The sequence below is a fragment of the Fodinicola feengrottensis genome (assembly GCF_010993775.1).
In the GTDB taxonomy this organism is placed as follows: domain Bacteria; phylum Actinomycetota; class Actinomycetes; order Mycobacteriales; family HKI-0501; genus Fodinicola; species Fodinicola feengrottensis.
The window spans coordinates 1-54,821 of the sequence record NZ_WOTO01000050.1 but is presented as its reverse complement, the minus strand read 5'-3'; the positions used below and the strand labels follow the sequence as shown (position 1 = coordinate 54,821).

Below are 54,821 nucleotides of genomic sequence, written 5' to 3'. Positions count from 1 at the left end.
CGCACCCAGACTCCGCAGGCTGACGAAACGGCAACAACTCCAGTATCTCTTTGGGACCCTGCCGCGGGTCCGTGGGATCAAAAGATGACCACTGCCTCTCTGGGGTTGTTCGGTGCCACCGCGGATGGCACAAGAATGGCCGCATACGCCACGACCTCGTCCTCGCTCTGTCTGGGATTGGTCGACCCTGCCAATAACTTTACAATGAGGGCGAAACAGTGCAGCTCAAAACGTGAGGACATCGTCTATGCTGCCATGTCGCCGGACCGCACGCGGCTGATTCTGAGCGTTCTTCTCAGCGGCGACCTGGAAAGTAGGCGAATAATGCGAGTGACCGGCCAAGGGCTTAAACTTGAGCACGAACTGTCTAATCCAACGAATATCGATGACAATGTCGCGGTGTGGGAAACGAACAATCTCGTCGACCTGTTCTCGGTGGAATCGATACCCACGCCTACGCAGGTACGCTTGCTCCAGTGCCACACAGACATCGGGACCTGCCGCGAAGTGGCTGGTGGCTACTCAACAGCCGGCTTGGGCCTCATCACCAATCTGGCTCCGGAGTCCTGATGTCCACGACGGGCTGCGTGCGCCAATCTGTATCAATCCACCCACCGATTCGCGCCGAGCGAAATCCTTGCCCTGCGGTGAGTACAGCCGGCGCCTCTCGGAATCTGTCGACCACTGCCACTACCACGCTCGCGCGGGGCCTGCTCGTTCCTTGTCGGTGGCCGTCCGCAGGTAGTCGAGTAGCGTCGAGCGGAGGCGTCGGCGTCCGAAGCCGTTCAAGACCGGCTTGACGAACTGACGGTTGAAGCTCGGATCCGGGCCGTAGACAGGCGCCTTGATCAGCATGTCGAAGGACGCATCAGACAGTGTCAGTCCTTGGCCGCACGCATCTCCCAGCGCCGCACGCGCCAGCAGTTCCCAGCGCTGCTGATCGCCAGGCTCTGTTCAGGGTCGATGTCGATCCCTAGCGTATGGACGACGTCTACCAGGCGTCGTAGGAATGGAGCCGTTCCGTCGTCCGTTCGCGCTGGCAGTGGCATCAACCTCCGTACAGCACTCACCGCGTCATTGCGGCCGGTGTGTCCACACCTGCAGTCAACTTGTCCTGCCTTGTTCCTCGTCGGAGGCCGCCGGATCAATGGCCGGGATGTCGGCGATCCTGCCACGGAGGATGTTGAATGCGTCCTTGCATGACACAGTGACGCCAATCCATCTGTGATCGACGAACTTGATCAGCGGGAAGCCGGTGATACGGCCGCGGACAACACCAGAAGCGGTCGGCACGGCGATGACGTCGCCGACCTTGGGGTTGTAGCCAGTCGCCAGCAGCTCGCCCGCGAGGAGGACGTCCCCGGAGCCACTCCAGTCTCGTTCCACCTGATCAATGCGGAATTGGAAGCTGGTCATAACTACAATCATCGACCAAGCGACGCGTGCGTAGGATCAAACATGGCAAAGGCTGTAGCTCTGGTCGTGCGGTCTGCACCATAGCGCATGGTCGAACACGGTGCCCTCAGTGTCACCCGGGAGGCTTACGACACTGTTGCCCCCCACTTATGCCGAACTGTTCCGCGACACGCTGCGTAACAGTCCCCTGGACCGCGCCATCCTGGGTGCCTTCGCCGAGGTCGTCAACTCGTGAAGTCCGCATGATAGCCATCCCCACCCGAACCCGCCTCCGCTGGGCGCGAATCACAAATTCGGCGCAACTCTAGTGAAAAATTGAACAGATCCACGATCGGTGGCCTACACATGGGCTCATCGCGGCGTCGTGGCCGAGCTATCTCTTACTCAGAAAGAAATAGCAATCCGCTCAGGTCTCGTTTGTCGAACGGATACATGAGTCGCTCAAAGGACTCGAGTGTCTCCTGACCTTCGGCTATACGAGCGGAGGTGGTCTCAACGTCGCGCGACAACAGCTCCCGAGGCACCGGACCCAATCGCGGTGACGTCAAGCTGCTGGGGTTGATCGCGGCCGGCGATCACGCCGCCGTCGAACCCTTTCTTCCACCGACACCACAACGCCTGCCTCGCATCGGGGGCCCGCATCGTCACCGACCCCAGCGCCACAGCGGACATCTCACAAGAAGCATTTCTCTCAGTCTGGCTCCAGGCGAAGCGCTTCGACCCCGCACTTGGGACCCGTCCGCACCTGGCTCGTCACGATTATCCACACAAGGCCACCGACTACATACGCCGCGCACGGCGCGACTGGAGGGATCCCGTTTCCGTTGATAGTGATGTTGATGTTCACTGGTCGTGACTGGGAGGATGGGAATGGGGACTCGGCGGAAATTCACCCCGGAGTATCGGGGTGAGGCTGTGGCCTTTGTTACTGATTCGGGTCGTGCCGTTTCGGATGTTGCTCGGAGTCTTGGTATTCGCGAAAATGCGTCGCCGTCAAAATTACTCAATCTGGCGCCCGAATCGTTGGACGGGCTGTACACCAGTTGGGGCATGGAAGGCTTGAATGACCGCCGTGCCTCATCGGGGCGACGCTCAATAGCGGGTTCGGCTGTCACGGCGCCGGTCTTGGTGGACAGCAGGATCAGAGCGGGCGAGCGGCTGTTGATCTGGGTCGATCGGCACGGCCGGCAGGCTGTGCCTCGCCACGTAACGGCTGCGGCCTCGTCGGCGATGGCGGCACAGTCGCTGCGGGTTGCGCTTTGTCGGCAGGCTACGACGCCGTTGTCAGTCGCCGACTCGACCGGGCCAGGACTGACCGATGGGCTGTGGCCTGGCCAGCTATGCCGCGTCTTTGCAGGCCACGTTCAGCTCATCGCTGCGACCTGCGGCGAGGGTCATATACGCCACGAAAGCCGCGATCAGCACTGCGAGCGCCAGACTGACCGGTCCGATTCCCCCCCAGCCGAGTCCATCTCTGCTGGCCACGCCAACCACAAGGTCGCCGCCAGCTAAGCCTGGCCACGCGTCATCGCCGCTGCCAGCCTGCGGATCACCGCAAGCTCCGAAGGGTCGTCGGCGACTGGCGCGTACTCGGTGATGGCTGCTCCGACCACGTTGCCCAATCCGCTGATCAGGTCGACAAGCTGCTGCGAGCGGACACCATCCGGTTCGGGATAGCCGACGGAGGCGAACTCGGTGGGATCGAGCACGTCCAGATCGACGTGGACATACACCGCCGATGACCGCTGCAAAAGCCTCTTCCAGATCAACGACACCGTATCTGCGCAGCCCCGTTTTCCTGATATATTCGTGCTCTGAAGCACCGCCAGCCCGCTCCCCCGCAAGAATCACCTGTCCTGGAGCCAAAGTCCAGCTCGGGGTGAGGGCCGGCGGGCCATCGCCGAGAAGTGTACGGACGCCCATCGCGTGGAACGCGCCCGTCTTGAGCTGTCCCGGTCCATACACGTCCGGATGGGCATCGATCCACAACACGGTCAATGCATCCCCGTAGCGTTCAGCAATGGCCGCGATAGGCAGCACGTCCACACTGCATTCACCTCCGATGATCAGGACAAAATCATCGAGCTGGGCTAGCGCGGCACCAATTTGTCTCTGGTTACCCACCAGGGTGTGAAGCGCACGCACACCGTCGACGATATCCACGGCACCGTCGCCGGTCGGGACAGTGACCACGGAATCGGCCGGCACCAGGTCGGCCGCCCTCCGCGCCCCCGACACCAGCCGGGGCGCCGTCGGCACCGCCGATCCTTGCCATTGCGGAACAGAAAGCACAATTGTCACGAAGTTGTCCTTTTCAGAGAACCAGAGAAGCGATCAGCATCAGCGGCGATCCGATCCAGCGACATGACTCGTCTTCATCTGTCCAGCCGGACCGGTGCTCGCGCAGCTGCCGCCGCATCTCGTCCACCTGCCAGGAAACCTCCACTTCCCCACCCTACGGGCAGACTTTGATCACCACCATGCCCAGGGAAAACGGCCGGCAGCTCTCCTCCGACGCTCGACCTCTGGTGTGCGACGGCACAGTGACCAAGCCCAGACCCACTGACTGGCAGAGATCCTCGCTTCGCGGACGCCCGACAAGCGTTCGGCCACCCGCCCAGCTCCTACCTGCCGACGAACTGGTCGGCTTCGGCGAGCTGGTACGAAAAGAATGTGCCGGGATAGGTGTGCGAAGGGCGACATCCCTATCGAGAGAGTGGAAGTGGCACACACGGACCTGCAGACCTTGGATCCGTCCGGGGAGTGCTCTCACCTGCGCAACTGTGGGCGCTGATGGCCGCAACCACACAAAACCTCGCCACCACGCACGTGCCCAAATGACGATTGTGGCCACGACCATCGTCACACCGCGACCCCTTGGACAGCGGCAGGCGAATGACAACTAAAAGTAGCGCGACATCGATCTGACAGCGCAGCCCCCTAATCTCAGATGTATGTATGCACGGTAAGCGCTCCGGAGATCCTTGTAGAGGCCCGCGTCGCGCAGGGCATGGGAGCCGTCATGCTGACCCTGGCGACGTGAGTCTTGATAACACCCAAAATCTTGATCCACGGGTCTTGACTATTTCTCGTGGGTCCGATGCCGACCCGCTGACCGTTAACCGCTTGGAGGCAATTGGCGCCAGCTACCAGAGCGTAGTTGCCGCAGCACTGGAGAGTCGGCGGGTGGATCCGGCGAGGAACAGGCCCGCGAGGGTGGTATTGAGGGCGACCAATAGGAGTGGCAGGCCCACGGTCCCGTGATTGCTAAGCGCTATGAGGGTTGGCCCAGCGGTCACGGCCACGCCCGTGCCAATCCAGGCGAAGGTCGCCGGGAGATGGAGGCGTTTGTTGCTTCTGTCCCACACCAGCGCCATGACAGCGAGGCCTCCTGTAAAGATCAGCACGCCGGTGACAAAGAGAAGAGTCCGTTGCGCGACGGTGTCGAAGCCGCCCGGAGCTCCAGCGGCTCGTCCGAGTACTGACCACGCGACAAAGGCCATGGCACTGCCCACGGCAACGATCGTGCCTATGGCGGTCAACCAGCGCCGGCACCGAGATGCCGTTGCCAGACTCGCTGTCCGCGCCGAGAATGCCTCAGGCCAGCGATCGCGCACATAACCGGGAAACGCCGCGAGCAGGCCAATTGCCTGAACAACAAAGCCGCCGTACACAACGGCATAAACCCAATACTGGAGTCCGTTGCCGGCCGGAATCGCGGGTCCGCCCACGGTCGCCTGCGCTAGCAGGCCCAAGGGAATGCCCACCGCTATCGGTACGAGCAAACCGCTGCCTATCCACATGGGGACCAGCACCAGCAGCACTGGCAAGCGGCGTCCCCACCGGAATGTCAGCCCCAGCACCAGTGTCATCGCGCCCAATTCCATGGCAGCCGTGACAACATCCCCGACGACGTGCCGAAAGTCGATCAGCTCGGCTGCACCTGCCGGTCCAGCCGCCCCGGTGCTGATCCCCAGCACCCACAGTACTTTCAGTACCAAGTAGGGAAGGCAGGCCGTGATCGTCGCCCAGCAGACGGCCAACCGGAGCACCCCAGGTCGGACGTACCTCGTACGTACACGATCCCGCCCGGGTTGTTCCATTCCGCGGTCCTCACCGAAAAAAACGTACCGCCGTGGCAGCTTGCTCTCGTTCACCACAGTCACTCCAACCGCTCCAGATGTACTACCTGCCTTCTTTGTAGTGTCCCAGGCCGCGGCCAACCTCAGCCAAAAGAGGGAGACTCTTGACCAGAAGACCGATCCTTGATCCGTCCGGATCGTCCTCCGACGCTTCCTCACAGTCTGGGCAAGCACGCCGGCCGACCGCCAACGGACAAGACCTCGGGGTGATCGGCGGATCGCGCTCGGCGGGAGTCTCGGCCGAGCATCTCTTCTTAATATCTGTTGACGATTTCCCTGAACCGCATCGAGGGTCCGCAACGAAGGTTCCATGACGGTACAAACAAGGGTTAACGAGACAGCACTCCACTTCGCCTCGTACGACTCACAGACAAAGGGAGAGACGTTCATGAGCAGCAAAAGTAACCGACGGCGCTGCAACGGCGGCAGCATTTTCGGCTTCCTCAGCATCGTTCTGAACATCCGCGGTGGATACCGCGGCGGCTACGACAACTAGGTCCCCTTCACACGCACCGGGTTCCCGTGCCGCCTCCAGCGCGCGGGGGCCCGGTGTTTCCACACCAGCAGGATTCTTCCAACCTACGAAAACGACGATTGCACCGACGAGCCAAGATTTTCATGGCTGGATGCATGCTGTCAGCTAGAGTTCCGCAGTGAGCGCCGTCACATTATTGGTGTTGGTGGTGGCCGTGATGAATACGAATGGACGGGTTCTTTCCTGGTGTACGGCGCCCGATCGGCGCGCGCCGGTATCCGTGAGGAGATGTGCGATGTCGTTGGGTGACAGGATCGGCAACAAGGCCGAAGATCTGGGCGGTAAGGCCAAGGAGGCGACCGGCAACGTGACCGGCGACGAGAAGCTGCAGGCCGAGGGCAAGACCGACCAGGCCAAGGCGGGTCTTAAGGACGCTGTCGAGGACGTAAAGGATGCTGTCGGTGACGCCGCCGACAAGCTCAAGGGTGTCTTCAAGAAATAGAACACAATCGCAACCACGTCGCCAGTGGCAACTCGGGATTCTGGGTCGCCGCTGGCGACATTTTTATCTGGAGCCACAGCGATCGCCGCGTCGTTCTCCCATCCCACGCCGAGACCATCTCTTAAGTGCACGATCGAGCAATAGCAATAAATACTCGCCACGCCGCACTCTCTGGGGGTCACCTGGAATCCGCTTCGACTGAGACCCACGCCACACCGATGCTGCGTGACGATCGCGTCGCCACTGGGTCCTACTGGTGTGCATGACAGCGAGAGGCGCCCGGTTTCTGCCGCAGACAACAATTTTCTAGCCGAGGAGAATGAGATGACGAACCCGACCAGCACCAAAACTCCGGCGACCGTGCCCACCGGGGCGTTGGTGTCCACACACGGTACGACGACGGTCTCGGACAGCGTCGTGCAAAAGGTCGCCGGGTTGGCCGCACGCGAGATCCCGGGTGTGTACGACTTGGGCGGCGGCGCAGCGCGGGCGTTCAGCGCGATCCGCGAGCGGATTCCGGGGGCGTCTGCCAGCGCCGGTCAGGGCGTATCGGTTGAGGTGGGCGAAAAGCAGGCGGCGGTCGATCTGCAGATCCTGCTCGAGTACGGCGTACCAATCGCCGATGTCGCGAACGCCATTCGCCGCAACGTGATCAATGCGATCGAACGCATCACCGGCCTAGAGGTCGTCGAGGTCAACATCAACGTCAGCGACGTGCACATCCCGGGCGACGGCGCTGGCACCGATCCGGCCGACACCGCTCGGGTCCAGTGATCGCGGACACCCAGGTCGACGCTGATCGCATCGCTGTCGCTGTGCAGGCCGGGCGGCACGTCGCGCGCCTGCACAGCGGCCGGTTCGGCGAGCTCGCCACCTACCTTCCCGGCCGCCGGATTCCCGGCGTACGAATCGGCCTCGCCGAGGTCAGCATTGGCGTCGTCGGGATCTACCCGGCCACGGTCGCTGAGATCGCCCGTGACGTACGTACCGCCGTCGCCATCACTGACCGGCCCGTTCACGTCCACATCTTGGACATGGTCATGACCACACTCGTCGTCCCGATCGTGCTCGTGGCACCGGTGGGACCCTCGGTGTCGGCCGTAGTGGCAACGCCGTCCATTCATTCGTAGTTCCTCGACCGGCCTTGTGTGCTGCTGGCCGATCGGCACCACCCATCGGCACCAGCAAAGGGAGAAACCCATGACGACCACACAGCTCGGTCTGTTGACCGGCCTACTTCTTGGCATCGCCGCCGCATTCGGCGGGTTCGGCGCATTCCTGCTCGTACTCGTCCTGGGCGCGATCGGTCTGCTCATCGGCCGGTACTTGGACGGCAAGCTAGACCTGTCCCAGTTCACTGGCCGCGACCGTTTCTGACCGATGACCACTACCGCCGTCCTGAGCCCCCACCGAGGCTCAGCGCAGATTTCGACCAGCCTGCGCCTGGCACAACCACGATCGCTAACCGTACGGTCGAACGCATCGCCGGCCACGCCATCACCGAACTCGACGGTGTCGGCGGCTCGGCCCGCCGCGTCCTGGGCGTCGCGCTCGGAAACGAAAACCTCGACGCCTCAGCGAACGTCGCCGCGACCGTCACCGGCAACAGCGTTGTCCTCACTGTCCAACTGTCTGTGTCCTACCCGCAATCAGTCACCAGGACCAGCGAAGATGCCCGCACCCACCTGATGCGCCGGATCCACGACTTCACCGGCCTGGCGGTGTCGCGGGTGGACATCACCGTCACCGCGTTGCACAGCGGCGCCCCGAGCAACAGGAGAGTCCTGTGAAACGCCGACCTCGCCGCAGCATCCCAGCCACTATCTGTGCGCTTGCCGCGCTCGCCGTCAGTGTGGTGGTCGGCGTGGTCGCGGTCCAGATGATCCTTGGCCAGACGCCTTGGATCAACTACCTGGTCGCCGCACGCTCGCTCCACGAGATCCACTGGAATGACCTGATTCCGGCAGTCGCCGGCGCGGTCATCGCCGGGGTGGGCGTAGTTCTCTTGTTGACCGCCTTACTGCCAGGAAAACCGACTGTCCTCCCGCTGGCCGGCGATCTACCCTCGGGCGCGACCCGCCACAGCCTACGGTCCACCCTGCGTGCCGCTGGGTCCACAGTGGACGGAGTGAACGGTCTCGCATTGAACTTACGTGGCCGAAAGATCTCGGCCACCGTGCGCACCGACCGAACCAACACCTCGGGCCTGGCCGACGCGGTCCGCGCAGCCCTGCAGAACCGACTCGACCAGATAGATCCGGCCAGAACTCCGAAAATCAGGATCCGCGTACGCGCGACCAGGAGCCAGTCATGACCAGCCTCAACCGCCCCGCCCGCCTCAACCGCGCCCTGCTGAGCATCCTGGGACTGGTCCTAGTCGGCAGCGGCGGCCTCGCCATCGCCCTCCACTTCGGCAACGTCCCGATGCTCCCGGCCAGCTCACCTCTCGTACCCGGCACTGACGCACCACCGGTTTGGTCCCTGTACGTCACCGTCGCGGTCTGCGTCGTGGTGGGGCTGCTAGCGCTGCGCTGGCTGGTCGCACAACTCGCTCGCAAGCCCAAAAGTCACACCTGGCGAATGGAAAACGACCCCGACCGCGCGGCGCACCGAACTGGCCGCCAGCACCGCGATCGCTCCGTTCCTGGCCGAAACCCGCGGCTACCCTGGTGTCCACGACACGTTCGGAACGCTGGCCGGTACCAGGCAATCCCCCGCCCTCGCCCTAGTCATCACCACCGAACAAGACGGCAGCCCCACCGACATCCAGGAACGGCTCGACAGCCACGGCCTACCGCGACTGCGCCAAGCCCTGGACCTCGACACGCTCCCGGTCACGGTGGAATTCCGATTCACCGACAAAACCCACGCACGCGTCCGCTGAACCCCGAATATTCCCACCCCCGGGAGCTCGGCGTCACCATCGCGACAAAGGCGTTTCGCCGGCTCTGGCGCCGAAAGCGATACCCTTCGCTACCCAATGACGAGCTGAGCCCGGGTATCTCAGTGCGGCCGCCCCACCGAGAAGTGATGGACTTGCTGCTGCCGACGCGACCCCCCCAGGAATCATCGTGCTGGTGAATTTCATGGACATAGTCAGGTCCAGCATCGCCGAACGCATTGGTTTCTCATCCGTACCGTCAAGATGCGGGCGATCGCGTACCGGCCGGCGCTGGGGAAAATGCCCGGGAATTCGATGACTCATTGTCCTGCTAGGACTAAAGAGTTATCGACGAAGAAAGCTTCTTTGCCTAGCGGACCGCGCCGGTCGCGGCCACGGCACTCGGCGTGACCGGGACGCTGCGCCCCTGCTCGACGCTGACCGCAAAAAGCTGTCGCCAAGCTGGCTGGTCCGACACCGGACGCGATGACCTTGATGCGATGGAGCGACGTGCCCGTGTCCGTCACGTCGAAACTCTCGACCGGGACTGGTGGGCTGCCCTTCCCGCGCAGCGCACATAACCAACCGGCATCGACCAGACACCCCAGTAGTCAGTGCTTGCAGAAACGGCGCGCCAAAGTCGGCGAAGAATATCCGTCCCGAACCAAACCGATTCGGTCTCCGCGACGAACACCATTCGAAGTATCCCACTCCGTTCGCCGCCGTCAACGCACCCGGCCTGCTCGACACGATCAACAACCTGCCCGTGCCGACCGGCTTCGTGCCCTCCGCCGAAGTTCTCGCCACCGTCGGAAAAGGCACCTCGACGTGACCGGTAGCAGCCAAGACCTCACCGTCAACGGGAACGCCAAAGTTATGTGCGGCAACGGCCAAAGCACCAATGCCACCGTCTACATCATCGACACCGCCCAAGACGTTACTCGCCGTAGCAACTGTGGAGCTGAACAACCCAAGGGGCTGGTTTAGCTCCGTTCTTGTGCTGTGGTAATGCGAAAGCAAAGTCAAAACTTATCGACTGAAATCAGAACCAGGTAGCCAGTGATCACGAACTAGTAGTAGCGAGGAGTCCCACCTCGGCAACAGATAGGGGGTGTTTAGTCAGCGGCGTCCGGGAGGCGCACACGAGTGCCGCGCTTCAACTCTGGATCCGTGACCACCGGGCGACATCTCGACGATGAGGGTGATCGCCCAGCAGTTCGAGAAAGGCCCATCTGTGTTCGGAAAACGCTTTGTCCGTGATCTGATCAGTCGCAGCGCTGAAAACGGCCCGGACCGTCGCAAGTTCCTCGTGGCCGCTGGCGCGGCCGGGCTCGGCCTGGTCGGTACGGGTGCGCTCGCGACCGCCATCGCGCCGGTGGCCAACGCCGCCACCCGGCCCCCAGCCCAAAAAGAGACCGTGTCGTCAGCGGCGATCAGTGACGCGGCGATCCTGAATTTCGCGTTGAACCTGGAATATCTGGAGGCGGAGTTCTACTCGTACGCCGTCCACGGTCACGGTCTGGCCGACAGCCTGACCACCGGCACCGGCGCCCGAGGTGGTGTCACCGGCGGTCGCGCGGTGCCATTCCTGTCCCGTACGGTGCGCCAATTCGCCCAGGAGATCGCGGGCGATGAGCTCGCCCATGTGACGTTCCTGCGCACCGCGCTGGGTAGCGCGGCCGTCTCGCGGCCAGCGATCGACATCAAGAACAGCTTTACCGCGGCTGCGCGGGCTGCTGGTCTGATCGGCGCCCACCAGACTTTTGATCCATATCAGAACGAGAACAACTTCCTGCTCGCCGCGTTCATTTTCGAAGACGTCGGCGTGACCGCTTATAAGGGCGCGGCGCCACTGGTCAGCAACAAGACGTATTTGGAAGCCGCCGCCGGGATCCTGGCGGTGGAGGCGTACCACGCGGCCACCATCCGCAGCTCGCTCTACCAGCGCGACCTGTGCACCGCGGCGAACAAGATCTCCAATGCCAGGGACAGCCTGGACGGAGCAAGCGACGATGACCAGGGCATCACGCTCAAGGGCCAGGCGAACATCGTCCCCACCGACAGCAACGGTGTGGCCTATTCCCGCAGCGCCGGCCAGGTGCTGAATGTTGTTTATCTCAACCCGAAGAAGACCACCTCCGGCGGATTCTTCCCCAAGGGCGTCAACGGAGCCATCAACACCAGCGCCGGCTGATCCACAGGCTGACAGAGCGAGAGCCCGGCGCCCGTTGCTCGCACGAGCGCCGGGCCGCGATGAAAATGTGTTGATAACCCTGACGGGCAGCGTCATCCGCCCAGCGTTTGTGGCCGTGAAACGCGTACGTCGCTCCTGAACGTAGCAACCAAGCTCACCGCCGACGCCGGCGATGCCTGTTCATATGACTGATCACGGCTGCCAGCATGTGCCCTGACGATATGGTCGGATGCATGGATCGAACTAGGCGGCGCAAAGTGGAAGCTTCGCGATGAGTGTAGGAGACTATCCGCGGGTGCGTCTCGCGCACGTCCATAGTGAGACGAGCCTTGAGCTGGTTGTCTTCTCTTCGACCACGACTCGCTATTCATTACATCCGTTGCCCGTGCGCCGGCCAGCGAGTGGAGTCGTCGAAGATGTGGTGAGCTGTGGTTCCTGCGGTACGACGGTAAAGATACGGGTCTTCAGTCCCAGGCTGCGATGGCAACTGAAGCTGTGTTGGTTCAGCGTATTCTTGATCGGCGCGTGGTGATCGAGGCAGTAGCAGTCAACTACCAAGTTGTGCTGGACGACCAGGACAAGGCACGTGCGTTGCAATATCTGCTCTACATTCCAGGCTGTATCGGCCTTACCGCTGCGATCATCGGACTCATAAGGTTCTTCACGGAGGACGGCGTACGCCTTCCCTCATACCTGCGGGACTCTCGTCACCGATTGCGGCGCAGGTGAAGGAGCAGATCGAACAACGTTGACCGGCTCCGCCAGACGTAAGCTGGAACTACTGACTGAATCACACCGTGCACCCGGGCTGCCGATCAGATCCTGTGTCCCGGACGTTTCGCGGCTTTTAGGTGATACCACTGTCACCTCCCGGTTTGTTCGTTCACGACTCGTTTTCGGGTCCGAGATCGCCGTCACAGTCGGGTTCTGACAGTCGCTTCACCGCTCTTGTGACTGGTGGGTTTAGTCAACACGTGGGCGGGTACTAGTGCTTCAGAACCACGCCGTGTCGGGGGGATGAACATGTCGGTGCGACCGACCGCGCCCAACGCTGGCCACCAGAACGAGTACGAGCTGACGGTTGTGGACGGGGATTCCTTGGAGTTGGTTCGACGTTCAGTTCGCGAGCTGATGGCTGGCTATGTCGGCATCGCGATCGATGACGCTGTCTTGGTGGCGTACGAGTTGGTCAGCAACGCTCTACGCCATGGCCTTCCACCTTGTGCATGCCGGCTGATAGCGGTTGACGAAAGCCGTTCCCTCCGCATCGAGGTGGACGACGCATCGGCTGATACTCCACGGGTACGAACACCAGACCTGTCTGGCGGACGAGGACTGTTCATCGTGAACCAACTGGCATCATCCTGGGGCGTCATTTGCCAGGACGCCCACAAGACGGTCTGGGCCGAAATGAATCTGAGCCACTCCGGTGATAGGCACGCCGACAACGATGTTATGGACAGCAACGGACTCCCGCACCGAGGAGGTGGTTTGGGAGTCCATCGAGCTGAATGACGAAATTTGTTCTGAGGTGGGTTTAGCGGCGGCCGTAGCGCCCGCCGAGCCCGCCACGGATACTCAGGACGATGTCCAGAAAGCCGAAGATGCTGCCACCCCGGTAGTTCCGACGGTTGCTGTTGCTCTTGCTCATATTTTCACCTCCTCCTAGTTTTTCGTTGTGCCCTAACTTGTCTTACATAAACTATTCGTTTTGGGGTTGTACGCGGTTCAGTGTTCTAAGCGATTTCTTTTACGGGTTCATCCGTGGTCAGGAGTTGGGTTTGCGCCAGGGTGCGGTAGAGGTCGCTAGCACTCAAGAGGTCTGTGTGTGAGCCGGCGGCGTCGACGGTGCCGTTGTTCATAACGATAATCTGGTCAGCGGCGACCACTGTGGACAGTCTGTGCGCGATAGTCAGTACGGTGGTGCTATCGCGCAGGTCGTCCAGCGCTTCGATGAGAAAGCGTTCGTTGATGGCGTCCAGGTTCGCGGTCGCCTCGTCCATCAGCAGGATTCTCGGCCGTCGAAGGAAAGCACGGGCTATCGCGACCCGTTGTCGTTCGCCGCCGGACAGTCGGGTGCCGCGGTGGCCGACCAAGGTGTCCAGCCCGTCGGGCAGCCTGTCGACCAGTGCGCTGAGTCTGGCCCGGCTCACAGCGTCGTCGATCTGCGTCGAACTGGCTTGGGCGTCGGCCAACAGAAGGTTGTCCAGTAATGAACCCGAAAGAACAGGCGCGTCTTGTTCGACGTAAGAGATCATCGAACGGAGTCTGCGCAACTTCCACTCCTTTATATCTCGGCCGCCTATCGTGATCGTGCCGGCGTCAGGTTCGTAGAACCTCTCCAGCAGAGCAAAAACGGTCGATTTCCCGGCGCCGGACGGCCCGACGAACGCGGCTGTACTGCCGGCCGGGATCTGGAAACTGAGATTGCGGTGCACCGCGGCCGTCGTATCCTGGTACCCGAACCACACTTTGTCGAACCGGATTCCGGCGGGCCCGGGCTGCGCGGGTCGGCTTCGGGTTTCCTTGCGCAGCTCGAATGACTCGATTGGCAGCGTGTCGACCTGGTGGATGCGGGCGACGGCCGCCGCGCCAACCTGCAGTTGTGAGATGGCTTGGACCAGTTCGGTGAGCGGTTCGGCGAGATAGAAGAGATACAGCAGGAAGGCGATGAGGTCGGAGACCTTGAGTCCGCCTGAGGCCACTCGGGCACCGCCGACACCGAGGACGGCAAGGAATGCGATCTGTAGCGAGAGGCCGGTGGATGTGCCGGCGATGGCCTGCCATTTGGCTTCGAGTACGCCCTGTTTCCAGGCCGCGCGGGCGGTGTCACTGATTGCGTCGATCTCATGGGATTCGGCTCCGGCGGCTTTGACCGTACGGAACGCACCAAGAACTCTTTCCAGCGCCGATCCCATGGCGCCGACGGCTTCCTGCGCGCGGCGGGTTGCCTCCCGTATACGGGGCATCATCGCCGCGGCGATCAGCCCGATGACCGAGACGACGCCGACCGTGACACCCAGCAGTGGCAGGTCGACGACCCCCATCAGCACGATGGTGCCGACCAGCATCAGTGAGTTTGTCGCGAGTTGGACCAAGGACTGGGTGGTGACCTGGCGCAGCAGGGTGGTGTCCGCGGTAACCCGGGACATCAGGTCACCTGGCTCGAACCTGTCCACGTCACGCATACGCAGCCGCATGATCCGGCCCACCAGTTGCCGACGGGCGGCCAAGACTACAGATTCGGCGGTCCTTTCCAGCAAGTAATACCCCAGTGCCGAAATCACTCCGGCACCGATTACCAGGGCGGTCAGTAGGGTGACCGCGAGCCACACCGAGCGGTGTTGCCCGAGCGTGTCAATCACCGCGGCGGCGGCAAGTGGCTGGGCTAGGCCCGCAGCGCCGCCCAGCAGGCTCAGCATGCCACCGAACACCAGTACCCGGCGTAGACCCTTGGTGTACGCCAGCAACGCCCGCCACGGCCGTTCCTGCTCGACCACCGCGTCCGTGGATTCGGGGACCGCATCGCTGTTCGTCACCACCATCGCCTCCCGGGCCTCGTAGGACGTTCGCTGTCAGCCATCAGTTGGCTTGCTTTCGCGTTTTTTTTCGTGACAAACAGTGAATGGACCGGCCCGGGAAATACTTCCCGGGCCGGTCCAGTCATTGTTCGTTAACTTGGTTGTCCGTGCCCCGAATGCTTATTTGGGCATCAGGACGGTGTCGATGATGTAGACGGTGGCGTTGGCGGTCTGGACGTTGCCGCAGATGACCTTGGCGTTGCCGTTGACGGTGAGGTCTTCGCCGCTGCCGGTGACGTCGACGGTGCCTTTTTCGACGGTGGTCTGCATGCCGATGACCTGCTCGGGGGTGAGCTTCTTACCGGCGATCACGTGGTAGGTAAGGATTTTGGTGAGCATTGCCTTGTCGGCGAGGACCTTTTTGAGGTCGGCGGCCGGGATTTTGGCGAAGGCGTCGTTCGACGGGGCGAAGACGGTCGCGGCGGGCAGGCTGTTCAGGGTGTCGACCAGGCCGGCTGCCTTGACGGCGGCGACCAGGGTGGACAGCACCGGGTTGGCGGAGGCGGCGTTGGCCACCGACGCGCCGGACATTCCCTGGAAGCTGCCCGCGCCGGTTTTCGGTACGGCCGCGCAGCCGGTGCCGAAGTTCTCCCCGACCGGAGCAGTCGCGGCCGCTGAGGTCGGCGCAGTGGCCGGCGCCGACGTGCCACTAGCCGTGGGAGTCGAGCTACTGCACGCGGTCATGCCCAACGCCAGTGCACCAGCCGCGGCCACCACACACAATACGAGCGATCTTGCTGGTGCTCCACAGATTCACGGTGGAACTCCTTTCCTGAATACCGGCCCAGCCGGGAACGAGGTACGCCCGGACGGTGTCCAGACGCAAAACGAGTTAGTACGGCTTTCTTGTCGCGCTTCCGAGCTATGTTCGAAGCACCAGCCAAAGCGGATTGCGTGTCGACGAATAAATTCACTGACTGGCTTGGCCACCTGTAGGTCGTGTCGCAAGATGGACAGATACGGAAAGGTGGTAAGTGGCGTGACTGGTGAGATCGGCGGCCCGTTAGTCGCGATCGTCGACCAAGTCACCGAGGGTCCGCTTCAGCGCCCGCAAAGCGGTGATGGTGCGCGTCTTTACAGTGCCCAGCGGAATGCCGGTGGCCGCTGCGATCTGGGTCTGGCTATAGCCGCGAAAGTACGCCAGCACAATGAGTTCTTGCTGGCGCCGCGGCAGCCCGTTCACCGCATCCAACGCACGCAGCACCGTTTCCGCTGTCCACACCTCCTGAAATGGACTCGGCCAGGTCACACCGGACGCGCTGGCGTCAAGGTCGTGCAGTGACCCGACGCTGGTCGACTTTTCTTTCAAGGAGCGCCGAATGTGATCAATGGCCCGATGGTGGACGATCGTACGCAGCCAGGTGACCGCGCGGCCCCGGCCCGCCTGAAACCTGGCAGACCCGGTCCACACGGACAAAAACACGTCCTGCACCACGTCCTCAGCGCCGGCGGCATCGGGAATGATTCGACACGCGTACCGAATGCAGAAGTCGTGGTGCCGACGAAAGAACAGTCCGAACGCTTCGTGATCCCCCATCGAGATCCGCCGCAGCAGATCGACGTCGTCCGTTCCCCAATTGGTCACTGGTGGAGTTGCGGCGATGTGAGACGTCTTGCCTGCCCGCATCCGCACATCACCTCTCGTTCCTGTATCCCACAAAGCCGTCGTCTTTTTTACTTCCGGACAATAAAATCTGAACGCGTGCCACTAGCTGGTCCGCGTTGATGGAAAACGAGCCTTTTGGAAGATCTAGACCTGGCTGACTCCAGTGGCCACAATCTGTGTGGGCCGGGCCGGAGTGGCCGTACCCGGCTCCAGACTGATAGCGAACGTCGACGCGGCCGAGACCATGGCCAGCGAAGCCGCGAGCCGGTGAACGACCGGGCGCTGGTTGCTCGTGTCGAAACCGGCCAGCGGGCGCGCCACGGTCGTACGGCCCGCGTTGATGATGCCCAGGCCCAGTATTTGGTCCCGGCCGGGCTCGGCAGCAACCCATCCGCGATGAACTCGACTGTTGCACCGCTGGCCACCAGATAGCCGACCGGTTCACCAGACGGCGTGGTGAGCGTAGAAATACGCGACCGCGGCTGCTCCAACTCCCTCACCAACTGTTGCTCGGCGGCGGCCCGCCCGCTTTCCCGGCTGTCGACAGCCACGTACGTGCCACCGGCCGCCGTGACAACCGCCACCACGGCTGCCGCCACCAAGAGACGGTTTCGCACCTGCCTTTTTCGCGGCGGTACAGGGTCTTCCCGGCTGGCAATTGGCTTTCCCGGCTCTTGCACCGTTATCACAGATGTCGGGCATTGATAGTGGGTCCGCCGGTGAGCACGGATCAGACCGTCCGCCACTATCGTGAGCCGAATTCGGTCCCCCAACTCCGGCGGCGGGTCGTCATCATCGCCGTCTAGGAAGAGCCCATCGAGCACAGGCAGACCCAGCGCCCCAGTCACAAGATGGCCTCTTCCTGGCAAACCGAGCAATGGGCCAGGTGATCGGCAAATATGGCTTCCTCCAACGGTTCCAGTGCGTTCAGCGCCCATCCCGCTGCCAGGAGTTCATAATCCACATGCCGGGGATCGTCTTCGGCGGCATTCACCGTGCGTCTCGTTCACTGCCGACTGACGCAGACACAGCCCGCGACCCATCACGGTGATGGCCGGTGGAGATCATCGCTCGGCTGACTTTCATGTCTGTCGTTCGCGCACAAACGGCGTCTGGATGTGACGCTTTCCCCGATCGCGGTCCGCCGGCCCACACGGACCAAGATTTAGCTGTGGAATAAGGAAGTCGGGGCGACGGACCAGCCGTCACCCCGACTCTTTGACTCACTTGCGACTAGCGCTGCGAGCCGAACACGTCGTGGTCAGCTGAGCTGTAGCCGTACTGCGGGGCGAACGAGGAGCCATCGAGCCCGAACGGCAGGCTGGTGGCCTTGCGCGAGGCGGGCGGTGCTGTCCGACTGCGTGTCGGTGCCGTGCCGGTTGGTGACCGTCGAGCTGTTGTCTGCGGTGTCCTGGTGCGCCTGGTTCAGCACACCGGTGAAACCGTCGTAGTTCGAGTTGCCGGTGGCCAGGAAGTCCACCGAGCGATCCACGCTGCCGCTGACGCCGTGCCGGTCGCCGCTGAACAGCGACTCGGCGGCCTGGTCGTATGTGACGCCGGGCGCGCTAGCGAAGCCGCCGCCGGTGAACGCGCCGGACAGCGAGTCGACCGAACTGGTGGCGTGGTGCTCGCTGCTAGCACCGTGCCGGTTCGCCTCGACCGAGTCGGTGCTGTGCTTGTTCGCTTGGGTGTGCGCGAATGCGCCGGTCACGCCGTCGAAGGACACCGGGATGGCAGCTGAGCCACTGTTCTCGATGGCGGAGCCGCCGTCGATGTTCCGGCCGTTGGTGTTGACCAGGCCCGCGGTGGCGTTGTGGAAGTCGCCCTGCGGGTTGGCGGTCAGCTCCCGATGCCGAAGCCAGCTGCGGTGTCGCTCGCGTTCTCGTTGTGCTCGGAGGTCGCGGACGTGCTGTGTCGGCCGACGTACGACTCGGAACGGTCCGAGGTGTTCGCCGAGGTCTGCCGTGCGGCCGTGGTGAGTCCGCCGATCGACAGCGGCGAGGAGAACTCGCCGTCGGTCGAGCTGGTGCCGGTGGCCGAGCTATGCCGGCCGTGCTGGCTGGCCGCGAAGTCGCTCGCATTGGTGACAACACCGCTCGGGTCGGCGGTGATCGGCGCTAGGCCCAGCCCGTACGAGCTGCTGTTCGCCGAAGTCTGCCGCGAGGTGGACGTCTGGGTGTCGCCCCTGCGATCGGTGGACTGCCGCGAGTCGCCAGATGACGAGGAGTTCTGGGTGGTGTCGGTCAGATCCAGGCCCCCGATCGAGATCGGCGCCTGCCCGGCGACCGTGGACTCGCTGGATCCCGCGACGGCGCTGTGCCGGCCGCCCTGCATCTGCTGGTACTGCGAGTGCGCTCCGGCGATCGCAGCCGGGTCGATGGTGATGGGGCGTACGTTCAGCCCCAGCTGCTGGGAAGACGAGGACGCCCGGTACGCGGTGACCGTTGTCTTCTTGCCCTTCGAGGTGTGGGTGGCGCTGCTGGTGCTGGTCGAACCGCTGTTGGTCGTCGCGCCCAGGTGCGCGCCGCCGAGCGAGATCGGCGCGGACGCGGTGGCGCCACCGGTGTGGTCGGACTGCTGCTGGCTGGCTCCCAGCTTGTCCAGGCCGATCGGCGACGCGGTCGCGGCGTTGGCGGCCACGGCGCCGCCCAAGATGAGCCCACCGGTGATGCCGGCAGTGAAAAGTCCTCGGGTGATCCAAACATTCATGTGCTGCGAACCTCCATTGGTCCTTCAGTCGTGATCACGGAACGCAAACGGACTGGCCGCCGCAAGAAGCTCCGACGACGGGACGTATCTTCTGTCCGTTTTATTGTGAAATGTGGAAAGATGGCGAGACGCCCCTTCCCACCGAGGCCCGTCGAGTCCACATTCCGGATTCGGCGTGAAGGCTTCGACGGTTTGGACTTGGCGGCATTTTTCTTGCGAATGCAGCACTTTTCTCACTTTGCGCGACATGCAGTAGTCACCTGAACGCGATCAGTCGACTATTTGCGACAAGTCGCCAGGCCCCGTTGGGTCCGAGGCTCCACGCCCTCGCAAGTGCAACTGAGATGACTGGGTACCTGCGACCTTGTCGACATTCCACACGCGGCCCGGAGAGCATCCCGGGCGAGGTCCTCTTGCAATCTATTGGCGATTAGGTTTCTCGGGCTCTGATAGTGAACCAATTTTTGCTCGGCGACGAACCTCTTGCTGAACGATGGTTGGCTTTGGCACGCTCCGCTCTCAGCACGAGCCCATCTATAAAGGTCCGTGCGTTCTGAGAGGACTGCCATTGTCACAGTCCTGTTCTCGAGGTTGACGTGTGTACTTGGAGGGACAGACCATGGGTGAACCAACGCGTCGTCGCGGTTTCTTGGCGCTCGCAGGAGCTGGAGCTGCGGCAACCGCCGGGGTCGTACTTGCCGCCGGCGACGGCGCGACAGGACAGGCCACTGCCACAAGCGGCACTGAGTCCACCGACAACGCATCGAGTGCAACGGAATCATTCGTCGTGCACGTGAAGGACGCGCGACGCGGTCAGATGGCGATTCTGGTAGGCGAGCGGGAAGTGTTGGTTACCAATCCGGAGTTGGCTCGTCAGCTCGCTGGTGAAGCCGCATCTGGAGCGGTCTGAATTTCACCGTGCTCAACGCATCGTTTCTCGATGTCATTCGCTGCCCTTCTCTCGACAAGGAACTGATACGTTATGTCCTCGCATCGCGAAGCGCCTGAAATCTCCAAGGACCCGGTCGCCGACAATACTGATGTGTATGCGTTTGTCAGCCCTGACAAGTCGGACACCGTCACCCTGATCGCTAACTTCCTGCCGTTCCAGAATCCTTACGGTGGCCCGAACTTCTACGAGTTTTCGGGGACGACGTGCTGTATGAGATCCACGTTTCCAACAATGGCACGGCTGCCGCGGACATCACGTACCAGTTCCGTTTCCACACCACGATCCGCAACAAGAAGACGTTCCTCTACAACACCGGGCCGATCGCGTCGCTGAGTGACCAGACCTGGAACCGCCCGCAGTCGTACACCGTTACCCGCGTCGAACACGGCCGTAGCCAAACCCTTGGCCGCAACTTGTCTGTGCCGCCGGTGAACATCGGCCCACGCAGCACCCCGAACTACACCTCGCTGGCGAGCCAGGCGGTCCACAGTCTCGGATCTGGCGGCCGGGTGTTCGCTGGCCAGCGAGCCGACGGATTTTTCGTTGACCTCGGGAGTATCTTCGACCTCGGTACGCTGCGACCGTTCGAAATGGCGCACTTGATCCCGTCCGCGGCCGCCCCGGGCGTCAACGGCCTGCAGGGCCTCAACGTCCACAGCATCGCGCTCCAGGTCCCCATCACCGATCTGGTTCGCAACGGCCGCAAGCCAACCGACGTTATGGACCCCAAGTCCGTCATCGGGGTGTGGGCCACCGCCAGCCGCCAACAGTCCCACTTGCTGGACGACCTGCTGGGATCGATCTGGCACGGCTCGTACAAACAGGTCTCACGACTGGGAAACCCACTATTCAACGAAGTCATCGTCCCTATGGCCGAAAAAGACCAGTGGAACCGACGCCAGCCCCACGACGACCGCAAATACGCCCCGTACGTCATCAAACCCGAACTTGCGGGACTTCTGCCGGTGCTCTACCCCGGGGTGTTCCCGAAACTGGCCGCATACACCAAACCCCGCGCCGACCTTGCCGCGATCCTGCTCACCGGCATTCCCAAAGGCGTTGTGCCCGGATTCCAGAACTACACCGGAACTACCCAGGCAGACATGCTGCGCCTCAACGTCGCTGTCCCACCGGCCAGCTCCCCTAACCCACTCGGGCTGGTGGCTGGCGACGCCGCCGGATTCCCCAACGGACGCCGCGTCTTCGATGATGTCGTCACCGTCGAACTGCGCGCGATCGCCGGCCTCACCATTCCCCTGGTGGACCCGACCTTCACCCCTGACGGCGCGACCTCGGCGATCAAAGACGGCACCAGTAACACCAACTCTGACTACTTGGCTACCTTCCCGTACCTGGGTACACCCGCTGGCGGCTACCAAACCAAACCCGGTATTCCGGCCGCGTCATGACCGACGTCGTCGAACACCACCATCACCATCCGACGACCGAGAAACCCACATGCGGGAAAAGGCCTGTCTGTCGTCCTGGATATCGGCGGCGACATCGGCGCCCTCGTATTGGACATGCCCTCCGAACTGGAAGGCATGGAAGTCGAGATCCGCACCCGTACCAGCGAGCAGGAGGCGTCTTCACGTCGCGGGCCTGATGCTGTTCCCCGGCCACATGTCGCGGTAGTGCCACGCCGCGCGCCTGATGGTCAGGTGGTGCACTCTGCGGTGTTCTTCGAACTCGCCGCCGGTCCGTACGAGGCCTACCTTCGACGCGGCGAAACACCAACCCTGCCGGTGCACATCACTGGAGGGCAGGTCGCCTTCGCCAACTGGCCAGAGTAGGAAATCCGTTTGCCGACAACGATCAACACGCCGTTCCCACGAGCAACCACCTAAAAGGCCGCTGACCGTGCACATTCTCGGTAGGCCGACCGCTCTCGACGGCGGCGCTGGGCAATGACAAACGTGCGCTCTTCGACGGGAAGCGAGTAGGTCGGTGTTGGACAACCTGGATTTCACCAAGGTCATCCTGCTGTTGGTGGTAGCGATGCTGGTGGTCGGTCCCCAGCGGCTACCGGGCTTGATCGAAAGCGCAGCTCGGCTGCTACGCGGCGCAAGAGACATGGCTCGTACGGCAAACACACAGCTCCAGCAAGAGCTCGGTGTCGACCTGGACGTGACCGACCTGAACCCGCGTACGTTCGTCCGCAAACACCTCCTGACCGACGACGACGACGAGATGCCCTGCTCGGTCCGCTGCGAGATGCCTTGGGAGGAATGGACGAAGCTGCCGCGGCCCTGACCGCCGACACCCCGATCCCACTAACAAAGGCCACCCCTGCGCCGGACCACGGGCAAGCCCGCGCCGATCCAGCCAGCACCTGAGTCCGACGGCGGAGTTGTACACAGGGCGGCGCCAAGCTATGGCGCCGCCATAAAGGAAAATCTGAGGACGCTGGGCGCAGCCGGATACCAGGGATTTCGGAATATTCCGGTCTCTGGTCTAGACGAGCTGGCTCTTGTTCTGACCGCACCAAAGACGCTGACCACGAACGACCAGCGCAGCCCGCACACCTGCGCGCCACCCACGTTTGACGTTAAGCCACTGAAAGAGTACGTGTTCATGACCTGAGCCGAGAACGTTTTGCCATGGATGATGCCCAGGAAGACCTCGCCACGAATTCTCGCGGGTTTCCCGCGCCGTAAACACTAACCTCGTACGCGACGGCGGCGCCGAGCCCGGACGCGGCTTGCCAGTCACGACACGGTGATCGTCATCGTGAGTCACGGTCCAACAGAACCGAGAATCACTCGACCCCGGCCTCGATCTGCGCACGGGCGACTTCCCGCCTCGGCGAACCAAGAAACAGCCAGCGTCTCTCTGTCGACCTTCCACATGGCCGCGACCTGGACGGCCCACAACGCCACGTTTTGCACCTCGCGTCACAGCTGGGCGGCGCGCGGCAAGAACGATGCGGTAGTCGGCGGCGCCTGTTCCGAGCACCCACTGGTCGTGCCCCGGCACCGGCGAGGTCTGCCGCATCTGGCCGAGGTGTACGGCGCCGAGGTATCCAAAACGACGATCTCCACGATCACCGACCGGGTCGTGGAGGGCACGGATGTGAGGGAAACACCCGCCCCGGGTGATGTCGGAGATTAAGAACACCGAAGGAGCTGTAGTTTGGCCGTGACCGTCGCCGGCGGATCCGCTTGCGAGGTACGTGCCTGGTGTCAATCCACGGGCAGATTGCTGAGTAGCTCGTCGAGTCGGCGCCAACTGGGCGATGTGGCCGGGCCATCCTTACGGATCATCCGGACGATTATCGGGTCGGCGGCCGGTGCCGGGTGGTCCGGGCTGGGCGGTTGGATCAGTAGCCAGCGGCGTGTACGGTCGGCCAGCGCCGGCAGCCGCGGGTCGGCGGCTGGCCAGTCGTAGGCGGTGTCGTATGCACGGTAGATCTCGCGGAACTCGGGGTCGGCCATCGCGGTCAGCTTGTCGGCGATCCAGCTGGCGGCGTCGTGCGGCGAGACGGTGTGCATGAGGATCCAGAGGTCGCGTTCGATCCGTATGCCACGCTCGCTGAGGCCGAGTTCCTCCAGCTGCCGCAGGTAGTCGGCGATCTCGGTCGACACGAACAGCTCGTCGCGGCCCGCAGCCGCGCGACCTGTTGTCTGGTGCGCTCCAGCCGCCGAATACGGGTGCGCAACGTGCTTTCGATGTCGGCGATGGCCGCGGCGAACTGGTCTTCGCCGGCGGCCAGCAGCTCCTTCACCCGGGACAGCGGCACGCCGGCTTCGGCGAGTGTCCGGATCTTGATCAACGCGATCGCGTGCTCTGCGCCGTAGCGCCGATAGCCCGACGCGTCACGCTCGGGCTCCGGCAGCAGGCCACGCTCGTGGTAGTGGCGAACGGCCTTGACTGTGCAGCCGGCGGACGCGGCGAGCTGGCCGATGGTGATCATGCGCGTCTGGGTCCCTCTCGTTTTTGGTGACGCAGCACTACCATGCCACCGGCAGGCGCTGCACACCGTAGATGTCCGTCCCTTGGCGCAGCGGCACCTCCTCGGCCGGTACGGCCAGGCGCAGGTCCGGGAATCTGGCGAACAGGGCCGGCAACGCCACCCGCAGCTCGGTCCGCGCCAGCTGCTGGCCGAGGCACTGGTGGATGCCCTGCCCAAACGCCAGCTGGCCGCTCGTCTGCCGGCGTACGTCCAGCCGGTCCGGATCTGAGTACTTGTCCGGATCGCGGTTGGCCGCGGCGAGGGAGATCGCGACCGTCTCGCCGGCCCGGACCAGCTCGCCGTCCAGCTCGACATCGGCGATCGCGTACCGGGCGCCGGTATGCGCGATGGTCAGATAGCGCAGCAGCTCCTCGACCGTGCCTGCGGCGAGCTCCGGCTCGGCCCGGAGCAGCGCCGCCTGCTCGGGGTGGCTGAGCAGCGCGTACGTGCCGAGCGAGAGCATGTTCATCGTCGTGTGTCGAAAACCCGCACCCAGCAGGAACGTCGCCACCCCGGCCAGCTCGGTGTCGGTCAGGTCGCTCGCCGTCAGCTCGCTCAACACGTCGTCGGTCGGAGCGGCCCGCTTGGCCACCACCAGCCCGGCCAGGTAGTCGATCATGGCCTGGTACGCCGCGTACTGATCCTCCACAGACGTGTCCACCCCGGACAGCACCGAGATGTGGCGCTGAAACGCCTCCCGGTCGGCGTACGGGACACCCAGCAGCTCGCAGATCATCAGCGCCGGTACCGGCTGCGCGTACGCCGCCACCAGATCCGTTGGTGAACCGTGCTGCTCCATCGCGTCGAGATGGTCTCCGCAGATCTCTACGAGCCGGTCGGTGAGCTGGCGCATTCGTCGTACGGTGAACCGCCCGACCAGCAGCCGACGAAAACGCGTGTGCTCAGGCGCGTCCATCGCGGTCAGCGTCCCGGGCGGCGCCGGACGCAGCGTCCCGATGTCGGCGAGCGGATAATGGCCAAGCTCGTGTCGGGAGCTGAACCGTGGGTCCGCCAGCACCGCGCGTACCTGCGCGTGCCCGGTCACCAGCCAGCCCAGATGACCATCGGGGAACAACATCCGGCGCACCGGCCGCTCGCGTAGCCCGGCCAGTCCGGCGGGCGGGTCGAATGGGCATCGGGGCGACCGCTCGGTCGGCAGCTTTACCGCGTCCTGGGGAATATTCATCGGAAATCCTGTCTCTGTCAGCCATCGGAAGTACGGCGTCATCCGTACGACGACTGACATGCTCGAACCCTGCCCCAGGGGCAAGGTCAACCCCCTGAAAACACAGGATCGCTGGCTCGGCTGCCTTACCCACAAGCCGCCCGGATCCCGCCGCGATGCTGGCCCGGATCCGTTCCTCGTCGTGCCCGCCGCATCAGCTCAAGAAAAGGGAAGTCCGCGGGCTCGATAACCGCCAGCGGTGTCCGTACCGCTTTGACACGTTCTCACCTGACGCGAAGAATTTCACGACGTGGGGGATCCGATTCACCTTGTCATCACCATTGTCAACGGACACTTGTGTCTGCGGTTTGGCGGTCTGCTCGTCGGGCACCGGTGGCTGGTTTCCCACTGTGACAGCTCGGCAATGTCTCGACCAGCTGCGCGTGAGAAAAGGCGTCGCGAGGTCTTTCTGACTGACGATCGCGCCAATGCCACTCTCGCGTCTCCGGTCGCCGACCGACAATGAATTTCTACTCGCCGAATCGGTAGGCCGCCCCTTACTGGGTGCTCGATCGGCTGCCTCCAGCCCAAAGAGTTGCCTTCGTTTACACGACCTTTTCGAGTCCCGTTCGAGGAGGTGGGTCAGGTACTCGACCGATCACCCTCTTCCTGAAAAGGCTAGCGAGTCGACCCCGAGAACGGCTGCACGGAAACCCTTCCGTAGATCAGCTCTTGACGACAGAACATCTCCGCGTTCTTGACAGCGTCGCGGGGCGGCAACATTTCTGCGCTGCTGAATTTATTGGCCCCGGACGTCACCTACCCGGCATCGTGGTTACACCGACAAGTCGACTTGGATCCGTTCTAAGACTGCCTTTTCCACGATGGACGTATCCCCGCAAATCGACGTGCTCGATGATCGCAATGGCTCGCCGCCGTCATTCTTACGCCTCCGTCTGAAACCTAATCCGCGGTCTCCCGCAGAAGATCGCTCTGCGCGGGTGTTCGCGGTCGAACCTCCGATGGGCCCGGAAACTGCCGGCATGGCACTTCGCCGCCCTGGCCCAGCACGCGCGGATCGGGGATAAGGACATTGTCATCGCAGGGGTGTCGTAAGGCCGAGAAGAAGCCGCTGGAGCTCGGTCAGGATGGGGACCTTGGGCGGCGCCGTCTCGGTTGGTGTTTTAGCAGGCGGTTTGTTAGGCCTGTCAGACGGCGGGACCGATGCCGGCGGCGTAGAAGGTTTGGTCGGCGTTGACGGCGTACCCGGGGGTTTGCTCACTGGCGGTTTGGTGACCGGAGATTTACGCACTGGCGGTTTGCTCACGGGCGGCCCGGTTTGACTGCCCTGCGACGGGCCTCCGCCACCGGAAGGGATTGTCGGAATGGTTCCGGATTGGCCCGGCGGCACCGCGCCGACCACTCTGGTGGCGCCGAAGAACTCGGCCCACCAGACTGGCGCGATCCGGACCACGTCACCGGATTGCGGCGCGTGGATCATCTTGCCGTTGCCGAGATAGATCGCGACGTGGTGGATACTGTCCCAGTTATTCCGGTCTGTGGCGAAGAAAAGCAGGTCACCGGGCAAAAGCGCGTCGACCTGCACCGGCCGGGTGATACGCCATTGCGGCCGGGCTGTACGCGGCAGCGAAATCCCCGCGTACCGGTATGACTCCTGCACCAGGCTCGAACAGTCATAGGAATCCGTGCCCGACGCGCCAAAGACGTACGGCTTGCCTTGCTGGGCTAGCGCGAATGCGACTGCCTGCAGGGCGGCCGGTGCGGCCGCGCCGCCCGGACCGAGGGCGGACAAATACTGATCGCCCAGCTGGAGGTTGAAAGTATCCATAGAAACCGTCGCGGCGGCGAGCTGGGATGCGTATGCCGTCTGCAGCGTCTTCAGGGCGGCGCTCTGGCTGTTGAAGTGCTTTTGCAGCGCAGCCTGCTGGGCCTGAACCGCCGCAGCGTCCGCGTACGCCTCGGCATACCCCTGGCCAGTTTGCACGACCGCCTGCGCGGCCGCGTTGAAGTCGGCATCGAAGGTCAGCTGGCGCCGCGCAGTCGAGACGTCGACCGGCCCGTCGCCCAGCATGCTCAGGTACGGCATCTGCTGGTTCGCTGACGTGCCACTTATGAATAAGCGGTATGCCTCGGACGCGGACGACCACCGCTGATAGGCGGCGCCCACCGCCTCTTGCTTGCCTGCCAGATCCGCCTTGAGCTGCGTCAGCTGCTCAGATAGCGCCTCAACGGCGGCCTGCTGGGCTTGCACGGTATTCACGACAGCAGGGACCGGCGGCGGCGCAGGTAGTCCTGTCGGCGGCGTGAGAATGCTGCCGTCCGGCAGCACCGGAACCGGCGGGACGGTGGTCCCCGGGTTCGGAACCCCAGGCGTTGGAGCGGCTGGCGCATCCACATATGCCGCAGATATCAGGCTGTTGAGAGGACTGAGCGGAAGTTGCGCAGCCGCGGCCCCCGACGCACTAACCAGGACCGTCGCACAACCCGCGAGCAGAATGACGGGCATGCGCTGCGTAACGCGTGTCGCCCAGCGGCGATCGACCGGTGATGTCTGATTACCTGCCACTGTGACCTCCGACTCCAGATACTCCAGATTGCGCGCGAGGTTGCGGCTAGCCGCGTCGCTGATCGCCGCCCCCTCCACATCGCTCGAGTCGTCGTCATTGTTCTTGCCGCCGTCTCAGCGAACAGAACCCCGCGCGCAGCGCGACCAGTCCAGTGCCGACAAGCCCGCGCAGGCGACCAGGGATCTCCGACGATCCGGACCGATTTCAGCGCTGCCGCTGATCAACTAACCCACAAACGCTTGACCGAACACAACCCCCATCAATGTCGAGCGTGCTCCCGGGCCGAGCGCGCTGACTGGGACTACACGGCATCGCCTCGCCATACCTATGTATTCGCGGGCTACGTTCTCGCGGTTCAGAGATGCGTCACATTTCATCGTTTCGGGTGGGCACCGGCAGCAGGGGACAAGTCGCGGCAACGGACCATTGTGTCTGGCTCTGGCGCAAGGTTGTGATCGATTTGGGCGGGCGAGGATAGATACTAAGAAACTACGCGACGCCGGAGCAGGTCGAGGTTGGCTCGATTGCACATTGCCTCTTGATGGATTTCATCCGGCAACCTTCGCCTTCGACTGTTCGGCTGCACTCGGGCGTCCTGGTGTACGGATTTCTGTTTGCTGTGAGGACAAGGCCGCGGAACTGAACGACGATACCGTCGACTGGTTGCCGACGGTTTGTCCGTCTCCAAGCCGATGGCTGCGGGAGGCCGCACGGTTCTCGCCGTTGGCCGCCGCGCGATCCCATTCGGTGCCGTGGTGTCACAGTCAGGTTCCCATCTGAGGACACCGCGGCCACTGGTTCAAAGCGACGGCAAGGCAAACGGGCAGTGTGAACGCGCGGCGATGAGCCCCGATCGGCCGCCACTAGCGCAGGAACAGAGCGGATAGCCTCGCGACGATCCTTCTGATCGTCGACCATCCGTGAACTCGAGAGTCTCGTATCGCTAACCCCGGGGCGTTGCGACATCGGTCCATGCCATGCGCAACAGCTTGGGGTGCCCTTGAGCCGGGTTGGATCTCCGCCGGGTGGCGGCACCAGCGCCGCCTCCGCGCACGTAGCTCCGTTCGCGCGGTAGAACTGCTGCGCGGCCGTGTTCTGCTTCAGCACCCACAAATACATCCCGTTGCCGGTCGCTCGCTCGGCAACCGCACGCGAAGCGCAGCCCAGCAGGTACGTACCGTGGCCTGTCCGACGCTGGTCGTGTGCGATATGCAAATTATCGACCAGGCTCCCCCATATCGGATCCTCGTCGAGTACGACGTGAACAAAACCAACCAGCCGGTCGCCGCTCTCGGCGACGACAGTCACACTGTTGGCAGGTCCGGCGAACCGCGCCGACCACACCGCGCTCCGGTCGGCCTCAACGTCACCGTCCAAAAACGAGTCGGCGTACGCGCCCCGATAATGCCGGCGCCAACTATCGGCATGCAGCAAAGCGATCCGTTCGGCATCCTCGGCGCAGGCGGGTCGAAACCGTACCGGCGCGAACTCACCGGGCACAGCGGTCTCGCCAAAGAATCGGGACATCAGCACACAACTCCTCTGCTTCGCGGCTTGCCCGACACACACATCTCGGGCCCGGTCCTCACCCGGAGCACCCCGCCCACCCAGGAGGGTTGCCGGCCAGCGAGCCGGGGCTTTGCGCTGGCACTCATGACCTGTACACGACGCTAACACCACCGACCCGCCAGCGGAACTCAGCCGCCGCTATCAGCAGGTCTCGTCCGCTTGACAGCCGAAACATTGGTGTTGCACAGTGAAATTGCGTGCCATCTGACTGTCGTCCAGACCTCAGGCGCATGACCGGATTCAGCACCAAGCGAATGCCGCGGAGACCGAAAGTCGCCAACCCGACAAATGCCAGCGGCTCGCCCTCTGCGCCGGTGAACCATTCAGGTTCCCTGACTGTTTTCGGTGGTGGCAAAGAATTTCCAGGAGAGCCGGTAGGAGCGCTGTCGGGTCCACGTTGTGCTGCTGTTTTTCCAGGACCCGGTGGAAAGCGCCGGGAATAGCTGTGGCGACTGCCATTCCGCCGTTGACCATCCACGCTGGGCTGGCGCCTCCAGTAAGCACCAGCGTTGGCTGCGTCAGCGTGTGGAGGCGCACGGTCGGCAGGGCATTGCCCGGCCCCATCACGGCGGCTTCGTACGCCAGGGTATGCGCGATCGCCTCACTGGCCGGCCAGGACGGGTCGGCCCGCATGGCGGCGACCACCTCGGCGGGGGCCTGCGCTGCACCGGTCAGGAACAGCGCGACCGCGTCCCCCGGCCGGCCAGCGTCGACCAGCTTTCCCAGCTGTAGCGCGAAATCAGCAGGCAAATAGGGCGCGGTCTCGTCCACGTGGTATGGCGGCTCCCACAGCGCCATCCGGGTGATCGGGGCGCCGCGGTGGGCTGCCTCCAGCACCAGTGCGGAGCCGCTGGACCCGCCGAACACCATCGCTGATCCACCGGCCGCCGCGATGACCGCTGCCAGGTCCTCGACCTCGCGGTCCACGGCGTACGGCCGGATATCGCCGCTCTCGCCGCGCCCGCGACGGTCGTAGTTGAGCACCGTGAACCAGGGCGCCAGCGCTGTCGCCACGGCAGCCAGTGTTGGATGCGTTTTGTCGGTGAAGGCACCGTGAACGAGCACGATCGCCGGTCCGTCGCCGGTCCTGTCGTACGCGATCGCGGTGCCGTCCGCCGAACTCACTACCTTCGTCACTGGGGGGCGTCCTTCAGTCGTTTGGGCCGACCAGGCAGAGAGCTTCCCAATGGTGACCGTCCAGATCACTGAAAGCGCGCTGGTAACGGCCGCCTTCGTCGCGGGCTTCGCCAAGCGCGGTCGCCCCCCGCCGCCAGCGCCTTGTCGACCAGACTGTCGACCTGTGCGCGGTCCTGCAGCCCCAACGCCAGCATCACCTGGGTGCTCTTGGTCGGATCGACGATGTCGTTTGTGATGAACGAGGCAAAAAGCGGCTTCTTCAGCAGCATCACCTGGGTCCGTTCGCTGATGATCACCGACGCCATGTCATCGGTCGCACCGAAAAAGTCGAAGCCCAGAGCGGTGAAAAAGGCCTTGGACCGGTCCAGGTCCTGGACCGGCAGGTTGACGAACAGCGTCGCGGCCATCGTGGTGCCCTTCATTTTGGTGGTCGTTCGCGCCCACTGGTGCGAACAACGACAGTCTGTGCGGCGCCAACCCGGTCGGTCTTGGGTTCTGGCGCCAGCCGCTTGACTATCCGTGCACACCAGCCGCGGCCGCTGGCAGCAGGCAGCTGCGGCGGTACTCGACGGGCGGCAATCCGTACGTACGATGGAAAAGGCGGCTGAAATGGGCCGAGTCGGGAAGTCCCCACCGGGCACCGATGGCGCTGACGGATATCGCGTGCAGCACCGGATCGGCCAGGTCCTGGCGGCATTTCTCCAGCCGCCGATGCCTGATCCAGGCTGCCACCGTCGTGTCTCCGGTCTCGAAAAGCCGGTGCAGATAACGTAAAGAGATGTGGTGGGTGGCCGCGACCAGGCCTGGCGTGAGGGCGGTATCGGCCAAGTTCGCGTCGATGAAGGCGTGGACGCGTACGAGCATCGTCCGCTGCTGCACCTGTGCCGACACCGCCTCGACGCGGTCGATCCGCTCCGCGACCGCGGGTGGTGATCAGGTCCATCACCACCGTCGACAGTCGAGCCACGCTGGCGGGTTGATACGTCTCGATGTCGGCCGCAACCCTGCGCAGCAGCGGCGCCGCCAGCGCGCCGGTGCCCTCCGCTGTGATCGGGACCGCAGTGAGCAGGCCGATCGAGCCCGCCGGCAGCGCCAGCATCTCCCGCGGGAAGCTGAAGACAGCGAGCTGGACGCTCGAGTCGTACGCAAGCTCGTACGGGCGGGCAAAGTCGTAGATCGCGAACTCACCGCTGCGCAGCTGCGAGGCCCGGTCGTCCTGCAGCAACCGCGGACTCCCTGAAATCGCGAGCACCACCCGATAAAGCTCGGCTGTCACGGCCAATCTGCCCGGCCGTACGCCGCACCCCGTGCGGTGTACTGGTCTGCACCCGGCCCACCCGCAGCGGACCGAGACTGTCCGCGTGCATCTCACCCCGCAGCGGCACACCCGGATCCACATACACATCAAGCGGGCCAAGCAACTCCGCAGCCACACTCCGCCAAGCCTCGCGGCGCTGCCTCGCCGGCACATCATCGGCACGAATCAAGATCGTCATCGCACTGTCCTCCGCCGCCAATAGTAGGGACGCGGGCCTTCCACGGATACCGGCAAACGAGCTGGCACAACAGCTCTGGCCAGCCCAAAGATGCGGTTCACTGCTGGCAAGACATCCCATGATCAGGGTCCTGCATGCAACAACTGGAGGACCTCGCAACCTTGCGCGGCGGCAAGAACCGCGCACACGCCCGACCCGCTCAAGGCTGTCTAGGTGTCGGCGGACGATCGCCTACTGGCCAAGGCACCGCCGAGCAGTCCGGGCCGCTCCTGGCGGCGCCTTTCAAACAAGACGACAGAATTGTCCACCATTAATGGTCCGCAAGAGGTCATCACGCGGGCCCCCAATCCTGGATCCAGCATCCGGTCGAGCCGGCCAGCGCCCGCATGACGGCCAGCAAGGCCGGCAGGCTGTCGCCAGCTGCCTTCGATGCGGACGGCCTCCAATTACGGGTCCTGGAGCAATATGCAGTCGTGGCCACTGAACCCGACGGACGAGGGTGGGCAGCGGTGTCTGTGACCACCACCTACGACGAGCCGGACCAGCGCCCGTACCAGATCGAGCCCTGTACGACCTGCCCGTGGCTCGTCGATTCCGCAGTCGGCAGGTTCCCGGCGGAGGTCTTTCGTCATAGCGCACGCACCGCCTATGACCTGAACGTCGAGCGGTTCGCCTGCCACAGCTCTCCCGGTGACGAGATAAGGGCCCGCGCCGGGTTCCTGCTCTGCGGTGCCGCAAGCAACCTGAGTATTCGCCTCCACCGACCTAGCTCCGAGGAGATTCGCTGCGACCGCGACCTGTACGCCAGCTACCACGACCTGGCAGTCGCGAACGGCGTTGACCCCGACGACGCCACCCTCGCGTCGTGCCGAGACAAAAACACCTAGCTCGACCGCGGCGCCACACGCGAGAGACGAAATACATCGCCCCACGAGGTAATCGATCACCACCGTTTGGCGTACGCACACAACGCCTGCCGCGACGACCACCAGCTCAGTCTTTTCAACCCGGACAGCAATATCTCGACTTCTACTATTCGAGCTGATGCCGATGAGCGAATGGTGCGGAATTCCTAAGGGCTCGACAGATGTCGTCGGTCTGCATGTTAGTTTCGCATGATCGCCGAGGCGCCAGCGTGGGACTGGTCGCGGCCATCCACCGGGCGCGGGGCTAGAGGTAAACGCCTCGCCGACTGGCTGCCGATCAGCCCGGAATCGGCGATCATGCTCAGCACGTGCGGCTCAGCCGCATGTCCCGCATCAAATTCAAATTGCCCCGACCGGCCTTGGGAACCGTCGGCCCGATCAGAGCTGAACGCGCCATTTATCTGGGGTCTACGGCATGAAGTTGCACGATATCCTCCAGTCTCTGAGGAGTCGCCATGCTTGCCAGCCAGACGACCCTCCTCCTTCCACCGCCGGATGACCGAACGCCCGTAATCTCTCGTACCAGCCACCTTGTCCAACTCAACGCCGTTGGGCGTGTGACCCACTGCGCGCTGCCGGCAGAAGTAGTCCCACATCACCTCATGTGCCGGCCGAGCCTCAGCACCCACGTCGCGCATCGAGCCGGCATCGCAGGTTTGATTAGAGTCCACCATCGGTGCCTCACCGTTGGCGACAACCGTCTCGAGATCCGCACCCGTCCCGTCATCAGAATGAGCGTTTACCTCCGCGGAATTGGGCTCGCGAAGACTGTCCCCCTTTGCAGTCCCACGCGTTTCAGCTCGGCGGCCACCTAAGAGCTCAACGGACAGCAGCAGCGCCACAGGTGGCCACCCAGCTACGAGTACTGCCTGCCACGTTATCTCTGGAGCGGCGGCAATATTTGACGCGAGCGATACCGCAATCCCTAAGATAAACGCGATCCACGCCAGCAACCGCGTCCGCCAACTCATTCCCCGGTTGGATTTCAATAAAACGCGAGTCGCAAGAAGCAGGAGCCCATCAACAGCCAACGGCCACAGGCTGGCGCTCACAGAATCAGCGCCGCCCATAGCGGCGAACATCCGCTGATGCTGGTACGACGCGTACGCGGCCACGGCAGCGACCACGCATCCACAGAAACGCCGCAACCACAGATCTCCATCAAACGGTCCCCGAAGCAGCGACCGATCATCCTGTTCAGCGCTCATCGGCGGTCCTCGACAGCAGTGCCACTTAGGTCAAGGCTGACCGGATTCGCCAGCGAACTATCAAGGCCTCGGCAAAGTATTGAACTGCTCGCACGCCCAAATACCCACAGATCGCCAAACCGCCCAAAGCGGCGTATTTTCGCAGGCCCCAGCATCGAAAACCTCACTCCATCAGCTCTGGTACACAGCTTTAATCGTGAGTTTTCCCAAGTGACGGCGGTTATCCTTGCTGGTCGAGCCCTGCCAGGGGCACACAGTTGCCAGGCCAGCAAACACCAGCACCGCACCGAGCCAGACGGGCGGGTGCGCAGGTTCGAATCCTGCCAGCGGCACACAGTTGCCAGGCCAGCAAACACCAGCACCGCACCGAGCCAGACGGGCGGGTGCGCAGGTTCGAATCCTGCCAGCGGCACACAGTTGCCAGGCCAGCAAACACCAGCACCGCGCCAAGCCAGACGTCTTGAGCGATCGCTTAAGTCCTGCTACGGTCCTGTTCATGCAAAGATTTGAGCGACCGCTTAAGTGGTGGGCTCGGGTGCCCGTCGCGGCGGTCTGGGCGTACGAGGGCCTCTACTGCAAGGTGCTCGGCGGTGCCGGCGACCAGCGGGCGATCGTGGCCAGCGTGCCAGGGTTGCCGGCCGGCTGGGTGACGGCGGCACTGGTGACGATCGGCGTGCTGGAGACGGCGCTCGGCGCGTGGGCGTTGTCGGGTGTACGCGCGCGGCTGGCCGCCGTCTTACAGACCGCGGTCATCGTCGGTTTCAACGCTGGCGGGCTGGTTTTCGCGGGAAATGAGATCGCCGAGCCGGGCCGGCTGTTGGTGCAGAACGCCGCCTTTCTCACGCTGGTCTGGGTGCTGGCCCGTGGCTGAGGGCTGGGCGGCGCTGCGTCCGCGGCTGCTGTTCGGCCGGATGTACGAGGACTCCGATGTCGAAGCGGCGGTATTCGCGCAGGCCAGCAGGGTGCTGGCGATCGCGTCGGCCGGCGACACCGCGGCCGCGCTCGCCGCCGCCGGGCATCGGGTCACCGCCGTCGACCTCAATCCGGTGCAACTCGACTACGCCCGGCATCGATGGGCTCCCGAATTTTGCCGCCCCCGAACTCGAGGATCCGGGCGGGGACCGACAGTTGTGGGGACAGCGAGAGGCGGGCCTGGCGGAGCGGATGCTGGCCGTCGGTCGGTTGGCGGCGCGTACGCTCCCCGGCTGGCGGCCGGCCGCATTGGAACGCTTTCTGCGACTGGGCGATCCGGCCGTCCAAACGCGATGGTGGCGCGATCACCTGGACAGGCCGGCTTTCCGCGCGTTGTTCGCCACTGCGATCCGGCCGCTCGCGGCATTGTTGCCGGCCGGTCTGCGAGAAGTGGTCGAGCCTCGGTTCGACGTGGTGCTGCGACAGCGGCTCGAGGCGGGGTTCGGTCGCTACCCGAATGCGACGAATCCGTGGGCCTGGCGCCTGCTGCTGGGGCGCGAGATTCCCGAAGCGTCGATGCCGTTGGCGACCGGCGTTGAGTGGGTACGCGCCGATGTCGCTGACCATCTTTTGGCTGTGCCGGCGGGATCGTACGACGCGGCAACCCTGTCCAACGTCCTGGACGGGGCGCCGCGGGAACTGGCGGGGCGGCTGGTCGCCAGCTTGCGGCACGCCGTACGTGGGCCGGTCATCCTGCGGACTTTTGCTTCCACACCGCCCTTTCCTGGCCGGCTGTTGCCGGACCGAGCGCTGCTCTGGGGTTCCGCGGTCCAGCTCGACTATGGACAGTGACGAGATGTTGCAGGCTTTGCGAAGGCATCCGCTCGCGATGCGAACAACGTTCGGGCATTCGTTGATGCTGATGTACGCGTTCGAACCGGCGTTGCTCCGACCGATGTTGCCGCCGGGCGTTGAGTTGGACACATACCAGGCACCCGACGGCGGTGAGTACGGCTTCGTCGCGGTCGGTGTGGTGTCGGCGCAGCATTTACGGCCGACGGTGTTGCCGGCCGGCTGGGGTGGTGACTTTCTGTTGACCGGCTATCGGATTGTCGCGCGTTTTTCCCGAACCCGGCCGGTCGGACCATGCGCGGGCTCTACATTCTGCGCAGCGACACGAATCGGCGGTCGATGCAGGTCGGCGGCAACCTGCTGACCCCCGCTATCGTACCAGCTGGCGGATATCAGGATCGATGTGGTGGGGCCGAAAAACTGACGGCCACCGTGGACAGTCGTGATGGTCGCGCGGATCTCGCCGTGGTCGCGGATCTGGAGTCGCGACCGTCGCCCAGCGCGCCCTTTCGCAGCGCCGCCGCGCGCGCGGCGATTCGATTCGCCGGACCGCTGCCGTACACCTTCGACTACGAAGCAAAGACCGGCTCGATCGTGGTGATCAAGGCCAATCGGAACCGGTGGCAACCGCACCCGGTTTCGGTGCAGGTCAAGCGAATGAACTTCTTCGAGCATGGCGGTTTCGCTGGCAGCGAGCCAGTATTGGCCAACGCGTTCCACGTCGCCGATGTCGATTACGGCTGGGAGCGCGGATCGCTGCGAGGATGGGATGGTTCGATCCGATGAATGGCGTGCGGCAGATTCTTCGCTTCAACTGGCCGAAATTCCTCCTGTCTGGAGTTCTCGTCGGGCTCGCGCTGATGCTCCCGTTCCCGCAGCCCTGGCGGCTTTTTGTGCAGGGGGCGGCGCTGATCGGCGCAGCCTGGGTGACCGTCGGCATCCTGTTGTGCTGGCTGGTCTACGACGTGTCGCGGCTCTACGACTGGAGCTGGGTTTTTGTTGTCTTACCGAACAAGCCGAGTCGTTATGCGGTGCTGAACACCGGCCTCGACGAGATCAGCGGACGGCTCGCGGAACTGCTGCCGGGCTCCGAGGCGACGCTCTTTGACCTGTACGACAGCACCGGTCGAGACGGCTCGATCCGTCGCGCTCGCAACCTCGTCACACCTCCGGACGCGATGATGCGCGCCACACCGGATCAGCTACCCGCGCAAGACGGCTGTTTCGACGCTGTTTTTGTTGCCTTCGCGGCACATGAACTGCGAAATCCGAGCGACCGCCGCGCACTTTACGGCGAGATCTCCCGGACCCTGCGACCCGGAGGCCGCCTGGTGCTCGTCGAACATTGTCGGGACGCGGCCAATATTCTCGCGTACGGGGCCGGGAGCCTGGCATTTCTACCCGAGAGCGGAATGGCTGCGGCTGGCCGCCGGCGCCCGTCTCACGTTGGTGGCCGAAGGCGCCAAGACACCCCTGGTTCGCGTGATGGGATATGTAAGATGATGATTTTTCGGCCTCGACTGGTCGACATCCTGCTCGGAGTTCGGTGACTACCCAACTCCGGCTGGTCGGTGTCGCGCTGGTCGCGCTCGGGTTGGCTCACCTGGTGCTGCCGCGGCTGCTCGGCTGGTCCACCGACTTCGCCGCGATCCGCCCCCTGACCCGACAGATCATGCACTGCCACACGTTTTTCATCGGTGTCGTGTGTGTCCTATGTGGACTCGGACCGTTGCTGCTGGCCAACGAGCTGCTCGCGCCAGGTCGGTTGCCGACGGCCGTACTCGCCGCCGAGACGGTGTTCTGGGGGCTGCGGTGGCTGGCACAGTTCGGGTTTTTCCCGCCGCGGGTGTGGCGCGCCCGGCGGCTGTACGTCGCGGGTTTTCGTAGGATTCAGCGTGCTTTGGACGTGGGTGGGCGGAGTCTTCGCGCTGGCGTTGGCGTGTTCCTTGGGAGTCTGGTCGGCATGAGTGACACCAAGCAGCGGCTGCTCGACGGCGCGATGGCCGCTTTGCGCGAACACGGGATCGCCGGCATGTCCGCGCGTACGATCGCGGCCGCCGCCGGTGTCAACCAGGCGCTCGTCTTCTATCACTACGGCAGCGTCGACGAGCTGCTGGCCGCCGCCAGCCTGGTGGCCGCGAAGGCGAGGGTGGACGACTACTCCGACCGGTTCGCGTCCGCCGGTTCAATGCGGGAACTTCTGGACATCGGCCGGGTGATGTTCACCGAGGAACGCGCGCTCGGGAACGTCTCGGTGCTCGCCCAGCTGCTCGCCGGCGCCCAGGGCGACCCGAAACTCGCCGAACCGGTCGCCGTGCCGTCCGCGGTCGCATCACCCGCGCCACCACGCCCTGAGCGCCACTAGCGTTTCATGATGGCGAAAACTCCCCAGCCGAGATAGTCACGTTGGTACCGGCAGCACCGGGAGGTTCCGCCGTCCAAGCGCGGCTCATCGGTAGGTTATTCACATTCACCAAAGATGACCCAAGTAGCCATCTGTTTATACGTTTATACGTCGATTGCCTTGTCTGGCGGGGGTTCTGCGCCGAAGCTGAGAGACGCTCGGGCCCAGCACCACCCCCGTACATCCCCTCGCACATCCCAGCCTTGCCGCCGCCGCGTTGTCGCGCCTACCGGCGCCTTCACCTGGTGACGGCTTTCCTTCAGGGGCTGGTAAATGTGTCCACCTTCCCCAGAGGAGATGAACCATGAAGGCAAAACGTGCCGTCGTCATCACGGCGGCGTGCTTCCTGGCGGTGAGCGCCGTCAGCACCGCACCGGCCACCTCGGCAGCCGCGGCGACCCCGGACGGGCTGGCGGCCAACGCCGCGGCCGCCGTGGTCGCCGCCCACAACCCCGCCCTGCATGCATGCCAGCGCCGACGACCAGTTCGTCGCGCACCCGGTGATCTCCTCCGGGAACCTCAAGTACGTGCCCTATGACCGTACGTACAAAGGCATGCCCGTCTACGGCGGTGATTTCGTCGTAGCGACTGACGCGGTTGGTCACGTCCTGGCCACCACCACGGCGCAGGACCAGACCATCAACCTGCCAAGCGTCACGCCTGCGGTGTCCGCAGAGCGGGCCCGCGCCATCGCACGGGACGAGGCCGCGAAGAGCGGCACCGTTGCGAGCGTGACCACGCCGACTCTGATCACGTACGCACTCGGCTCCCCGCGGCTCGCGTGGACGGCCGACACCACTGGCCAGGACTCCGACGGGCCGAGCAAGCTGAGCGTGTACGTCGACGCGTTGACCGGTCGGGTGCTCAGCACTCAACAGCACGTGCTGCACGGCGACGGTCAAGGCGCCTGGAACGGGCCCAATCCGCTGCACATCGACACCACCCATTCCGGCAGCACTTACAAGATGACGGACCCGACCCGAACCACCCCACCGAGACCTGCCAGGACGCGGCCAACAACACCACGTTCAGCGGCCCGGACGACAGCTGGGGTAACGGCAACGCCACCAGCAAAGAGACCGGCTGCGTGGACGCCACTTTCGTGATCCAGACCGAAAACAAGATGTTGTCGCAGTGGCTCGGCCGCAACAGCTTCAACGGCAGTGGCGGCGGCTGGCCGGTACGCATCGGCCTGAACGACGAGAACGCCTACTATGACGGATCCGAGGTCCAGGTCGGCCACAACACCGCCAACCAGTGGATCAGCTCGCTCGACGTGGTCGGCCACGAACACGGTCACGGCGTCGACGACCACACCCCCGGTGGCATTTCCGGCCGCGGTACGCAGGAGTTCGTCGCGGACGTGTTCGGCGCCTCCACCGAGTGGTTCGCCAACGAGTCCAGCAGCTTCGACGCGCCCGACTTCCTGGTCGGCGAGCGGATCAACCTGGTCGGCAGCGGCCCGATCCGCAACATGTACAACCCCTCCGCGCTGGGTGACCCGAACTGCTACAGCAGCTCCATCCCCAACACCGAGGTGCACGCGGCGGCCGGCCCCGGCAACCACTGGTTCTACCTGCTCGCAGAGGGCAACAACCCCACCAATGGCCAGCCGACCAGCCCCACGTGCAACAACTCCAGCGTCACCGGAATCGGCATCCAGAACGCGGCGAAGGTCTTCTACAACGCCATGCTGATCAAGACCACCGGCAGCTCCTACCTGAAATACCGCACCTGGACGCTGACCGCGGCGAAGAACCTGACCCCCGGCAACTGCGCCACCTACAACTCGGTGAAAGCGGCCTGGAACGCGGTGAGCGTACCGGCCCAGTCCGCCGACCCGACCTGTTAGCCATCGATCTGTCCAGCCTCACCTGAATTGCCCGTACCAGCCCGGAAAACGGGCTGGTACGGGTCATTTCACTGTACGGTTCAGTCCCATTCCCAGCTCATGCCGAAAGTGCCAGGGCCGAAGTCCAGCGCCACCGCATGCGCGTCGCCAGTCGGTTCGATCACCAAGCCGCGACTGGTGGCTATTTTTTCTCCCGTTTGTAAGGAAAACTGCTCGATCCCGGTGGGCAGCATCCGCGGATCGAACCGCACCTCGATCAGGTATTCACGTATCAGCTCTTTGAACTTTCGGCACTGAGTGTCGTTGTCCTGAGGATACGGCGGCCCCCGGGAAACCGCAGCACGTACTCGATCACCACGGTCTCCCGTTTTTTCAGCGGGCGATCGAACAACAGCTCACCGATCAAGAACCCGGCCTGCTCGTCGCGGGCCATCCGACCGAATCGGCAGGCACGGATCGGAACGGTCTCCGGCAACGGCGTTGTCGCCGCCTCCACGTCGATCACCATCACCGAGCGGTCCACCCCATCGCGCTCAGCTCGCAGGACCTGACGAACCGCCATGCTGCGTACGCCGCGATCCGCCGCCACGGTGATCAGATCATGGTGACTGATCGGCACCAGACCGATATATCCATACCAGCGTTGAACTTCTCCAGCAACGAGGAAACACTGGCTCTGTCCGCACTCCACAAGGTATCCAGCGACACCCGTTTCTGGCTCCGACTGACCCGACCACGCGGGCGCGGCGGCGCGAGCAGACCCGTCAGCGCCCCGTCCGCCACACCCAGCACGCCCTCCAGACACCGCACCGCGACCAACGACCCGGCCCGCTCGGGCCGGCGCCGGCCCAGCTGCCAGTAGCTCAGTGCCGTGACGCTGATCGGAATACCTCGGCGGCGCAGCCGATACTGAATCCGGTCCAAACTCAACCCGCTCGCCTCGATCGCCGCGCGAAGCGCGACCGCGAACGGCTCGGCGGTGCCCTCGACCACCACTTTTTCGCCGTACGGCTCATAAGCCGACTGATCGACCATCTCACCCACCTGAGACCGATCTCCCCCGTTGCCGGACAACTCCCAAACACTCACCCGAGACAGCGGCCGCCAGCACCATAACTCCATTACCCACGGATTCGGAAGAATCACTAGAAAAGCCGTGGAGTTACTGGGGTGACTTGCGGCTAATTGGGATAAATATGCGAATTATCCGCCAAGAGAATATCCAGAGAGGGGTCGACGAGTCTGGGCAAGCAAAAAGGACCGACTCCGCGAATGTAACGAAACAACGCACAAAACGGACAAAAACCGAGCCATACCATTACACTCGCTCGCCATGTGACCTCATGCGGCCATGGTTCACTCCAGTACGGCGGCGAGCGTCCGGCGGGCGTTGTCCGCCATCGCGGGATTGGTGTCCAGGTAGTAGGGCAGGGCGCTGGTCGCCTGCACGATCGCCCACCCGCGGCCACGCTCCCACGCCGCCTCGTCCACCTCCAGCGCATCCCGGTACGCCCCGCGGCCGTCGGCTGTGAACAGGTTCCACGCAGGCATCAGGTCCACTGCCGGATCGCCGACGCAGACCGCACCCGGGTCGATGACAGCGGCCAGTCGGCCGTCCCTCAGCAACAGGTTGCCGGGCATCAGATCGGCGTGCAGCCAGCCGCCCGGGCCGGCGTACGGTGCCGCTTCCAGGCACCGCCGCCAAACCCGCGCGATCGCCCGCACATCAACGAGGTCGACGCTGTCCGCGAGCACGGCCCGCAACTGGTCGGCGCTGCCGGCGAGCGGTCCGCCACGGGAACGGCCGTCCCACCCGCGACCCTCGGTGTCGAGCTCCCCCAATGCGCGTACGAACGCGGCCAGGTCGCGGGCCAACTGGATCTCGTCGCTCATCCTGTCCGGGTTTGCCGGCTCGCCCTGGATCCATCTGTACGCCGTCCACCAGCCCGGATAGAGCTCATGCGGGGCTTGCAACGCGAGCGGCTCCGGCACCTGGACCGGGCTGACCCGCGCTATCCGCCGGGCACTGTCCTGCTCTTGTGCCAGTGCCGTCCGGGTCGGCTCGTCGCTGGAGGGCAGCAACGGAAACCGCAGCACGACCTCGGATCCCAGCCGGAACAATGCGTTGACAGTGCCGTCCGACGCGACCGGACTCACGTCGTACCCGCGCCACCGCACAAGCCGCTCCCCCACCAGTTGGGCAACGGCGTCAACGGTCAGATCGACCTGGCCCTCATGCATTCTCACGTTATGGACTTTAGTTATGTTCGGTTTCAGTAGTACATCGTGCCGTGCCAGTACGTGTCCGTGCCGGCCGACGAGACTTTGTGGGCTTCCACTGGGAAAGCCGCAGGTCACACGCCGTACTAGAGGTCCGATCACCGCCAGCGTTTCACCGCGACCTCCGCCAATATCAGGACCATGCACACCGACGTTGAGGTGGCCAGGCTGCCAGGGCTCCTGCTGTCCGCGCGTACGAGTCTGGTGACGATCGGCCACGGCCGCGACGAAAGAAAGCGGTGGCCGCCGCGACCGCGTTCGTCGACGGGTGGCTCGCGGTCGGCGGCGAGATCCTCGCGGTCGTCGACTGGCCTGAGGAAGCGGCGTCCTGGCTGCGACCGGCCGAGCGAGATTCGTCGCCGGCGGCCCCGACGCCTGGGTGGTCACCGCGCGTCCCGCGGGGTTCGCCGCGCTCTGCCGGCGGTTACGCACCACCACCTGGGATCCAGCGCGTACGTACCGCCTCGCAGGCCTGGCCGACCCGAGGTCGCGGTCAACTGGGGGAACCTCGCGGCTCTGATCGTTTGGTGAGTGGTGTTTGCTTTTGTACGGGATCGCGGCGGGTCCGTTCGGTGCGTGAGTGGTTGGCTGGTTCGGTGCCCTGTTTATCCGGTTGGGGTGGTCGGGTTTTCGTGGGTAGGGGCCGGAATTTTCGTCGAGTGTGGGACTTTGTTCCGCTCTGGACGTCGAGTGCGGGTTAAAGTCCCGCATTCGACGCCGGGCCTGTCACTGGCGGGGCTGATGTGACACTTGAAGCGCTGTCGTCCCGTATGTTGGGACGGGGAAGGTGACCCTGGCCAGGCGAGTCACTTCAGCACCGATCGTCCCAGGAACCTCAGAAATCCCAAAAATTCTCGCGCGCGCGGCCTCAAACCCACCCCCCACCCGATCACTGGGTGGGGGCTACTTCATCAAGTAACTACGACAGTTTCACGCCGTAGCACGTACTTCGGTGGATCCAGGCTTGACGTGTGACCGGTCAAGGTCCTGGTCGTCTGCCTGGAGGCCACTTCCCACAGCCGAACCGTTGCGTACGCGTCAGGCCCTGTCGGTAGGTTGGTGATCTTCCTGACGCAGCGGCAGAGAGACTGGGGGACGTGTGGGGGCAGGGGCCGGCCGATTACCCGAGACAACTGGCCCGAGTCGGGGCCGTACCGCAGGTTGTTGGAGTTTTACGACCAGATTCACCGCGAAAACCAGCTGCGATCGCTGACCGAGATCACCGCCCGCGGGAACCAGTCGCCGATGGCACTTGGCCTTGGCACCACCGCTGTCAACGACATTCTGACTGGCAAGAGGCAACCGGTAGACGAAAAACAGGCCGCAGCGCTGGCTCGCGCACTCGGTGGGGGTACGGACGAGGCTGAGCATGTCGAGAAGCTCTTCCGGTCCGCCCGCTTGGACAAATACAAGCGACCAGCCAAAACCCGAGAGCCGGGCGGACCCGGCACAGCTGAGCTGGATGCGACTGGGCTGGACGGGACCGGGCTGAATCGGACTGGGCTGGATCGGACTGGGCTGGATCGGACTGGGCTGGATCGGACTGGGCTGGATGCCATAGCCAACCTGCTTGCTGACGCGATGCGAAAGCAGTGGCTGACGGCCGCCCACGACCGCGGCCTGCTGCTGCCCGCGCCATTGCCCGTACGGTGGCGGCGCAGCACTGAGCCGGTGGCCGGCGCAGTTTCCCAGGCCACCCAGTTTCGGGACGACGGCTCGTCGTTTGATCCCCTGCCGGGTTTCACTCGGGTGACTGCCCATCGGCTGCGCGAAGGCGGCCGGGACGGCCTGCTGAACGTCTACGGTGGCCTTGCGTCCGGCCGGCTGATCATCGCCGGTGGTCCGGGCCGGAAAGAGCTCGGCGGCGGTGCATCTGCTGCTGGACGCGCTTGGCCACCGCGGCCGGCTGATGGATCACGAGCGTACGAAGGTACCGGTCCCGGTTCTGTTCACCCTCGGAGATTGGGATCCGATGGCCACGCCGGTGGTGGACTGGCTGAGCGAAAAAACTCGGCGAGATCCCGCTCCTTCGCGGCCGTCGCGGCCATCGGCTCGGCCGCGAACTGCTCGATCAGGGACGGATATCGGTGTTCCTGGACGGCCTCGACGAGATGCCCGAGCCCGCCCGCTTTCGCGCGTTGCAGGCCTTGAGCAAGGACGCCACCACCTTCCGGCTCGTGCTGCTCTCCCGCACCGAGGAACTCGCCGACGCGGCCGGCCAGCATCCACTCATCGGATCGGAGCCGCGGCCGTCGAGCTGCGACCACTGGACGCCAAGGCCACCGCGGAGTACTTGCTGCGTCCGGTCACGGATCCGGTGCCCCAGCCGTGGCTGGCCCTTACCAAAACGCTCACCAGTCAGCCGGACAGCCCGCTCGCCGGCGCCTTGACCAGTCCGCTCGACGTCACGCTGCTGCGTGACATCTACACCCCCGGCCTGGCCGTGCCGGGTCTGGGCAACGTCGATGAACTGCTGGACACCGATCGGTTTCCGGACGCGACGTCGATCACCAGGCACCTGCGCGACTACACCGTGCCGGCCGCCTATGCCCCGCGTCCAGGGCAGCGCACGCCGTACGCCGAGGGCACCCCGCACCGAACGCTCGCCCTGATCGCTCGCCGGCTGGGTTCTCGCGACCTCGCCTGGTGGACCATCGCCACCTGGTTGCCGGGTCCGTTGCGGATAGTGATCAGTTGCGTCGCCGGAATGGTGGTGGCCGGGTCCTGCTACGGGCTGGCCAGCCTGGCGGTCAGTGGCGGTCGAACCTGGCCACTGGTCTGGCTGGAGATCGCATTCTGGTTCGCGCTGATCCTCGGCATGCCGGCGAGCCTCGCGGTCACCCCCGCGTTCACTCTCACCGCTGGACGTAAAGACGCAGGGCCGCCTTATCGCGCTCTCGTCCGGATGTGCGTCATGGTGGTATTCGGAGCCGCCCTGTCGCTGCTGCCCGGCGTCATTCTGGGCGGTTGGAGCCTCAGCCTGTCCACTTTCGGGTTCGCGTTCGCGGTCGTGTACGGGATCTCCGCTCGTACGCGTGGCGCCGCCATGCTGAAGTCGCTCAGCATCCGCGCTGGGCTTGGCTCGGCTCGCCGGCTGGGCTCCGCGCTGCTGCTAGGCCTCCTGTTCGGCGCCGCTGACGGCCTGTTCGGCCTACTCGCCTACCTGATCCAGGGCGGCGGCGTCGTACCGGCGGTCGAGTACGGGATCACCGGTGTCGTCGCCTGTCTGCTCATCATCACCCCGACCGCGTGGCTGACCGGAGCGTTCACCGACGGCCCCACCTCGGGTCGTACGGACTCGGCCGATCCGGTCCGGGCGTGGCGTGGCGGGACGACTTCCGGCTGTGGCTTGTCGTCGGCGTCGCGATCGGGGTGGCCAGCGGGATCAACGGCTGGCTCGTGTACGACACACCCGTCTACGGGTTGGCCGGCGGTGGTCCCGGCAGCCGGCTCGCGGACGCGCTCGCCGGCGGCCTGGCGCTGGGGATCACCAGCGGCCTGATCCTCAGCCGGGCCTGGTTGACGACCGTCACCCAGATCTGGCTCACGCTGCGGCACCGCACCCCGCTAAGGCTGGGCCGGTTCCTCGACGACTGCCGGCGACGGCACCTGCTGCGTACGGTCGGGCCGATCTACCAGTTCCGGCACGCCGAGCTCCAGGATCATCTCCGCGAACGGCCGTAGGGCCGGCTTGTCGTCCGCTCACCGTCCGCTCTCGACGACCTATATTGCCTGGCCAGAAGGCATCTACCGGGCGCACGGCGGCTAGCTGCGTACGCACCGACCAACCAGTCGGGTTGACTCGGCGGGCACAGCTGTCGTCGGCGAACGCGCCCTTCGAGAACGGAATCCATGAGCGGATCGAACGGCGAGGCTGACCTCGCACCGCGGTCGCCAAGTGTCGACGACCTGGTGGGGTGGGAGTTCGTACCGCAGCCAGCAGCCGTCCCGTCGCCGCTCGCCAACGATGCGCCGGTGTGGGTCGATGAGCACCCACCCGCCCAGCCTGGTTGGTCCAAGTACGGGCTGGGGGGCATGCTGGCCGGCGCCGGCGTTTTGGTGTGCTGCGCTGGAATGCTGGTCACCTCGCAACTGGCCCGTCTCCCCGCGGACGACGTGGCGGTGCCAGTCATCGCCGTTGTCATCAGCGTGATCAGCCTCGTCCTGCTGGTGCTCAGTGGCGTCGTGTCCGTGTTCGTAGGGATGCTGCGCGAGTCCTCGGCTGTCGTCGCTTGGCGCAGGGACCGTCAGGAAACTTTCCGGCTCGCTCAGATCTCGTGGGCCGAGGCGGTTCGGGCGCACGACGAGCGGGAACAGTTCCGTACGAGCACGGGTCCGGTCCTGGTTTCCGATCACGTTGCAGGGCAATGACCAAATCGACGTGTTCGGCGGTACGGCCACCGGGTGGATGTGCCTACTCACCACCTTGAGTTTGCCGCGGTTGGGTGGTGGGGCCAAAATCCTGGTGCTCGACTTTTCCGAATACCAGGTCGCCGGCGGACTCGCCCAGATCGTCGGTGAGTGGGGGGGCGCCACGTACGAACCCACGAACTGCCCGCGGCCCTGGACCAGTTCGCGCTGTTGCAAGGACTTCCTCCTGACCATCTGGCCGAAGTCCTGGCCGAATCTCTCACGTCCTTGCGAAAGGATCACCAGGACGCGGCCAGCCTGCGCCGCCTCGACGTCCGGCTCATCAAGGCGGTGGCCAGCCGTCTCGACGGGCCTACCACGTTCGCCAGGCTGGTGGCCGGAATGCGGTTGTTGTGCAGGCTGAATCTGCCGGATGAGGGTTCGCTGAGTAACGAGGAGCGACGAGCCCTTGTCGGATGTATCGACGACATGGTGTCCGGCGATCGGGAAGTCGAAGAGCTGCGGTTTCTCATCGATCAGTTCGATTTGCTGGCCCATCCCGGTGAGGGGCAACGGGGCAACACACCGCTGTGGCCCGAATCCGGTTTAACCGTTATTTCAGCCGTATCACCGTTGGACAGTCGACGGGACATGACCGAAAGAGTTTTGTCGCACCTGGTTCTCCACCAGCTGCGCGACGACCGCGGCGGAGCAGCCCCGAATGTCCTCGTGGTCGCCGGCGCCGACAAACTCGGCGCACCAGCCTGGAGTCGTTGTCACGACAGACTCGACGCCTGGGTGTACGACTTCTGCTGCTTTTCGAGCACCTGCGGGAGGACGCCGGAAAGCTGCTCGGAAAAACCCGGCAGTGTGACCATGCTGATGCAGCTCGGCAATCCGGAAGAAGCCCGCATCGCGGCCGACTTTATAGGCCGCGACTACCAGTTCTCGCTCTCGCAGATCACCAAGCAGACCGGCGAGAACCTGACCCACGGATCAAGCCAGTCATGGGGAGATTCGCAAAGTAGGTCATTGACAAACTCACTGTCGGGGTCGGACGGCGAGTCATCCACCTGGGAGGCGGATTCCGGGCGCTTGTTCTCTCCGGACTCGAAGTCGAGATCGACCTCGACCGATATGGGGGTGTCGGACAGTCAAACCTTTGGGTCCAGTTGGCAGGACGCGATCAACAAGTCCCTCACGATTACCCAGTCTGAGGGGACGACGGTCGCCCGTGGGTACGAATACCTGGTGGAACCAGTGGTGATCCAACGACTGGACCCAACCGCTTTCATCCTGGTGAACGCCGGCCAGGAAGCGCGGCGCTGGGTGGACGGCGACTGCGACCCCACCATCGTGGGCCGTGACGGAGTATCACCGGTCCCTTATCGCGACGCGATCCCCGCTCAGTATTAGCGCGTGTCATGAGAAACAACCAATGCAGGAAATGAGGATCGATGGCCAGGGACACCCACGCCGACAGTCGTCGTACGGACGCTGGAGACGCGCCGGAGCCAACCAGGGCAGCTCAGGATGGGCGTACCCGGCCGGAAAAGAACCCGACCACGCTCCCGCCGCCTGAGCGATCAGGGGCCCGGGAAAAGGCGGCCGCGACCGACTCGTTCCAAAAAGAAAAGGGCGCCTTGGCCGACAGCGTACAAAAGGAAAAGAGCGCCCTGAGCGACAGCGTACAAAAAGAAAAGGGTGCTCTGAAAGATGCCGCACAGCGGGAGAAGGGCGCCTTTGAGGATTTGACCGGGTGATTCCTCGCGCTCCCACGATCCTGGACTCGTTCGAGTTTCACCAGATCAGCACCACCCCACGAGCTCGGACCCGGCCAGCTGAACCGGCCGCGGCGAAGGAGGTGGAAAACCGTATCCGGGCGCAACTGTTCGCGGCGCTGACAGCTGCTCACGGTGAGGTCGGCGGGTGCAGGGCGGTGCCATCGCGATCGCGTGGGATCGGCTGCCCGGCAGTCGTACGCTCCGGCTGCTGGTCGGCGGCCGGCCCGGCTTTCCGCCTGTGCAAAGCGATTCAGCCGCCGGCGGCGAGGTCCCGGTGTTGTACCCACCAGGCAGTCGCGGGCGGCTCCTGGAATCAGGGTCGTTGCTGCGGCAGTGGCAGGCATTGCCTGCCTGGCTGCGGTGTACGGGCCGGTCTGATCCACTGTGGACGGCCGGCGGGGACGCTGCCACCGCGGTGCCGGGGCCGGGGGTGGTTTCGAGGACTACGTGGCGCACCTGGCCGATGGTGGTTTTGGGTGGCTGGTGCTGGCCGAACCCGCCAGCCCCGCGGCGGTGGCCGAGGAGCTGATCGACCTCGAGGTGCGGCTGCCCAAGCTCCGTTCGCACGTGAACTCCGAGCCGGACCGCATCAGGCTGGCGCGCAGCGAGTCGCGCTATCGGGAACTGGCCCGCGCCGACAGCGCCGGAATGTGGAATGTCAGCATCCTGGTCGGCGCTGCCGATCCCGAGCGGGTCCGAAGGGCCGCGAGATTGTTGTGCAGTGCCAGCGATCTGGACGAGATCCCGTACGTACTGCGAGCCGGCGATCGAGTCGGCGACCTGGCGGAAACACTTGAGTTGGATGAGCATGCAGGCGACGGATTCTCGTCCCCGTTCGCGGCGGCCGGTGAACTCATCGCAGCCATCGCACGGCCGCCGCGCCGTGAACTGCCCGGCATCCGGGTCACTGAACCGCCGGTGTTCGACGTCACGCCCGAGGACGACGGCGAGATCCATCTCGGGTCTGTGCTGGATGACGCCGACCGTCCAGTGGGCGACTATCGCGTCAGGTCCGACACCCTCAACCGCCACACGTTCGTCGCTGGCGCCACCGGGTCGGGAAAGTCCCAGACCATCCGGCACCTGCTGGAGGGACTACACCATCGCGGGATTCCCTGGCTGGCCATCGAACCGGCGAAGGCTGAGTACGCGGGCATGGCCGGCAGGCTGGACGGCCACGTCTCGGTCATCCGGCCTGGCGATCCAGACGCGCTGCCCGTCGGCCTCAACCCGCTGGAACCCGAACGCGGATTCCCACTGCAGACCCATATCGACCTAATCCGGGCGCTGTTTCTGGCCGCTTTCGAGGCTGAGGAACCCTTTCCCCAAGTCCTCGCGTACGCCTTGAGCCGCTGCTATGGCGAGCTGGGCTGGAACACCGTGCTGAGCCAGTCGTCGCTCGCCGGTGTCACGCCGCGCTATCCCGGTTTGGCCGATTTGCAAACCACGGCACTGAAGGTCGTCGAGGGAATTGGCTACAGCCAGGAGATTTCCGACAACGTACGAGGATTCATCAACGTACGGATGGGCTCTCTGCGACTGGGCACGCCCGGCATGTTCTTCCAGGCGCGGTATCCACTCGATATCGCCGGCCTTTTCCGGCACAACGTGGTTCTGGAGATCGAGGACCTGGGCAACGACCAGGACAAGGCGTTCTTTATCGGTGTGGTGCTAATCCGTCTGTACGAGCACTTGCGGACCCAGCCGACGGCCTCGGGCCTGGCCCACGTGACCGTGATCGAAGAGGCGCACCGGCTGCTCAAGAAAGTCGAACCGGGCAGTCCGGCGGCGCACGCCGTGGAGCTGTTTGCCGGACTGCTGGCCGAAATCCGCGCCTATGGCGAGGGAATCATCGTGGCGGAGCAGATCCCCAGCAAGATCACCTCGGACGTGGTCAAGAACACCGCCCTGAAAATCATGCACCGGCTGCCAGCAGCCGACGACCGTGGCACCGTCGGCGCGGCGATGAACCTCGACGAGGACCAGTCCCGCCATGTGGTCGGCCTCCCCGCAGGTCAGGCGGTGATCTTCGCGGACGGAATGGACCGACCGATCCGGATCCAGGTTCCGCTCGGCAAAGACCGCGAAAATCCCGGCAAAGTGACGGCAAAGGTCGCGCTGGCCACCGTTGCGGACTACATACCACCGGCGACGCTACGAGAGTGGGACGAGCCGCGGCGGCTCGCGGCTGATGATCCACGGATCGTGCTGTGGGCCGAGCTTCACACCATCGCGCACCTGGTGGGACGGGAGCCCCCGCTGCCGCGGCCGGCATGGCTGGACGGCGTCATCCTCCGCAGCGGCCGACCACAGGTCCACCTGGCCGTCCGACTCGGCCTCGAACACGCGGTCGAGCAGCGGTACGCCGGCCTGATCGGCTACTACCAGCCCGAAGAACTGATCCGCCATCTCGTACAGTCCGCTGACTGCGCCATCAAAGGTGGCACCGTGCCGTGCCGGTACGACTGGCCCGAGCGAGGGTGGCAGGCCGGCAGATACCGGTGGGCCGACGTCTGGGACACGCTCAGGTCCGATGCCATCGATGAGACCCAGCCTCATCCAGAAACGCGGGCGTGGGCATGTCGAGGTCTGGACCTGACAGCAGCCACTGTGCCTGGGCAGCGCAGCGAACTGCGAGAACATCCGGACCTGTGGCGGCCCGCCGAGACCATCGTCACCGGAGACGATGACTGGCGGGCCGCCATCGACGCGTTGAGCCGCGCCACCGATCCGGTCGATCGCCTCACGGCGGCCACCAACCACCTGCGGACGGGCGATTGGCTACCAGTTGTTCTGCTCTGACCCGGCCACCACGTTCGGCGTTATTACTGGAAGGGCAATGCCATGGCCCACGAATTCACCCGCGGACCGCAGGACGGTCCCACCACCCCGGATTCGGGTGAGGTGACCGGATCAGCCACGGACCGCTCGCGCGGAGGCACCGACAAGAACGCCACCACCCTGCCGCCTCCCGAGACCAGCCGGGCGGTTGAAGACGAGGAAATCGGCGTCGCGGCGGCACCGGTGGCCGAGTACGAGGCAAAAGACGAGCAAGGAGACTTCTCGACCCGGGTCGCGCAGCACGTCGAGAAACTGCAAGGGATCGGCAAGGACGGGATAGATCATCTGCAGCAATGGAAAGCAACGGAAGCGAAGGTCGAAATACCCACCGGACACGACGCGACCAGCCCCGCCTCGCCGCCAGTGTCGGGCGCGGAAACCCTTTTGGTGGACGGAGCGTTCGTACTCGCAAGCGTCACGAAGGCGATCAAGAATCGGCTCGAAAAAGACCCCGACTGATCGCGCCCGAACGTTCGGCTTGGCGGTCGCGGATCATTAGGAACACCGCGGGGCGCCCGACTGCCCCTTTCGGTCGCTGCCGGCACAATCGACCCATGACCGAGAGCACAGTACGCGACGAGTTGCAGCAATATGTCCAGATGCAGGTCGATATCGCCGAGGACGACTTCGAGTCGATCGTGGCCGAGGCCGTGGACATGTTCGCGGACGACGGCGAGGATCCGGACCAGCTGCAGCCGGTGGCGGCGGAGTTGACCGCCGCCGCGATCTCCCGGCGGCTGGCCGAGCAGGCCGACTGGCCGGCCCACACCGACTCAGATCGGCTGACCGCCGCATTCGCCGACCTCACCGCGGCCGGCATCGTGGCGCGGGAGAGAACTTCTCCTGCTGCCAGGGCTGCGGCCACGGCGAGATCCTCGACGAGGCCACTGGCGACGACCGCGGCTACGCCTTCTACCATTCCCAGGACGCGGAGAGCGCCGCCAGCGGCCAAGGCCTCTACCTCGCGTACGGCCTGGTGAACCACAGCGAAGATCCGGCGGACACCGAGCGAATCGGTCACGAGATAGCCGAGGCCGTCCGCCGCAATGGCCTCCAGGTCACCTGGGACGGCAGCGTCAAGACCCGCATCCACGTCCCGCTGACCTGGCAGCGGCGCTGGACGGCCCCCGCCCCCTGAGTGCCCGTGGTCAGTGCGCTGCCCTTACGCGCCGCGTACGGAAACCGGTGATCATGCTGAGCACCCCAGCGACGACGGCCAGGATCAGCCCGGCGGCGGCGGCCATGATGACGTTTCCCGCCACCGTACCGATGTTGGAGGAAACCAGGTTGGGTTGCAGCTGATCGGCCAACGATCCGACCCCGACGATCCAGAACGCGATGAGCACACACAAAAAACCGCGTGGGGCGATGATTGATGCCCGTCAGGTGGCGTCTTTCGCTGAGTTGGCGCGTCGCCGTGTGGTTGCCGGGCCTTCGTTGGTGAATGAGTCCACGGTCGCGACGCGTGAGCGGGTGGTGAAGTGGTGTGCGGCGGATTTCGCGCCGGCTCTGCGGGTGGCGCAGGTGACCGCCCAGCACCGCTTGGACACCGCGATTCAGCTCTTTGACGATTTCCCGGCTGTTTGGAAGGCGTTGGCCGCTGGTGTGATCACCACTCCCAAGGCCAGGATCTTCCTGGAGATGCTGGAGAAACTTCCGGCTGATCTCGCCGCGGAAGTGATCGATGCGACGCTGCCGGACGCGGGTGACCGTACGCCGGGGCAGCTGCGTAAAGCGATCCAGCGGGCGATCATCGCGATCGATCCGCAGGCCGCCCAGGATCGTCACGAGGAGGCGAAGCGACAGCGGCGGGTGCAGTCGTCGCCGCGGATGACTCGATGGCGTGGATGCGGGCTTATTTGACCGCTGATGAGTTGGCGTCGATCATGTCGATCCTTGACGCGTACGCACATTCCTGCCCGGACGATGACCCGCGATCGATGGACGTCGTCGCGCGGACGCGCTGCTGGACCTGATCACCGGCGGCAGCCTGGGCTATATCCCGCCACCGCAACTCCCGGACAATGAGCTCCCGGACAATGACACCGACAACAGCAACGGAGCCAGCCAACCCGCAGCCGACGACACCGGTGTAAGCGCGGCGGTGGCGGTGGCGCCGGCGGACTGCGGGCGGGTACGAGCCGTCCACTTCCCCAGCAACTGCAGCGGGTTCCGCTTTCCACCAGCGCCCGCGCAAGCCCGGCGTTGACCTGCGAGTAGTCGTCGGGGGGCCGGCACACTGCTCGGCCTGGACGACAAACCCGCCTTCCTAGCCGGGTACGGCGCGATCCCGGCCAGCATGGCCCGCCGCCTGGCCAAAGACTCCACCTGGCGCCGACTACTCACCGACCCCAGCTCCACCAAGCTCATAGAAGCCGGTCGGGCACGCTATCGACCATCCACAGCATTGCAGGAATTCATCGAAGCCCGAGACGTGACGTGCCGCTGGCCTGGGTGTCGCTGTGCTGCCCAGCGTTGCGACAAGGACCACTCCATCCCGTTTCCGGACGGGTGCACCTGCAAAGAAAATCTCCTCTGCCTGTGCCGTTTCCACCACCGGCTGAAAACACACTCCGACTGGAAAGTCAGACTCGACCCAGACGGCACCTACACCGTCCTGAGCCCCACCGGACGCGTCTACGTCACCGAGCCACCACCACCCGGAGAAGACGTCTGCCCACCCACCAGAAACCGGCGACGCGGATCGATCTACCTGAACGACAAGGACGAACCACGCGTCCAACCGCCCCCCACCCGAAAAACCCACCACCTGGCCAGCCGAACCACCATTCTAAGGGGATTCCCGCTGCGCCGTCGGGACCAGTCCCCTAGAGCGCCCATAGGGTCCCGAGCCGGATCTATCGGATAGAACCGGAAGGATGGCTATGCCAGGTTTGAGAACACTGTCCACGGGAACCGTGCTGGCGATGCTGGTCGCACCGTTCGCGGGCTCAGCGGCCGGGCCGGTACCGCAGCAGAAGCCCGGGCGCGCACGCCGGCACGGTGACCGGCGATGTCGCGACACGTCGCCAACCCGCGGTCGCTGG

The 54,821-nt window shown here is 64.4% G+C and carries 67 protein-coding genes, 6 pseudogenes and 1 riboswitch (1 of these 74 running past the window's edge); of the genes and pseudogenes, 43 read left to right on the top strand and 30 right to left on the bottom strand.

The annotated features are described in order from the left end of the window. A protein-coding gene (locus GNX96_RS35675; RefSeq protein ID WP_279582334.1) for a hypothetical protein crosses the window boundary here: on the top strand, nt 1-570 show its 3' portion. The gene continues 96 nt to the left of window position 1, outside the view; the window shows 570 of its 666 coding nt (coding positions 97-666); its start codon lies off the left edge, out of view; the stop codon is at nt 568-570. 120 nt (nt 571-690) lie between these two features. Here the strand turns inward: GNX96_RS35675 and GNX96_RS57700 are convergent, their stop codons facing one another. Both GNX96_RS57700 and GNX96_RS35670 read right to left on the bottom strand, forming a co-directional pair. Beyond that, on the bottom strand, nt 691-855 hold the full coding sequence (locus GNX96_RS57700; protein WP_279582333.1) for a hypothetical protein: 165 nt from the start codon (nt 853-855) through the stop codon (nt 691-693). Between the two features lie 249 nt (nt 856-1,104). Next, nucleotides 1,105-1,416, bottom strand: a complete 312-nt coding sequence (locus GNX96_RS35670) for a hypothetical protein (protein ID WP_163572260.1) — start codon at nt 1,414-1,416, stop codon at nt 1,105-1,107. A gap of 109 nt (nt 1,417-1,525) precedes the next feature. Here GNX96_RS35670 and GNX96_RS35665 point away from each other — a divergent pair, with 109 nt between their 5' ends. The 3 genes and pseudogenes from GNX96_RS35665 to GNX96_RS57695 all read left to right on the top strand — a co-directional run. Then, complete coding sequence (locus GNX96_RS35665) at nt 1,526-1,651, top strand: hypothetical protein (RefSeq protein ID WP_279582332.1); 126 nt, start codon at nt 1,526-1,528, stop codon at nt 1,649-1,651. Nucleotides 1,652-1,990: 339 nt separating this feature from the next. Further along, nucleotides 1,991-2,272: a sigma factor gene (locus GNX96_RS65700; protein WP_163572276.1), complete on the top strand. Its 282-nt coding sequence runs from the start codon at nt 1,991-1,993 to the stop codon at nt 2,270-2,272. Between the two features lie 8 nt (nt 2,273-2,280). Further along, nucleotides 2,281-2,388 (top strand): annotated as a pseudogene (locus GNX96_RS57695) (transposase); the annotation flags it as partial. 366 nt (nt 2,389-2,754) lie between these two features. On the opposite strand, the gene GNX96_RS57690 reads toward GNX96_RS57695, so the two are convergent. The 4 genes and pseudogenes from GNX96_RS57690 to GNX96_RS35645 all read right to left on the bottom strand — a co-directional run bounded on the left by GNX96_RS57690 (nt 2,755) and on the right by GNX96_RS35645 (nt 5,573). Next, complete coding sequence (locus GNX96_RS57690; protein WP_279582345.1) at nt 2,755-2,901, bottom strand: hypothetical protein; 147 nt, start codon at nt 2,899-2,901, stop codon at nt 2,755-2,757. Nucleotides 2,902-2,924: 23 nt separating this feature from the next. After that, a pseudogene (locus GNX96_RS35650) lies at nt 2,925-3,561 on the bottom strand (arginase family protein). A 169-nt stretch (nt 3,562-3,730) separates the two neighbouring features. Further along, nucleotides 3,731-3,862: a hypothetical protein gene (locus GNX96_RS57685; protein WP_279582331.1), complete on the bottom strand. Its 132-nt coding sequence runs from the start codon at nt 3,860-3,862 to the stop codon at nt 3,731-3,733. A gap of 700 nt (nt 3,863-4,562) precedes the next feature. Further along, nucleotides 4,563-5,573, bottom strand: a complete 1,011-nt coding sequence (locus tag GNX96_RS35645) for a hypothetical protein (protein WP_163572258.1) — start codon at nt 5,571-5,573, stop codon at nt 4,563-4,565. A 755-nt stretch (nt 5,574-6,328) separates the two neighbouring features. Here GNX96_RS35645 and GNX96_RS35640 point away from each other — a divergent pair. The 9 genes from GNX96_RS35640 (at nt 6,329) to GNX96_RS35605 (ending at nt 13,125) form a co-directional block, all read left to right on the top strand. Further along, nucleotides 6,329-6,535 carry a CsbD family protein gene (locus GNX96_RS35640; RefSeq protein ID WP_163572257.1) on the top strand — a complete coding sequence of 69 codons (207 nt, stop codon included), beginning with the start codon at nt 6,329-6,331 and terminating at the stop codon, nt 6,533-6,535. Between the two features lie 324 nt (nt 6,536-6,859). Further along, nucleotides 6,860-7,309 (top strand): Asp23/Gls24 family envelope stress response protein, encoded by a 450-nt coding sequence (locus GNX96_RS35635; RefSeq protein ID WP_163572256.1) that lies wholly within the window; start codon nt 6,860-6,862, stop codon nt 7,307-7,309. Beyond that, a complete protein-coding gene (locus tag GNX96_RS35630; protein ID WP_279582330.1) occupies nt 7,306-7,665 on the top strand; it encodes a hypothetical protein in 360 nt (119 codons plus the stop codon). The genes GNX96_RS35635 and GNX96_RS35630 overlap by 4 nt, the downstream gene beginning before the upstream one ends. A gap of 70 nt (nt 7,666-7,735) precedes the next feature. Next, complete coding sequence (locus GNX96_RS35625; protein ID WP_163572275.1) at nt 7,736-7,912, top strand: hypothetical protein; 177 nt, start codon at nt 7,736-7,738, stop codon at nt 7,910-7,912. Then, complete coding sequence (locus tag GNX96_RS35620; RefSeq protein WP_279582343.1) at nt 7,909-8,325, top strand: Asp23/Gls24 family envelope stress response protein; 417 nt, start codon at nt 7,909-7,911, stop codon at nt 8,323-8,325. The genes GNX96_RS35625 and GNX96_RS35620 overlap by 4 nt, the downstream gene beginning before the upstream one ends. Further along, a complete protein-coding gene (locus tag GNX96_RS35615) occupies nt 8,322-8,849 on the top strand; it encodes a DUF6286 domain-containing protein (protein ID WP_163572255.1) in 528 nt (175 codons plus the stop codon). Before GNX96_RS35620 ends, GNX96_RS35615 begins: the two co-directional genes overlap by 4 nt. 1,762 nt (nt 8,850-10,611) lie before the next feature. Further along, nucleotides 10,612-11,610 carry a ferritin-like domain-containing protein gene (locus GNX96_RS35610; RefSeq protein WP_279582329.1) on the top strand — a complete coding sequence of 333 codons (999 nt, stop codon included), beginning with the start codon at nt 10,612-10,614 and terminating at the stop codon, nt 11,608-11,610. 480 nt (nt 11,611-12,090) lie between these two features. Next, nucleotides 12,091-12,339 carry a hypothetical protein gene (locus tag GNX96_RS57680; protein ID WP_279582328.1) on the top strand — a complete coding sequence of 83 codons (249 nt, stop codon included), beginning with the start codon at nt 12,091-12,093 and terminating at the stop codon, nt 12,337-12,339. A gap of 294 nt (nt 12,340-12,633) precedes the next feature. Continuing rightward, on the top strand, nt 12,634-13,125 hold the full coding sequence (locus tag GNX96_RS35605; RefSeq protein WP_279582327.1) for an ATP-binding protein: 492 nt from the start codon (nt 12,634-12,636) through the stop codon (nt 13,123-13,125). Between the two features lie 221 nt (nt 13,126-13,346). On the opposite strand, the gene GNX96_RS35600 is transcribed toward GNX96_RS35605, so the two are convergent. From GNX96_RS35600 to GNX96_RS35570, 7 genes are all read right to left on the bottom strand, one after another. Further along, on the bottom strand, nt 13,347-15,149 hold the full coding sequence (locus GNX96_RS35600) for an ABC transporter ATP-binding protein (protein WP_279582326.1): 1,803 nt from the start codon (nt 15,147-15,149) through the stop codon (nt 13,347-13,349). Between the two features lie 162 nt (nt 15,150-15,311). Beyond that, nucleotides 15,312-15,875: a fasciclin domain-containing protein gene (locus GNX96_RS35595; RefSeq protein ID WP_163572251.1), complete on the bottom strand. Its 564-nt coding sequence runs from the start codon at nt 15,873-15,875 to the stop codon at nt 15,312-15,314. Nucleotides 15,876-16,194: 319 nt separating this feature from the next. Further along, nucleotides 16,195-16,818: an RNA polymerase sigma factor gene (locus GNX96_RS35590; RefSeq protein ID WP_279582325.1), complete on the bottom strand. Its 624-nt coding sequence runs from the start codon at nt 16,816-16,818 to the stop codon at nt 16,195-16,197. Nucleotides 16,819-16,941: 123 nt separating this feature from the next. Beyond that, the gene (locus GNX96_RS35585) at nt 16,942-17,118 is read right to left on the bottom strand and encodes a hypothetical protein (protein WP_163572249.1); all 177 of its coding nucleotides are present in this window, start codon (nt 17,116-17,118) and stop codon (nt 16,942-16,944) included. 523 nt (nt 17,119-17,641) lie between these two features. After that, nucleotides 17,642-17,791: a hypothetical protein gene (locus GNX96_RS35580; protein WP_163572248.1), complete on the bottom strand. Its 150-nt coding sequence runs from the start codon at nt 17,789-17,791 to the stop codon at nt 17,642-17,644. Between the two features lie 267 nt (nt 17,792-18,058). Further along, on the bottom strand, nt 18,059-18,523 hold the full coding sequence (locus tag GNX96_RS35575; RefSeq protein WP_163572247.1) for a hypothetical protein: 465 nt from the start codon (nt 18,521-18,523) through the stop codon (nt 18,059-18,061). A 113-nt stretch (nt 18,524-18,636) separates the two neighbouring features. Further along, complete coding sequence (locus GNX96_RS35570; protein WP_163572246.1) at nt 18,637-19,506, bottom strand: hypothetical protein; 870 nt, start codon at nt 19,504-19,506, stop codon at nt 18,637-18,639. 982 nt (nt 19,507-20,488) lie between these two features. On the opposite strand from GNX96_RS35570, the pseudogene GNX96_RS65695 reads away from it, so the two are divergent. From GNX96_RS65695 to GNX96_RS35550, 5 genes and pseudogenes are all read left to right on the top strand, one after another. After that, nucleotides 20,489-20,641: pseudogene (locus GNX96_RS65695) on the top strand (DUF4331 family protein); the annotation flags it as partial. A 20-nt stretch (nt 20,642-20,661) separates the two neighbouring features. Further along, nucleotides 20,662-21,867, top strand: coding sequence for a DUF4331 domain-containing protein (locus GNX96_RS35565; RefSeq protein ID WP_390624226.1), 1,206 nt, complete (start codon nt 20,662-20,664; stop codon nt 21,865-21,867). A gap of 114 nt (nt 21,868-21,981) precedes the next feature. Further along, nucleotides 21,982-22,251 carry a hypothetical protein gene (locus tag GNX96_RS35560; protein WP_279582324.1) on the top strand — a complete coding sequence of 90 codons (270 nt, stop codon included), beginning with the start codon at nt 21,982-21,984 and terminating at the stop codon, nt 22,249-22,251. A gap of 154 nt (nt 22,252-22,405) precedes the next feature. Continuing rightward, a complete protein-coding gene (locus GNX96_RS35555; protein ID WP_279582323.1) occupies nt 22,406-22,711 on the top strand; it encodes a twin-arginine translocase TatA/TatE family subunit in 306 nt (101 codons plus the stop codon). A gap of 594 nt (nt 22,712-23,305) precedes the next feature. Further along, nucleotides 23,306-23,569 carry a hypothetical protein gene (locus GNX96_RS35550; protein ID WP_163572215.1) on the top strand — a complete coding sequence of 88 codons (264 nt, stop codon included), beginning with the start codon at nt 23,306-23,308 and terminating at the stop codon, nt 23,567-23,569. A gap of 71 nt (nt 23,570-23,640) precedes the next feature. On the opposite strand, the gene GNX96_RS57675 is transcribed toward GNX96_RS35550, so the two are convergent. The 10 genes and pseudogenes from GNX96_RS57675 to GNX96_RS57660 form a co-directional block, all read right to left on the bottom strand. After that, nucleotides 23,641-23,949: a hypothetical protein gene (locus GNX96_RS57675; RefSeq protein WP_279582322.1), complete on the bottom strand. Its 309-nt coding sequence runs from the start codon at nt 23,947-23,949 to the stop codon at nt 23,641-23,643. Next, nucleotides 23,898-24,371 carry a MerR family transcriptional regulator gene (locus tag GNX96_RS57670; protein WP_279582321.1) on the bottom strand — a complete coding sequence of 158 codons (474 nt, stop codon included), beginning with the start codon at nt 24,369-24,371 and terminating at the stop codon, nt 23,898-23,900. The genes GNX96_RS57675 and GNX96_RS57670 overlap by 52 nt, the downstream gene beginning before the upstream one ends. Nucleotides 24,372-24,408: 37 nt before the next feature. After that, on the bottom strand, nt 24,409-25,596 hold the full coding sequence (locus GNX96_RS35540; RefSeq protein ID WP_279582320.1) for a cytochrome P450: 1,188 nt from the start codon (nt 25,594-25,596) through the stop codon (nt 24,409-24,411). A 1,075-nt stretch (nt 25,597-26,671) separates the two neighbouring features. Next, the gene (locus GNX96_RS35535) at nt 26,672-27,856 is read right to left on the bottom strand and encodes a C40 family peptidase (protein ID WP_279582319.1); all 1,185 of its coding nucleotides are present in this window, start codon (nt 27,854-27,856) and stop codon (nt 26,672-26,674) included. A gap of 796 nt (nt 27,857-28,652) precedes the next feature. Next, nucleotides 28,653-29,690: a GNAT family N-acetyltransferase gene (locus GNX96_RS65690; protein ID WP_163572242.1), complete on the bottom strand. Its 1,038-nt coding sequence runs from the start codon at nt 29,688-29,690 to the stop codon at nt 28,653-28,655. 18 nt (nt 29,691-29,708) lie between these two features. Next, nucleotides 29,709-29,822: riboswitch (SAM riboswitch) on the bottom strand. A gap of 150 nt (nt 29,823-29,972) precedes the next feature. Continuing rightward, entirely contained in the window at nt 29,973-30,869 is an 897-nt protein-coding gene (locus GNX96_RS35525) for an alpha/beta fold hydrolase (protein WP_163572241.1), read from the bottom strand. Between the two features lie 65 nt (nt 30,870-30,934). Next, complete coding sequence (locus GNX96_RS35520; RefSeq protein WP_279582318.1) at nt 30,935-31,291, bottom strand: VOC family protein; 357 nt, start codon at nt 31,289-31,291, stop codon at nt 30,935-30,937. Between the two features lie 91 nt (nt 31,292-31,382). Continuing rightward, complete coding sequence (locus GNX96_RS35515) at nt 31,383-31,760, bottom strand: helix-turn-helix domain-containing protein (protein ID WP_163572240.1); 378 nt, start codon at nt 31,758-31,760, stop codon at nt 31,383-31,385. A gap of 136 nt (nt 31,761-31,896) precedes the next feature. Further along, a pseudogene (locus tag GNX96_RS65685) lies at nt 31,897-32,121 on the bottom strand (AraC family transcriptional regulator); the annotation flags it as partial. Next, nucleotides 32,054-32,365, bottom strand: a complete 312-nt coding sequence (locus tag GNX96_RS57660; RefSeq protein WP_279582316.1) for a hypothetical protein — start codon at nt 32,363-32,365, stop codon at nt 32,054-32,056. The pseudogene GNX96_RS65685 and the gene GNX96_RS57660, both read right to left, overlap by 68 nt. A gap of 509 nt (nt 32,366-32,874) precedes the next feature. Between GNX96_RS57660 and GNX96_RS35505 the strand changes: the two genes are divergently transcribed. Beyond that, the gene (locus GNX96_RS35505) at nt 32,875-33,252 is read left to right on the top strand and encodes a DUF6283 family protein (RefSeq protein WP_279582315.1); all 378 of its coding nucleotides are present in this window, start codon (nt 32,875-32,877) and stop codon (nt 33,250-33,252) included. A 218-nt stretch (nt 33,253-33,470) separates the two neighbouring features. On the opposite strand, the gene GNX96_RS35500 is transcribed toward GNX96_RS35505, so the two are convergent. After that, complete coding sequence (locus GNX96_RS35500) at nt 33,471-34,499, bottom strand: DUF2637 domain-containing protein (RefSeq protein ID WP_163572238.1); 1,029 nt, start codon at nt 34,497-34,499, stop codon at nt 33,471-33,473. Between the two features lie 535 nt (nt 34,500-35,034). Between GNX96_RS35500 and GNX96_RS35495 the strand changes: the two genes are divergently transcribed. The 11 genes and pseudogenes from GNX96_RS35495 (at nt 35,035) to GNX96_RS57620 (ending at nt 40,519) form a co-directional block, all read left to right on the top strand. Then, a complete protein-coding gene (locus GNX96_RS35495) occupies nt 35,035-35,370 on the top strand; it encodes a DoxX-like family protein (RefSeq protein ID WP_279582314.1) in 336 nt (111 codons plus the stop codon). Continuing rightward, nucleotides 35,291-35,494, top strand: a pseudogene (locus tag GNX96_RS65680) (hypothetical protein); the annotation flags it as partial. The gene GNX96_RS35495 and the pseudogene GNX96_RS65680, both read left to right, overlap by 80 nt. A gap of 169 nt (nt 35,495-35,663) precedes the next feature. Continuing rightward, the gene (locus tag GNX96_RS57650; RefSeq protein ID WP_279582312.1) at nt 35,664-36,263 is read left to right on the top strand and encodes a hypothetical protein; all 600 of its coding nucleotides are present in this window, start codon (nt 35,664-35,666) and stop codon (nt 36,261-36,263) included. Then, a complete protein-coding gene (locus GNX96_RS57645) occupies nt 36,253-36,627 on the top strand; it encodes a YqjF family protein (RefSeq protein ID WP_279582311.1) in 375 nt (124 codons plus the stop codon). Before GNX96_RS57650 ends, GNX96_RS57645 begins: the two co-directional genes overlap by 11 nt. After that, nucleotides 36,603-37,049, top strand: coding sequence for a hypothetical protein (locus GNX96_RS57640; protein ID WP_279582310.1), 447 nt, complete (start codon nt 36,603-36,605; stop codon nt 37,047-37,049). Before GNX96_RS57645 ends, GNX96_RS57640 begins: the two co-directional genes overlap by 25 nt. Beyond that, nucleotides 37,046-37,813 (top strand): class I SAM-dependent methyltransferase, encoded by a 768-nt coding sequence (locus GNX96_RS35475; protein WP_163572234.1) that lies wholly within the window; start codon nt 37,046-37,048, stop codon nt 37,811-37,813. Before GNX96_RS57640 ends, GNX96_RS35475 begins: the two co-directional genes overlap by 4 nt. Then, nucleotides 37,810-38,628 carry a helix-turn-helix domain containing protein gene (locus tag GNX96_RS57635; RefSeq protein ID WP_279582309.1) on the top strand — a complete coding sequence of 273 codons (819 nt, stop codon included), beginning with the start codon at nt 37,810-37,812 and terminating at the stop codon, nt 38,626-38,628. The genes GNX96_RS35475 and GNX96_RS57635 overlap by 4 nt, the downstream gene beginning before the upstream one ends. 343 nt (nt 38,629-38,971) lie before the next feature. Further along, nucleotides 38,972-39,205: a hypothetical protein gene (locus tag GNX96_RS35460; protein WP_163572232.1), complete on the top strand. Its 234-nt coding sequence runs from the start codon at nt 38,972-38,974 to the stop codon at nt 39,203-39,205. Further along, nucleotides 39,129-39,773: a PepSY domain-containing protein gene (locus GNX96_RS57630; protein ID WP_313885857.1), complete on the top strand. Its 645-nt coding sequence runs from the start codon at nt 39,129-39,131 to the stop codon at nt 39,771-39,773. Before GNX96_RS35460 ends, GNX96_RS57630 begins: the two co-directional genes overlap by 77 nt. Further along, nucleotides 39,737-39,913: pseudogene (locus GNX96_RS57625) on the top strand (hypothetical protein); the annotation flags it as partial. The gene GNX96_RS57630 and the pseudogene GNX96_RS57625, both read left to right, overlap by 37 nt. A gap of 30 nt (nt 39,914-39,943) precedes the next feature. Further along, entirely contained in the window at nt 39,944-40,519 is a 576-nt protein-coding gene (locus GNX96_RS57620) for a M4 family metallopeptidase (protein WP_279582341.1), read from the top strand. Nucleotides 40,520-40,599: 80 nt separating this feature from the next. Here GNX96_RS57620 and GNX96_RS35450 read toward each other — a convergent pair whose 3' ends face one another. From GNX96_RS35450 to GNX96_RS35435, 4 genes are all read right to left on the bottom strand, one after another. After that, nucleotides 40,600-40,770, bottom strand: a complete 171-nt coding sequence (locus GNX96_RS35450) for a hypothetical protein (RefSeq protein ID WP_163572231.1) — start codon at nt 40,768-40,770, stop codon at nt 40,600-40,602. Nucleotides 40,771-40,790: 20 nt separating this feature from the next. Continuing rightward, nucleotides 40,791-41,138 (bottom strand): hypothetical protein, encoded by a 348-nt coding sequence (locus GNX96_RS35445; protein ID WP_279582308.1) that lies wholly within the window; start codon nt 41,136-41,138, stop codon nt 40,791-40,793. After that, nucleotides 41,114-41,554: a hypothetical protein gene (locus tag GNX96_RS57615; protein WP_279582307.1), complete on the bottom strand. Its 441-nt coding sequence runs from the start codon at nt 41,552-41,554 to the stop codon at nt 41,114-41,116. Before GNX96_RS57615 ends, GNX96_RS35445 begins: the two co-directional genes overlap by 25 nt. A 321-nt stretch (nt 41,555-41,875) precedes the next feature. After that, complete coding sequence (locus tag GNX96_RS35435) at nt 41,876-42,760, bottom strand: aminoglycoside phosphotransferase family protein (protein WP_163572272.1); 885 nt, start codon at nt 42,758-42,760, stop codon at nt 41,876-41,878. A gap of 1,200 nt (nt 42,761-43,960) precedes the next feature. On the opposite strand from GNX96_RS35435, the gene GNX96_RS35430 reads away from it, so the two are divergent. The 11 genes from GNX96_RS35430 (at nt 43,961) to GNX96_RS65675 (ending at nt 52,912) form a co-directional block, all read left to right on the top strand. Continuing rightward, nucleotides 43,961-44,950, top strand: coding sequence for a hypothetical protein (locus GNX96_RS35430; protein ID WP_163572229.1), 990 nt, complete (start codon nt 43,961-43,963; stop codon nt 44,948-44,950). Nucleotides 44,951-45,092: 142 nt separating this feature from the next. After that, the gene (locus GNX96_RS35425) at nt 45,093-46,301 is read left to right on the top strand and encodes a hypothetical protein (protein ID WP_163572228.1); all 1,209 of its coding nucleotides are present in this window, start codon (nt 45,093-45,095) and stop codon (nt 46,299-46,301) included. Then, complete coding sequence (locus tag GNX96_RS35420) at nt 46,223-46,483, top strand: hypothetical protein (RefSeq protein ID WP_163572227.1); 261 nt, start codon at nt 46,223-46,225, stop codon at nt 46,481-46,483. Before GNX96_RS35425 ends, GNX96_RS35420 begins: the two co-directional genes overlap by 79 nt. A 168-nt stretch (nt 46,484-46,651) precedes the next feature. Continuing rightward, on the top strand, nt 46,652-47,170 hold the full coding sequence (locus GNX96_RS35415; RefSeq protein ID WP_163572226.1) for a hypothetical protein: 519 nt from the start codon (nt 46,652-46,654) through the stop codon (nt 47,168-47,170). A 150-nt stretch (nt 47,171-47,320) separates the two neighbouring features. Then, entirely contained in the window at nt 47,321-48,565 is a 1,245-nt protein-coding gene (locus GNX96_RS35410) for a hypothetical protein (RefSeq protein WP_163572225.1), read from the top strand. Nucleotides 48,566-48,606: 41 nt separating this feature from the next. Then, the gene (locus tag GNX96_RS35405; protein WP_163572224.1) at nt 48,607-48,912 is read left to right on the top strand and encodes a hypothetical protein; all 306 of its coding nucleotides are present in this window, start codon (nt 48,607-48,609) and stop codon (nt 48,910-48,912) included. Nucleotides 48,913-49,078: 166 nt separating this feature from the next. Beyond that, a complete protein-coding gene (locus GNX96_RS35400; RefSeq protein WP_163572223.1) occupies nt 49,079-49,462 on the top strand; it encodes a hypothetical protein in 384 nt (127 codons plus the stop codon). Beyond that, entirely contained in the window at nt 49,381-51,735 is a 2,355-nt protein-coding gene (locus GNX96_RS35395; protein WP_163572222.1) for an ATP-binding protein, read from the top strand. Before GNX96_RS35400 ends, GNX96_RS35395 begins: the two co-directional genes overlap by 82 nt. A 42-nt stretch (nt 51,736-51,777) precedes the next feature. Continuing rightward, nucleotides 51,778-52,233, top strand: coding sequence for a hypothetical protein (locus GNX96_RS35390; RefSeq protein ID WP_163572221.1), 456 nt, complete (start codon nt 51,778-51,780; stop codon nt 52,231-52,233). A gap of 95 nt (nt 52,234-52,328) precedes the next feature. Further along, nucleotides 52,329-52,754, top strand: coding sequence for a DUF6891 domain-containing protein (locus GNX96_RS35385; RefSeq protein WP_163572220.1), 426 nt, complete (start codon nt 52,329-52,331; stop codon nt 52,752-52,754). After that, nucleotides 52,646-52,912 carry a DUF6891 domain-containing protein gene (locus tag GNX96_RS65675; protein ID WP_390624227.1) on the top strand — a complete coding sequence of 89 codons (267 nt, stop codon included), beginning with the start codon at nt 52,646-52,648 and terminating at the stop codon, nt 52,910-52,912. The genes GNX96_RS35385 and GNX96_RS65675 overlap by 109 nt, the downstream gene beginning before the upstream one ends. Before the next feature lie 10 nt (nt 52,913-52,922). On the opposite strand, the gene GNX96_RS35375 is transcribed toward GNX96_RS65675, so the two are convergent. After that, complete coding sequence (locus GNX96_RS35375) at nt 52,923-53,120, bottom strand: hypothetical protein (RefSeq protein ID WP_163572218.1); 198 nt, start codon at nt 53,118-53,120, stop codon at nt 52,923-52,925. Between GNX96_RS35375 and GNX96_RS35370 the strand changes: the two genes are divergently transcribed. Beyond that, entirely contained in the window at nt 53,113-53,637 is a 525-nt protein-coding gene (locus GNX96_RS35370; protein ID WP_313885856.1) for a DUF222 domain-containing protein, read from the top strand. The genes GNX96_RS35375 and GNX96_RS35370 overlap by 8 nt on opposite strands. On the opposite strand, the gene GNX96_RS57610 is transcribed toward GNX96_RS35370, so the two are convergent. After that, nucleotides 53,630-53,923 carry a hypothetical protein gene (locus GNX96_RS57610; protein ID WP_279582306.1) on the bottom strand — a complete coding sequence of 98 codons (294 nt, stop codon included), beginning with the start codon at nt 53,921-53,923 and terminating at the stop codon, nt 53,630-53,632. The genes GNX96_RS35370 and GNX96_RS57610 overlap by 8 nt on opposite strands. 90 nt (nt 53,924-54,013) lie before the next feature. Between GNX96_RS57610 and GNX96_RS65670 the strand changes: the two genes are divergently transcribed. Then, complete coding sequence (locus tag GNX96_RS65670; protein WP_163572271.1) at nt 54,014-54,643, top strand: HNH endonuclease signature motif containing protein; 630 nt, start codon at nt 54,014-54,016, stop codon at nt 54,641-54,643. The last annotated feature ends 178 nt before the right edge of the window (nt 54,644-54,821 follow it).

What these genes read in the sequence shown, in the direction of transcription:
- GNX96_RS57700 (WP_279582333.1), bottom strand. Translation starts at nt 855, where the DNA reads ATGCTGATCAAGGCGCCTGTCTACGGCCCGGATCCGAGCTTCAACCGT.
- GNX96_RS35670 (WP_163572260.1), bottom strand. Translation starts at nt 1,416, where the DNA reads ATGACCAGCTTCCAATTCCGCATTGATCAGGTGGAACGAGACTGGAGT.
- GNX96_RS35640 (WP_163572257.1), top strand. Translation starts at nt 6,329, where the DNA reads ATGTCGTTGGGTGACAGGATCGGCAACAAGGCCGAAGATCTGGGCGGT.
- GNX96_RS35635 (WP_163572256.1), top strand. Translation starts at nt 6,860, where the DNA reads ATGACGAACCCGACCAGCACCAAAACTCCGGCGACCGTGCCCACCGGG.
- GNX96_RS35625 (WP_163572275.1), top strand. Translation starts at nt 7,736, where the DNA reads ATGACGACCACACAGCTCGGTCTGTTGACCGGCCTACTTCTTGGCATC.
- GNX96_RS35610 (WP_279582329.1), top strand. Translation starts at nt 10,612, where the DNA reads ATGAGGGTGATCGCCCAGCAGTTCGAGAAAGGCCCATCTGTGTTCGGA.
- GNX96_RS57680 (WP_279582328.1), top strand. Translation starts at nt 12,091, where the DNA reads ATGGCAACTGAAGCTGTGTTGGTTCAGCGTATTCTTGATCGGCGCGTG.
- GNX96_RS35605 (WP_279582327.1), top strand. Translation starts at nt 12,634, where the DNA reads ATGTCGGTGCGACCGACCGCGCCCAACGCTGGCCACCAGAACGAGTAC.
- GNX96_RS35595 (WP_163572251.1), bottom strand. Translation starts at nt 15,875, where the DNA reads ATGACCGCGTGCAGTAGCTCGACTCCCACGGCTAGTGGCACGTCGGCG.
- GNX96_RS35590 (WP_279582325.1), bottom strand. Translation starts at nt 16,818, where the DNA reads ATGCGGGCAGGCAAGACGTCTCACATCGCCGCAACTCCACCAGTGACC.
- GNX96_RS35570 (WP_163572246.1), bottom strand. Translation starts at nt 19,506, where the DNA reads ATGAATGTTTGGATCACCCGAGGACTTTTCACTGCCGGCATCACCGGT.
- GNX96_RS35560 (WP_279582324.1), top strand. Translation starts at nt 21,982, where the DNA reads ATGCCCTCCGAACTGGAAGGCATGGAAGTCGAGATCCGCACCCGTACC.
- GNX96_RS35550 (WP_163572215.1), top strand. Translation starts at nt 23,306, where the DNA reads ATGGCCGCGACCTGGACGGCCCACAACGCCACGTTTTGCACCTCGCGT.
- GNX96_RS57675 (WP_279582322.1), bottom strand. Translation starts at nt 23,949, where the DNA reads ATGCACACCGTCTCGCCGCACGACGCCGCCAGCTGGATCGCCGACAAG.
- GNX96_RS57670 (WP_279582321.1), bottom strand. Translation starts at nt 24,371, where the DNA reads ATGATCACCATCGGCCAGCTCGCCGCGTCCGCCGGCTGCACAGTCAAG.
- GNX96_RS35540 (WP_279582320.1), bottom strand. Translation starts at nt 25,596, where the DNA reads ATGAATATTCCCCAGGACGCGGTAAAGCTGCCGACCGAGCGGTCGCCC.
- GNX96_RS65690 (WP_163572242.1), bottom strand. Translation starts at nt 29,690, where the DNA reads ATGTCCCGATTCTTTGGCGAGACCGCTGTGCCCGGTGAGTTCGCGCCG.
- GNX96_RS35520 (WP_279582318.1), bottom strand. Translation starts at nt 31,291, where the DNA reads ATGAAGGGCACCACGATGGCCGCGACGCTGTTCGTCAACCTGCCGGTC.
- GNX96_RS57660 (WP_279582316.1), bottom strand. Translation starts at nt 32,365, where the DNA reads ATGACGATCTTGATTCGTGCCGATGATGTGCCGGCGAGGCAGCGCCGC.
- GNX96_RS35500 (WP_163572238.1), bottom strand. Translation starts at nt 34,499, where the DNA reads ATGAGCGCTGAACAGGATGATCGGTCGCTGCTTCGGGGACCGTTTGAT.
- GNX96_RS57650 (WP_279582312.1), top strand. Translation starts at nt 35,664, where the DNA reads ATGCTGGCCGTCGGTCGGTTGGCGGCGCGTACGCTCCCCGGCTGGCGG.
- GNX96_RS57645 (WP_279582311.1), top strand. Translation starts at nt 36,253, where the DNA reads ATGGACAGTGACGAGATGTTGCAGGCTTTGCGAAGGCATCCGCTCGCG.
- GNX96_RS57640 (WP_279582310.1), top strand. Translation starts at nt 36,603, where the DNA reads ATGCAGGTCGGCGGCAACCTGCTGACCCCCGCTATCGTACCAGCTGGC.
- GNX96_RS35475 (WP_163572234.1), top strand. Translation starts at nt 37,046, where the DNA reads ATGAATGGCGTGCGGCAGATTCTTCGCTTCAACTGGCCGAAATTCCTC.
- GNX96_RS35460 (WP_163572232.1), top strand. Translation starts at nt 38,972, where the DNA reads ATGAAGGCAAAACGTGCCGTCGTCATCACGGCGGCGTGCTTCCTGGCG.
- GNX96_RS57630 (WP_313885857.1), top strand. Translation starts at nt 39,129, where the DNA reads ATGCATGCCAGCGCCGACGACCAGTTCGTCGCGCACCCGGTGATCTCC.
- GNX96_RS57615 (WP_279582307.1), bottom strand. Translation starts at nt 41,554, where the DNA reads ATGGTCGATCAGTCGGCTTATGAGCCGTACGGCGAAAAAGTGGTGGTC.
- GNX96_RS35435 (WP_163572272.1), bottom strand. Translation starts at nt 42,760, where the DNA reads ATGCATGAGGGCCAGGTCGATCTGACCGTTGACGCCGTTGCCCAACTG.
- GNX96_RS35415 (WP_163572226.1), top strand. Translation starts at nt 46,652, where the DNA reads ATGAGCGGATCGAACGGCGAGGCTGACCTCGCACCGCGGTCGCCAAGT.
- GNX96_RS35405 (WP_163572224.1), top strand. Translation starts at nt 48,607, where the DNA reads ATGGCCAGGGACACCCACGCCGACAGTCGTCGTACGGACGCTGGAGAC.
- GNX96_RS35390 (WP_163572221.1), top strand. Translation starts at nt 51,778, where the DNA reads ATGGCCCACGAATTCACCCGCGGACCGCAGGACGGTCCCACCACCCCG.
- GNX96_RS35385 (WP_163572220.1), top strand. Translation starts at nt 52,329, where the DNA reads ATGACCGAGAGCACAGTACGCGACGAGTTGCAGCAATATGTCCAGATG.
- GNX96_RS35370 (WP_313885856.1), top strand. Translation starts at nt 53,113, where the DNA reads ATGAGCACACACAAAAAACCGCGTGGGGCGATGATTGATGCCCGTCAG.